Here is a 50217-nt window from a genome sequence, read left to right on the forward strand (position 1 = left end):
GCATCAGCATCGCCGTGCGGAACGGGCCGTACAGTGCCATCTGGTGCATGCGGTACAGCGACACGTAGAACATCCGCGCCAGCCAGCCTTCGAGCATCACGCTGCCGGTGAGGTTGCCCATCAGGTTACCCACAGCCGAAAAACGCGACAGTGAGATCAGCGAGCCGTAGTCGGTGTACTTGTACTCCGGCAGGGGCTTGCCCTCGATGCGCAGTTTCAGCGATTTGGCCAGCAACGATGCCTGTTGGTGAGCGGCCTGGGCGCGTGGTGGCACATTGCGGTCGCTGCCCGGTTGCGGGCAGGCGGCGCAGTCGCCGAAGGCGAAGATGTTCTCGTCGCGAGTGGTTTGCAGGGTCGGCAGCACCTGCAGCTGATTGATGCGGTTGGTTTCCAGGCCATCGATGTCCTTGAGGAAACCCGGCGCGCGAATCCCCGCGGCCCAGACTTTCAGGCTGGCCTTGATTTCGTTGCCGTCGGCGGTGATCAGGCTGTCGGCCGTCACTTCGCTGACCGCGGCATTGGTCATGACGTTGACCCCGAGTTTCTCCAGAGTTTTATGCACAGGCCCGCCAATCCGCTCCGGTAGCGCCGGCAGCACCCGTGGACCGGCTTCGATCAGGGTGATGTGCATGTTTTCCGGTTTGATCCGGTCCAGGCCATAGGCCGCCAGTTCGTGGGCGGCGTTGTGCAGCTCGGCGGCCAGCTCGACTCCGGTGGCACCGGCGCCGACGATGGCCACGCTGATTTGTTCGACTGCATCGGTCTGGCCGGCGTGCGCGCGCAAATAGTGATTGAGCAGTTGCTGGTGGAAACGCTCGGCCTGTTTGCGGGTGTCGAGGAACAGGCAGTGTTGCGCTGCGCCCTGGGTGCCGAAATCGTTAGTGGTGCTGCCGACGGAGATCACCAGCGAGTCGTAAGGCACTTCGCGGGCCGGGACCAGTTCCAGACCGGCCTCGTCGTAGGTGGCGGCCAGCTGGATTTTCTTATTCGCGCGATCGAGCCCGCTCATGCGCCCCAACTGGAACTCGAAGTGGTTCCATTTGGCCTGGGCGACATAGTTGAGTTCGTCTTCGGAAGAGTTCAGGGACCCGGCTGCCACTTCGTGCAACAAAGGTTTCCAGATGTGGGTCAGGTTCGCGTCGACCAGCATCACGCTGGCCGTACCGCGCTTGCCCAGAGTCTTACCCAGACGGGTAGCCAACTCCAGACCGCCGGCGCCGCCGCCGACAATGACAATACGATGGGACATGGGGATAACTCGCAAGGCTAAAAGAAATCGGTGCAGTCAACCGCGCGAGCGCAAGGCAGCTCATAGCGTCAGGTAACTGATAAGTCGGCTCAATAGGCCCAGACCAATGGTCACTGCCAATACCAGTACAAGGAGCATCCACGGCCGGAAAGGCCGGCGCTCGACTTGGTGCTGGGACAACTGCAGGTACTCTTCGACATGCTTTTGGTCGTCGGGGTTCAGGCGGCTGGTCATATCGGGCCTCGTCAAAGGTAGACGTTGCTGAATGTGTAGAAGCTACAGTGTTTTTACCCAGGGTTGAACGCAGCATAGCCGCTGTCTGGAACGGGTTCGACGCTGACGATATCGTCCAGGCGAATGATTCCACTTTGTAACACCCGGGCAGTGATTCCGCCATGTCCGCGCACGGCCTGAAAGGTACCGATGCCCAGGTTGCTTTCAAGGCGCGCGCAGGGTTGGCACCAGCCGGTGGTTTCGAACGTTGCCTGGCCAATCCGGAAGCGGCGGCCCTTGAGGCTGAACAGGTTGATGCCACTGATAACGAGATTGCGCCGCAGATCTTCAGGCCGGACCGGATGATCGAGTGCACGCCCCATCAGTGAACTGATCACCGCCAGATGCTCCCACTGAATCAGCGTGACCTGCCGCGCATTGCGCACGCCGGGGCGGGCATGGTCGCCGGTCAGGCCGGCCTCCAGGCGCGCTTCCACGGCATCGAGTTCAAGCATTGCCGAACGTGATTGCGGGCGCACGCCGATCCAGCGTACACGACCTTGTTGCGGCACCTCGGCGATCAGCGCCTGCAGCGGGCTCACAGGCTGATCCCGACGTCAAAGACAATGCTGCGCCCCAGGTTGCTGCGCAAGAAGTCCGGTGCATCCGGGTGGGCGAACAGCACGCGGGCGAATGTCGGTCCAACCAGGGACAGCGAACGCCAGCCCTGGCGCAGGTACTCGGTCGGCGGTGGGAAATGGCTGTTGAGGTCCAGCACTTCGCGTTTGAGGCTGGCGAAGGCAATGATGTCCAGTTCGCCCAGATCCATGCCGCGCTCTTTGTAGTTGTGCGCTTTTTTGCGCAAGGTCGGCGCCAATCGCAGCAAGAACTCGTTGGCGGGGATGCGTCGTGGCTTGGCCTCGCGGCGTACCAGCTGGCTCAGGGAAAACGCGCTGCGTCGGCGCTGCAGTTCGTCGCGCCATTCATCGTTGAGGCGCCGGCCCTCGTCGAGCACGAAGAACACCTCGAAACTGGCATCGCGAAACAACACGTCCGGCGGCTCCCCGGCGGGGGCGAATTCATCAGCACGATAGGGGATGTTCAAACCTTGCAACAGGCGCTGGCACACCCAACGCTCACGCTCCCATTTGCGGGCATTGGACAAAAACGCGTTGGCTTGCTCGGCCGCGATGGTCAGCAGGCGTAAATAATCTGAGTCATCCATAGGCCCAAGCTTAGCGTTCAAATGTGATCGCAAAGAAGACAATTTGTCGGAGAGGCTCATTGCCCTCCGTTCCCATGCCCGTTTCAGGGCCCTGCACAAAACGGATAGTGATCTGCGCGCACTGGCTATTGCCACGTGTCGGGCGGCTCTACCCTCGGCTGTACGGACGTAAGCCGTGTTACCGCCGCTCTAAAAAACAACAACAAGAGATAGATGCCATGCGCAAGATCGACGTACATGAGGTTATCGACAACGCTCGTTTCAACCGCTTTCACTGGATGGTGCTGTTCTGGTGTGCCCTGATCATCATCTTCGACGGTTACGATCTGGTGATCTACGGCGTGGTCTTGCCGATGCTGATGAAAGAGTGGGGGCTCAGTCCTCTGCAAGCCGGTGCACTGGGCAGTTATGCACTGTTCGGCATGATGTTCGGCGCGTTGTTCTTCGGACCGCTCTCGGACAGGATCGGCCGCAAAAAAGCCATCACGATCTGCGTGATGCTCTTCAGTGGCTTCACCGTGCTCAATGGTTTCGCCCGCAACCCCACGGAGTTTGGCCTCTGTCGCTTCATTGCCGGACTCGGCATTGGCGGCGTGATGCCTAACGTCGTGGCACTGATGAACGAGTACGCACCGAAAAAAATCCGCAGCACTCTGGTCGCGATCATGTTCAGCGGTTACTCGGTGGGCGGCATGCTGTCCGCCGGACTGGGCATTGTGCTGATCCCGAGTTTCGGCTGGCAGTCGGTGTTTTACGTGGCGGTCCTGCCGTTGCTGTTGTTGCCGCTGATCATGTATTTCCTGCCCGAATCGGTGGGCTTCATGTTGCGTCAGGGGCGTCATGAAGAGGCGCGCAATATTCTTCAGCGCATCGATCCGGCCTGCGTCGCGCAAACCTCCGATCAATTGCACATGGCCGAGGTGAAAGGCACGGGCACCCCGGTGTTGCAGCTGTTCCGTGAAGGCCGTGCGCTGCGCACGCTGATGCTGTGGCTGGCGTTTTTCTGCTGCCTGTTGATGGTGTACGCGCTGAGTTCCTGGCTGCCGAAACTGATGGCCAACGCCGGTTACAGCCTGGGTTCGAGCCTGTCGTTCCTGCTGGTGTTGAATTTCGGGGCGATCTTCGGTGCGGTCGGTGGCGGGGTGCTGGGCGACAAACTCAATCTGCCGCGGGTGCTGGCGGTGTTTTTCGCCATGGCGGCGGTGTCGATCACCCTGTTGGGCTTCAACAGCCCGATGCCGGTGTTGTACCTGCTGATCGCCATCGCGGGTGCCACCACCATTGGCTCGCAGATTCTCCTGTACGCCTGCGCCGCGCAGTTTTATTCCATGACGATTCGTTCTACCGGTCTGGGCTGGGCGTCGGGCATCGGGCGCAACGGGGCCATCGTCGGTCCGCTGCTGGGTGGCGCCTTGCTCGGGATCAGCCTGCCTCTGCAACTGAACTTCATGGCGTTTGCCGTGCCCGGTGCGGTGGCGGCCCTGGCCATGACCGTGTTCGCCATCAGCAGCCGGCGCAGCGCTGCAGGTCTCAACCCTGCGTTGTCAGCGACCGGTGCCTGAGTCATGAAAGCGTTTTTCCAGGACTTCTCGTTGTCAGCCGCGGTGGCTGGATTCATTGCCACGGTGATTTCCTATGCCGGCCCGTTGGTGATCATCTTTCAGGCGGCAGAAGCGGCGCATCTTTCGCGGGACGTGTTGTCGTCCTGGATCTGGGCGATCTCCATTGGCAGTGCCGTGCTCGGTGTCGGTTTGAGCCTGCGCTACCGCGTTCCGGTGATCATCGCCTGGTCGGCGCCGGGCTCGGCGTTGCTGGTGACGCTGTTGCCGGACATCTCCATGGCAGAGGCGGTGGGGGCTTATCTGGTCAGCAGCCTGATCATTTTCCTGGTTGGCATCTCAGGCGCTTTTGACCGGATCATCAGCAAGCTGCCCGCTGCCATCGCGGCGGCGATGCTGGCGGGGATCCTGTTCAGTTTCGGCACCGGTTTGTTCGTGTCGATGCAGCACAAGCCGGTGCTGGTCCTGGCGATGTTTGCCTGCTACCTGATCTGCAAGCGGGTGATGCCGCGTTATGCGGTGATGATGGTGCTGCTGGTGGGCTGTTCGATTGCCGCGTTCACCGGTGATTTGCACCGTGAAGCGCTGGTGATCGGCCTGGCCACGCCGGTGTGGATCACGCCCGAGTTCAGCCTGGGCGCGATCCTGAACATCGCCTTGCCGCTGGTGATGGTGGCGCTGACCGGTCAGTTCGTGCCTGGCATGGCGGTGCTGCGCGCCAGCGGTTATCCGACGCCGGCGAGCCCGATCATCGCCAGTAGCGCGCTGGGCACGGCACTGCTGGCGCCCTTTGGTTGCCATGGGCTGAATCTGGCGGCGATCACCGCGGCGATCTGCACCGGTCGCGAAGCCCACGAAGATCCTCGCAAACGCTACGTGGCCGGAGTCGTCGGCGGCCTGTGCTACCTGCTGTTGGGGATCTTCGGCGCCACGCTGGTCTCGCTGTTTTCAGCGTTCCCCAAAGAATTGATCGCGGCGCTGGCCGGGCTGGCCCTGTTCGCCGCCATTGCCGGCGCGTTGACGGGCGCGATGGCGGTGCCGAGCGATCGTGAAGCCGCGCTGGTGACCTTTCTGGTCACGGCTTCGGGCATGTCGTTGTTCGGTTTGTCGGCGGCATTCTGGGGGCTGATTTTCGGCATGGTCACCCATGTGCTGTTGAGCGTCCGTCGTCCCGTTCCCCGTCGCGAATCCACTGCAACTGAAGTCCTTCAACCAGTCGATCAATAACAATAAGAGAAAAACGATGAAGCAGATTCAACCAACAACCGGTTCGGCGTTGTCCCTGGCTGTCGTCTCGAGTTTTTCCACAGGCGCGATGGCGGCGCAAACCGGCTTTGTCGAAGACACCACCGCGACGTTGCAGGCGCGCAATTACTACTTCAGCCGCGACTATTCCGACATCGTCGGCGCCAACCAGCAATCGAAGGCTGAAGAGTGGGCCCAGGGTTTCATCCTCAACGTGAAGTCCGGATACACCCAGGGCACCGTCGGGTTTGGGGTGGACGTCATCGGCCAGCTCGGCCTCAAGCTCGACAGCGCTCCGGACCGGACCAATACCGGTTTGCTGCCGGTGCAGGACGACGGCCGCGCGGCGGACAACTACAGCCGCCTGGAAGGCGCGTTGAAGATGCGCTACTCCAGAACAGAGCTGAAAGTCGGTGAGTTGCAACCCAATCTGCCGGTGTTGGCATTCAGCGATATCCGCCTGCTGCCACCGAGTTATCAGGGCGCAAGCATCACCTCCAGCGAGATCAATGGCCTGACGCTGCAGGGTGGTCACTTGAGTTCAACCAGCCTGCGCAACGAGGCGGGCGACGAAAAGATGCAGGCGATGCTGGGGTACGTGCCGCAGCGCCAGGTCAGCAGTGACGGTTTCAATTTTGCCGGCGCTGATTATGCCTTCAACGACAAGCGCAGCTCGGTCAGCGCCTGGTACGGGCAACTGGAAGATATCTACAACCAGCGTTTTCTGGGTTTGAAGCACAGTGAACCGGTGGGCGACTGGACCCTCGGCGCCAACCTCGGTTACTACGATTCGCGCGAGGACGGAAAAAAGCTGCTGGGCAACATCGACAACCAGGCGTTCTTCTCGTTGCTGTCGGCCAAGCGTGGCGGTCATACGTTTTACGTCGGCTATCAGGGCATGTTCGGCGACAGCGCATTTCCACGGGTGTTTGCCAACATCTCGCCGCTGGGCAACGAAGTGCCGACCTACGAGTTCGCCTCCACCGATGAACGTTCCTGGCAGGCGCGCTACGACTACGACTTCGCGGCGCTCGGCGTACCGGGGCTGACCAGTACCGTGCGCTACATCAGCGGCAATAACGTCGATACCGGCAAGGGCTATGAAGGCAAGGATCGCGAGCGCGACCTGGACATCGGCTATGTGTTGCAGAGTGGCAGCCTCAAAGGCCTTGGCATCCGTGTGCGCAACGCGATGGCGCGTTCAAACTACCGCAGTGATATCGACGAGAACCGCTTGATCCTCAGCTACACCTGGACCTTGCTGTGAACCCATTGATCACAGGTTGCTGGTGCAATCACCGATGACGTTATAGGTCACGCGGTGGGTCTGGCCCTGATGATCGACATACTCCATGGTCGCCGGTACAACCCCGCACGCGGTCGCGGTGTCGGACACCGAAACCACCTTGGCGATGTCCAGTGGCTGCGCCGGGTTGTACAGGACTGCGAGCGGTTCGTTGTCAGCGGCCATGGCCGAGGTGGCGATGACGGTCAGCAACAGGCTGATCAACGTTTTCATGTTGGCGTGCTCCGTGTTGTTCGTGATGTTTGAATTTTAGTCTTTGCCACCGACGGATAAAGGGGCGAACGGCGGATGCAGCCTTACATAAACCGTAACAGTCATCGCCCGAGGGGGGCTTATGGATGTGCTTAACAACTTGCGCGTGTTCATCCGGGTGGTGGATTGCGCCAGTTTCACCGGGGCTGCCGATGCGCTGGATCTGTCGACCGCGCAGGTATCCCGATTGGTGGCGGATCTGGAGGAGCATGTACAGGCGCGTCTGCTGCAACGCACCACGCGGCGCTTGCGCCTGACCGACGCCGGCGAGCGCTTCCTGCTGCGCAGCCGGCAAATCGTCGACGCCATGGATGAGGCGACGGCCGAGGCCCGTGGCGCTCATATCAACCCGGCCGGACGCCTGCGGGTGCACAGCATGAACGGTCTGGGTGTGCTGCTCACGCCGTTGATCGCCCGCTACAGCGAGCTTTATCCCGATGTGGTGTTCGAGCTGACCTTGTCGCAGCTCAATCCCGATCCGCTGGAGGAGGGGCACGATGTGGTGATTTCGATAGCGCCCGAACTGGCCGACTCGCAAATGGTTGCGCAGGCCGTCGGGCAGATCTACAGCGTGCCCTGTGCCTCCCCGGCTTACTTGCAACGCCGGGGTGTGCCGCGGCAGCCGCTGGCGCTGAACGATCATCAATGCCTGCGCATGCTCGACCCGTTGTACAGCGATCAATGGCTTTTCCAGGATGAGCACGGCGAGCACGCCGTCAGCCCGGCCAAGACCTTTCAGTGCAATGTTGCCGAGTCGATGGTCAAGGCTTCGGAGGCGGGCATGGGCATCAGCCTGCTGCCGTTCTACACCGCGACGCGGCCCTTGAGCGACGGCACTTTGCTGCGCGTGTTACCTGCATGGCGCCTGCGCGAGCGCAATGTGTATGCGCTGTATCCTTCGCGACGCTTTCTCGATGCCAAGGTCCGCACCTGGGTGGACTTTCTCAAGTCTGAGCTGCCGAAGCTGTTTGCCGAACATGACGTGGTGATGAACGATCCGCGGCATTGGGCTTGAAGTCGAAGGGCAGGCGAGCGGCGGTGTAGACTGAGTGTCATTTGTCTTTCGCCAAGGAGTCGCGCGTAGCCATGATCGGTGCAGAGTTGCTGTCATCGCAGACCCTTGCGGTCGGCTGGCTGATCTATGTGCCCGTGTTGATCTGGGCGATCGCGCGCGCGCCGTGGGTTGAACTGTTCACCGACAGCCGTCGTCAGCATCTGCTGTTTGGAACGGTGTTTGCGCTGTTTCTGTTGTGGTTGGTGCGGCGCGACTTTGATACCGGCGTGTCTTACCACTTCATCGGCATGACAGCGGTGACGCTACTGCTGGACTGGCCGCTGGCGCTGCTCGGCGGGTTGGTTGCCCAAACGGGGCTGGTGCTGCTCGGGCGCCAGGACCTGGCGGCGGTCGGGGTCAATGGTGCGTTGTTGATTGCGCTGCCGGTGCTGGTCACCGAGTGCTGCGCGATCCTGGTGGAGCGGGCGCAGCCACGAAATCCCTTTGTGTATATCTTCGTTTCCGGATTTTTTGCCGCCGCGCTGTCGGCGTTGCTGTGTCTGCTGCTGGCGCTTTGGTTGTTATGGTTCGACGAGCGTTTTGCCATGCCGTACTGGCTGGAAGACTTTGTCGGATATCTCTGGCTGATCATTTTTCCCGAGGCGTTTATCAACGGCATGATCGTCAGTGCGCTGGTCGTGTTTTGTCCGGAGTGGCTTGAGACGTTCAACCGCACCCGCTACCTCTCGGCCCCCTGGAAGGACGACGATCCCAAGCCCTGAAATCGTCGACCCGGTGGATCAGTGGCGCGGGTCGAAGTCACCGCTGAACATCTCGTCCTCGGCATCGGGAGCCACTGGAATCTTGTGTTCTTCGGACGCCCAGGCGCCCAGGTCGATCAGTTTGCAGCGATCGGAGCAGAATGGCCGGAATTTGCTCTCGGCGGTCCATTCCACAGGGGCGCCACAGGTTGGGCATTCGACGGTTGTTGGTTGGCTCATGACTGGCCTCCGCGCAAAGTAAGATAAAAGTGATGCAGGCGTTCGACCTCGCTGTGCAGCCAGGCAAGGTCGCGGTCGTTGACCACGACGTCGTCGGCGTGGCTCACGCGATCCTGGCGGCTGGACTGGGCCTTGAGGATCGCCTGGACTTGCTGCTCGCTGGTCTGGTCACGGTGCAGGGTGCGTTCGATCTGCAATTGTTCCGGGGCATCGATCACCAGCACCCGTTGGGTCATGGCGTACTGACCGGACTCGATCAGCAGCGGCGATACCAGAATCGCATAAGGTGATTTTGCCAGCGCCAGGTGATGAGCGATTTCCTCGCCGATCAGTGGATGCAGGAGGGCCTCCAGCCAGCGGCGCTCTTCAGGCACTTCGAAGATCAATTTGCGTAGCGCCGCGCGGTCCAGTTGTCCGTCGGCCTGCAACACGCCGGGGCCGAAGTGTTCGGCGATTTGTGCCAGTGCCGGGCGGCCGGGTTCAACGACCCAGCGAGCGGCATGATCGGCGTCGACCACATGCACGCCCAGATCGATGAAGTGTTGGGCGGCCGCGCTTTTACCGCTGCCGATGCCGCCGGTCAGGCCGAGAATCCAGGGTTTTTCCACAGGGGTATTCATTTCAAACCGACAAACTGCCAATAGAGGTCGGTTATTTGACCACCCCAGAGCAAGGCAATCCAGCCGGCAATGGCCAGATAGGGACCGAAAGGGATAGGCGTCGAGGTTTTTGCATGGCGCAAGCGCAGGGTGATCAACCCGATGATTGCTCCCACCAGCGAGGACAGGAGGATGGTCAGCGGTAAAATCTGCCAGCCACCCCAGGCGCCCAGCATTGCCAGTAGCTTGAAATCACCGTAGCCCATGCCGTCCTTGCCGGTGATCAGTTTGAACAGCCAGAACACCGACCACAGCAGGCCGTAGCCGGCGATCGCTCCCCAAAGCGCTTCGTGCAACGACACGAACAGGCCGAAACTGTTGACGATCAACCCCAGCCAAATCAACGGCAGCACCAGTACGTCCGGCAATATCTGATGTTCGGCGTCGATCAGGCTCATCGCCAGCAACCCCCAGCTCAGGACCAGCACGAGGGCGGCCGGCCAACCGAAGCCGAAGTGCCAGGCAACAAACGCCGACAACAACCCGCAGGCCAGTTCGGTCAACGGATAGCGCGGGCTGATCGCTGCCGCACAGGCAGAACAGCGGCCGCGCAAAAACACATAACTGAGCAGCGGGATGTTTTCCCAGGCGCGGATTCGGTGACCGCAGTGCGGGCACTGGGAGTGAGGCAGCAACAGGTTGTAGGTCGGCAACGGCGTTTCGCCTGGCAGCCCGAGAATGTCATGGGCCTGCTCACGCCAGTCGCGTTCGAGCATTTTCGGCAGGCGCCAGATCACGACATTGAGGAAACTGCCGACCAGCAGGCCGGTGATGCCTGCGAGAAGGACAAAGGCCAGCGGAGAGTGAATCAGGATTTCATTCAAGGGCATGTCAGATCGCTGAGCCAAGTTGGAAGATGGGCAGGTACATGGCAACTACCAGTCCACCGACGATAACACCCAGCACCACCATGATGAACGGCTCCATCAGGCTGGTGAGGTTATCGACCATGTTATCGACGCTGTCTTCGTAGAATCCCGCGACTTTGTCGAGCATGGCGTCCAGGGTGCCTGACTCTTCGCCGATGGCCGTCATCTGTATCGCCATGTTCGGAAAGACGCCGGAGGTACGCATGGCGAAATTCAACTGCATGCCGGTCGAAACGTCTTGCCGGATACGCAACACCGCGCGCTTGAACACGCTATTGCCGGTCGCGCCGGCCACTGATTGCAGGGCCTCCATCAGCGGCACGCCGGCAGCGAAAGTGGTCGACAGTGTGCGGGCGAACCGGGCCACGGCGGACTTGTGCATCAGGGTGCCCACCAGCGGCAGTTTCAGTAGCCAGGTGTCCATCCGGTCACGCAAGGCCGGGGACTTCCCGAGGGCGTGGCGCACGCCGAAGGCCATCGTGAGCAGCGCGCCAAGGACCACCCACCACCAGGCCTGCATGAATTGCGACAGGCCAATGACCATCACGGTGAAGGCCGGCAGTTCGGCACCAAAGCCTTTGAACACCGACTCGAACTGCGGCACGACATTGACCAGCAGAATCCCGGTGACAATCGCCGCGACGAACACCACCACCAGCGGGTAGGTCATGGCTTTTCGGATCCTGGCCTTGAGGGATTCGCTTTTTTCCTTGTAGGTCGCGACCCGCTCCAGAAGGGTGTCGAGGGCACCGGCCTGCTCGCCGGCATCCACCAGGTTGCAATACAGCTCATCGAAATACCGGGGCTTCTTGCGCAGGGCGGCGGCGAAGCTGCTGCCTGCCGCAACTTCCTGTTTCAGTTCGTCCACCAGCGTGCGCATGACCGGATTGTCGAAGCCCTCGCCGATGATGTCGAAGGACTGCAACAACGGCACGCCGGCCTTCATCATCGTCGCCATTTGCCGGGTGAACAGGGCAATGTCCTGGGCCTTGATACGCTTGCCCATGCTGAAAACCGATGGGTTTTTTTTGCGAACCTTGCCGGGGCTGATGCCTTGCTTGCGCAGTTTCGCCTTGATCAGCGCCGGGTTTTGAGCGCTGAGTTCACCGTTCACTTTTGTACCTTTGCGGTCGATGCCTTCCCATGCATACACGCTGATTTTCGCTGCCTTGACCGCCATGTTCAGTCCTGGGTATTCCGATTGAATTGCTCTTATAGCCTAGTCAAAGGATGGGGCCAAACCCGCAAGGGTGAGGTGACAAAAAACGTCAGATAGTGCGGGTCCTGGTAGAAGGAAAAGGCCTGACGGCTACCAGGTCCCCTGCCAACAGGGGCTTCCGGCCTTGGCACAGGCTGTGCTGCCAAGGGGCAGGTCATGAGCCTTCGACTCATGCATGGAGCTTGTACATGAACAATCAGAAAGGTTTTACCCTGATCGAGTTGCTCGTCGTGGTGGCGATCATCGGGATCCTGGCAACACTGGGCCTGCCGATGTATTCCAAGTATCAGGCCCGAGCCAAGGTCACGGCGGCGATGGCCGAGCTGACTGCGATGAAGGTGCCGTTCGAGGATGTGATCAATCAGGGGGACACCCCGACAATTGCCAATGTGGCGCCCGCCGGTGCGGCATCGACCACCCATTGCACCCTGTCTGTGACGGCTACAACGCCGGAGGGCGCGGGATCAATCGTTTGTACGTTGCACAATGCCCCGGGGGTGGTCCAGGGTAAAACCGTCACCCTGACACGGGACGAAACCAAAGGCTGGTCATGCAAGAGCAGTGTTTCCCAGGATTACTTGCCTAAAGGGTGTTCCGGTTCTGCGGCATGAGTTGCTCAATCAATTCCCCCGCTTTTGCGTAATGCTGTTCATCTGTGGCGAGGGAGCTTGCTCCCGCTGGACTGCGCAGCAGTCCCATTTTCAGGGCCGCTTCGCGCCCCAGCGGGAGCAAGCTCCCTCGCCACAGATAGTGAGCATTACCGCTTTTGTGGGGTTTTTCCTGTTTGTCGACCCGTCGTCAAAAATCCCAGATAAAGCTCAGAAATTTCAGCATCTTAGGAACTTTCCATAAACCCGCAACTTGCATGCAGTGTTTGTGCATCTCGTGCATTTTGCATGATTCCGAAAATTGGCTGATTTTATAATTCATTGATTTATAAGGCTTTATTGTCAATTTAAAAGTTGGCACAGCGTTCGCAATATCCCTGGTAACCCTGCCGACAAGACACCCGGCAGACTTTCCGAAAAACAGGAGTTACTCGTATGAAGAAGTTCGCTATCACTGCCGCTGCTGCTACCGCGCTGACCCTGACCATGGCCAACGCCGCGTTTGCTCAAACCACCCAGGCAACCCAGTCGCCAATGGTGCTGGCTGCCGGTGAGATGACCGAAGCGAAAGAAGCTACTTCCGATACCTGGATCACCACCAAAGTCAAAGCTGACCTGATGACCGAAAAAGGCATCCCAGGTAGCGACATCAAGGTTGAAACCAATAAAGGCGTGGTATCGCTGTCGTCGACCACCGCCGTGACCGATTCGCAAAAGGAAATGGCTGTGGCCATCACCAAGAAAATCAAAGGCGTCAAAGCGGTCTCCGCTGACGGCCTGAAAGCCGAGTAAGGCAAGACTTCTCGCCTGGACCGGGAGAAGGCGCGACAGACGGGCTGAGTCATACGTCTGTTGCAACCTGAGTGTTCATGCGAAGGGCCAAACGGATGTTGGCCACCACAGGCCCCGTGCATTTTTGCCGGGGCCTGTTCTATATGTAGCGTGTAGCGCTGAAAACCCAATGTGGGAGCGGGCTTGCTCGCGAAAGCGGTTTTTCATTCAACGCCTGTGTTGAATGTCAGTCCGCCTTCGTCGGATCGCCGCCCGGAGCAAGCCCGCTCCCACATTGAATCGTGGTTAATCAATTGCCGCGTTTGCTGGTGATCTGCTTCAGCCGATTACCTTCGAACCGCAAGTATTGATACATGCCGCCATTCGGTCCGTAGGTCCATTCCTCGACCTGAAACTCCTCGCGCCGGTCTGCACTGCGCTTGTAGCCCAGCAGGTCGCGACTCACCGGTTCACCGCATTTCTGCACCACCTCACTCGAGCGATCACCGACGCTGATCAATTGGCTGCCGCAGCGCAGGGTATCGGCCGCCCAGGCCTGGCTGGCGGATAGCACCAGGACCAGGCCTGCCAGCTGCCGCATCATCACTCGGCATCCAGATGCATCGGTGTCACCACGCGGCCGTCACTTTCCGCTTCGCCCAGATTGGCGTCGATGAAGTACACCCGCTCATCTTCCAGTTTGGCCTTGTCGACCAGGTAATCCTTGATGCTGCTGGCGCGCTCCTGGCCCAGTTGACGCAACAGTACGTCACTGGAGCTCCAGAACTTGATCACCTCGGCGCGCATTTTCGCAGTGCGCTCTTCCTTGCCCAGGTCCTTCCATTCGGCAGGGGGCTGGGTCTTCAGGCGGGTGCGGTAGATACCTTCGAGCAACGGACCTTTTTCCCCATCCGGCACTTCCAGCAACGAAGCCTGGGCCGGGACCTTGTCACCGCGGCGCTGGAGCATTTTGTAGTAGTTGTACTGGTATTCCCGTTCCAGGCGTTGTTCGGCGATCAGCGGGCCATCGCTGCTCTGGGCGGCGGTGCCTTCGATTTCCAGGCGCAGGGCCGGGCGTTCCTTGAGCGCCTTGGACAGTTTGTCCAGGGCGCCTTCGGCGTCCTTGCCCAATTCGCTGGATCCCGCCGCGAATGAAACGCTGCCCAGGTCTTCCGAACCGCCACCGCTGACCAGCCCGCCAATGAGTTTGAACGGCGCCGCTGCGGCTTTGACGATCAGGTTGCGCAGGGTCTGCCAGATAATCGGCATGACGCTGAACTGAGGGTTGTTCAGATCGCCGGTGACCGGCAGCTCGATGGAGATCTTGCCGTCGACGTCCTTGAGCAAGGCAATCGCCAGTTTCAGTGGCAGGCTCACGGCATCCGGGCTGTCGACTTTTTCCCCCAGCTGCAGTTGCTCGACCACCACCTTGTTTTCGGCTTTGAGCTGCCCCTTGGTGATCTGGTAATGCAGGTCGAGATTGAGCCGGCCCTTGCGGATACGGTAGCCGGCGAACTTGCCGGAGTAGGGGGTCAGCGTGGTCAGCTCCACGCGTTTGAAGCTGGTGGCGATGTCGAGGCTGGCCATCGGGTCGAACGGATTGACCGAGCCCTTGATGGTCACCGGCGCGTAGCGGTCGACCTTGCCCTTGACGTCGACACTGGCCGGTTTCGGCTGGCGGCTGTCGATGGTGCCGATCTGCCCGTTGAGTTGCTGGATGGCGGTGGCGAAGTTCGGGGTCAGGCTGAAGTCGGCGAAGTTGGCCGAGCCGTCATTGATGAAAATGCCGCCGATGTGGATGCCCAGCGGTTTTTCGTTGCTGGCCGGTTTGCTCGCTGCCGGTTTTGCCCCGGAGTCCGCCGGTTGCGGGATCAGCAGATCGTCGATGTTGGTGGTGCGATCATCGTTGATCATGAAACGCGCATAGGGCTGGAACAGGTTGACCTTGTCGATCGACAGGCTGTCCCCATGCTGATAGTTCAGGCCTTCGACCACGACCTGTTGCCACTTGAGGAAGTCGCGGGTTTTCAGGGTGTCCAGGGTATGCAACTGATCGACCTGGGCGCGACCGGTGACGCCGAAGGCCAGGGGCTCGGTGCTTTTGAGGTTGACCGCCAGATCACTGCCGAGCATGCCGCTGCGCAGTTCCAGACGAATGAATGGCGTGATGTAGGACTGGGCAACCCGCAGGTCGATGTCCCTGGTCTGGACCTTCAGCCTGGCGCTGACCGGGGCCAGGTTGACCTCGCCGTCGGCCATGATCTTGCCTTGCTTGCCCACACCGGTATCGAGCTTGAGGGTAAAGGGCGAGCCGTTGAGGCTGTCGAAGTTTTGCAGGTCGAGGTTCAGCGGAGCCAGGTCCAGGGCGACGGCAGGCTGTGCCTTGCGGTCAGCCAGATGCACCTTGTAGTCGCGCAGTTGCACATCCTTGAGCAGCACCTGCCAGGGTTTGTCGGGTGCGCCCGGTTCGGGTTTCGGTGAGTCTGCCGCCGCCGGAGTGCTGGTCGGTTCGGCATCCGCCTTGGCTTTGGCGGTGGATTTTGACGGTTGGCTGGCGAACAGTTTCTGCCAGTCGAGTTGGCCGTCCGGTTCCAGCGCGGCCCAGGTTTCCAGTTTGTGGCTGCGGATCTTGCCGACCACCACCTGCTGTTTGGCCAGGTCCACCGTGGTTTCGCTGACGTCCAGACGCTCAAGCTTTACCAGCGGCCGGCCATCCGGCGCCTTGATCGCGAAGGGGGCGACAGTGACCGCGACATTGCTCAGCAGCAGCTCGGTTTCCTTGGACAGACTGAGTTTGTAGTCGGTGCTGATGCTCATGACGCCGTTTTCGAGATCCAGTGGAACGGCATCGCGCACATAGGGCCAAAAGGCTTTCATTTTGCCATCGGTGATTTTCAGCTTACCTTCGGAGGCGATCGGGATCAGGCTGAAATTGCCTGTCCAGTCGATCTGTCCGCCATTGGGGCCGACGGCCACCAGGGTCATGTCGGCACTGTCATCGGGCAGGGTGCTGAGGTTTTTCAGCTCGAAATCGAGGGAGTCGTAGAGAAACTCGATGGGCTCGCTGGGGCGGGCGTCTTCAAAGTGCACGGCACCGCCGGCCAGCTTGATCCGCTCGATGCGCAGCGGAAACGGCTGGGCGTTCGGGTCGGCGGGCGTGGGTTCGCTTTCTGGCAGTTTGAACAGCCCAAGCAGATTGAGTTTGCCGTCCTTGCCGAACAGGATTTCGGTCTTGGGCTTGTCCAGTTCGACATCGGACAGGTGCACCGCCTTGGTCCACAGGCTGTCGAGTTGCAGATTGGCGTACAAACGTTCGAAAGCGACCTGCTCCTTGCCGGGCTCGCCGATGTTCAAGCCCCAGAGGGTCAGTTCAAGGCTGAACGGATTGAACTCGATCCGCTGGATCGTGGCGGGGGTGGTGGCGTAGTTGGCCAGTTGCTGGTTGGCAATGCGCAACGCCACACCCGGTAAAATCAGAAAACCCAGCAAGCTGTACAGGGCCAGAGCAGTCAACAAGGCGCCGATGGCGCGAATCAATCCTTTGTACATGTGCGGCTTCATCTGTCTGAATCGGAGTGCCTTGGAGTATGGCACGCGTTTCCGGTTCCGAAGTGATTGACCTGTCGAGGAAGTTTCAGATTTCTCCCACAGCTGTCAGAGCTGCAGAATCAGGGTTTTCAGCGGTGGTTGCTGATCCATCGACGGAAAGTCGGCGCCTGGTTTCATCACGCTCCACTCAAGCACCGGCCGCCCGGCCTTCTCTGCGCAACGCAAAACCTGCTCGCGCCAGTCGTCCATGCTGACTTTCGCCAGGTTGTTGCAGCAGATCAGCACGCCGTTGTCGGCGGTGGTCAACAAGGCCGGCTTGAGCAGGCTCTGATAGTCGCGCAGCAGGTCGACGGTGCCAAATGCGCTCTTGGCCCAGGCCGGAGGGTCCAGCAGCACCAGATCGTACTGGCGCTGTTCCAGGCGCTGATAGCTCGGCAGTTTTTGCCCGCGGCGCTGGCTGATCGGCAGGCCGGCGAGTTGGCGAATGGCCGGGAAGTAGTCGGACTGGACAAATTCCATGGGCGGCAACTGCGGGTTGAGTAAACCGTTCTCGCGACCGACCGCCAGGTTGCCTTCGGCGAAGTCCAGGTTGCATACCTCGCGCGCGCCGCCGGCGGCGGCACTGAGGCCGACGCCACAGGTGTAGGCGAACAGGTTCAGCACGCTTTTGTTTTTGCTGTGATCCTTGACCCAGCCACGGGTGTTGCGCAGGTCGAGGAACAGCAGCGGGTCTTGTCCGGCATGGCGGCCACGCACCCGATAGTTCAGGCCCCATTCGTGGCCGACCAGGTCCTGCAGGGCGGCCTCGTCGGCGCGGTAGACGATGTCTTCGCGATCGATGCGCGAGTTGCCGCGGGAGCGGTCGTTGTAGACCAGCAGGGTTTCAAAGCCCAGGTATTGGTTGATCGCGTCGTGCAGTTGCAGCAGCGCCTCGCGCTCCAGCGGCTGATGGAAGCTCTGCACCAGCAATTGCGGGCCGTAGCGGTCGATGGTCAAGCCACCGGCACCTTCCTGGCTGCCGTGGAACAGGCGATAGCAGTCGGTGCCCTGCTGGTGCAGTTCGGCGAGCAGGTCCTGGCGTTGATCGAGGGCGGCGCGCAGCGCCTGATTCAAGGAAGACATGCTGGGCGCCTTGCAGGAGAGAATTGGGCGCGGGAGTTTAACAGTTTGGAGCTGGACCGAGGTGTTCCCTTCGCGAGCAGGCTCGCTCCCACACTGGATTCGTGTCGTACACGGGATCTGCGACCAACAAAAGTCCCCTGTGGGAGCGAGCCTGCTCGCGATGCTTTTCGGCTGTGTCTAACTCAACAACCCCATCCGTCGCTTGGCCCGATGCACCGATCCATTACGCACCGCCCAGCGCAGCATTGGCGCGCTGCGGTTGACGCTGGCGCGGATCAGCTTGCGTTGCAGCGGGTTCTGGCTGACGCCGAGCATGTCACTGGCCCAATCCGGCAACAGATCGATCCCCGCCTGCATCATCAACCCGCCGAACGGCTTGGCCAAACGACTGGGAGAGGGCGCGTTCAACAACAGGCGCAGCACCTCGCGGCTGCGCTCGTCGCACAGCAGTTGCGGGCGCACGCGCTCAAGGTAGTCGGCAATGGCCTGTCGCGAACGTGGCACATCCCGGGCACCGAGACGCTCGGCAACCAAGGCGATCTCTGTGTAATAGCGATCCTGGTCGACTGGGGACAGATGCGGGTTGCGATAGCGCAAATGCGCGGCAAGGAAGTTGCTGACCTCGGCGACGTGCACCCAGGTCAGCAGATCGGGATCGCTGGCGGCATAGGGGCGTCCATCCGGCGCCGTGCCGGTCACCTGCAAGTGAATGGTGCGAACCTTCTCGATCAACCAGTCGGCGTCTTGCCGCGAACCGAAGGTGGTGCCGGAGATGAACTGACCGGTGCGGCGCAAGCGACCGAGCATGTCCTCCCGAAAATTCGAATGGTCCCAGACCCCGGCCAATGCCAGCGGGTGCAGGGCCTGCAGCATCAGGGCGCTGATGCCACCGATCAGCATGCTGCTGAAATCGCCATGGACTTGCCAGCTCACCGAGTCCGGTCCGAACAGCCCGGGGTCGCCCTTGGGGTTTTCCAGGTCGAGCTTGCCCAGGGACAAACCGGTCAGGCTCATGATTTGGGTTTCAATGCGGGTGCGGATGAATTCCATGGTGTCCCGATAATTTCCTGTAGGAGCTGCCGCAGGCTGCGATCTTTTGATCCTGCAGAGCAACGTCAAAAGATCGCAGCCTGCGGCAGCTCCTACAAAGAGCGAGCATTATTGATTCAGGCGTTTGTCGATCAGGCCCTGCACCACGCTCGGGTCGGCCAGGGTCGAAGTATCGCCCAGGCTATCGAGTTCGTTGCAGGCGATCTTGCGCAGAATGCGCCGCATGATCTTGCCTGAGCGGGTTTTCGGCAAGGCCGGCGCCCACTGGATCAAGTCCGGTTTGGCGAAACTGCCGATTTCCTTGCCGACCAGGGCCAGCAATTCCTGCTTCAGTTCATCGTTGGTCTCGACGCCGTTCATGGGCGTGACGAAGACATAGATGCCCTGGCCCTTGATGTCGTGGGGGTAACCGACCGCAGCGGCCTCGGCGATGCTGTCGTGCAGCACCAGGGCGCTTTCCACTTCGGCGGTGCCGATACGGTGGCCGGACACGTTGATCACATCGTCGATGCGCCCGGTGATCCAGTAGTCGCCATCTTCATCGCGCCGCGCGCCATCGCCAGTGAAGTAGTAACCGGGATACGGCTTGAAATAGGTGTCGACCATGCGCTGCGGGTCGCCATAGACGCTGCGGATCTGCGCCGGCCAGCTGGATTTTATGGCCAGTACGCCGCTGCCGGCGCCTTTGATTTCCTTGCCTTGCTCGTCGAGCAGCACAGGCTGCACGCCGAACATCGGTTGTGTGGCGCAACCGGGCTTGATTCGTTGGGCGCTGACCAAAGGGCTGAGCATGATGCCGCCGGTTTCGGTCTGCCACCAGGTATCGACGATCGGGCAACGTTCTTCGCCCACCTCATGGAAGTACCACTCCCACGCTTCCGGATTGATCGGTTCGCCGACCGTACCGAGTAGCCTGACGCTGGCGCGGGAGGTCCCCTTCAGCGCGGCGGGCCCTTCGCGCATCAACGAACGCAGGGCCGTCGGGGCGGTGTAGAAAATGTTCACCTTGTGCTTGTCGATCACCTGCCAGAAGCGCGAGGTCGTCGGGTAGCTCGGCACGCCTTCGAAGATCAGCGTGGTCGCGCCGTTGGCCAGCGGACCGTAGACGATGTAGCTGTGGCCAGTGACCCAACCGACGTCGGCGGTGCACCAGAAGACTTCGCCATCGCGGTAATCCAGCACGTACTTGAAGGTCATCGCCGCTTGCAGCAGGTAGCCGCCGGTGGTGTGCAGCACGCCTTTGGGTTTACCGGTGCTGCCGGAGGTGTAGAGGATGAACAGCGGGTCTTCGGCGTCCATCGGCTCGGGCGAGCAATCGGCGCTGGCTTCGCGCAGGGCCTGCTGGTACTTGATGTCCCGTCCTTCGACCCAGTTCACTTGTACATTTCTGCGCTCGACCACCAGCACGGTGCTCACGTTCGGGCAGCTTTGCAGCGCCTTGTCGACGTTCTGCTTGAGTGGCACGGGCCGGCCGCCGCGCACGCCTTCGTCGGCAGTGATCACGGTGCGGCAGTCGGCGTCGAGAATGCGGTCGCGCAACGAGTCCGGGGAGAAGCCGCCGAACACCACCGAGTGCACCGCGCCGATGCGGGTACAGGCAAGCATGGCGTAGGCCGCCTCGGGAATCATCGGCATGTAGATGCACACGCGGTCGCCTTTTTTCACACCACGGCTTTTCAGCACGTTGGCCAGACGGCAGACGTTTTCATGCAGTTGTTTGTAGGTGATCGATGTCGAGTCGGCTGGGTCGTCGCCCTCCCAGATGATGGCGACCTGATTGCCGCGTTTCTCCAGGTGCCGGTCGATGCAGTTGTAGCTGACATTCAATTGCGCACCGGCAAACCAGCTGGCCTCACCGGTCTTCAGGTTGTAGCGCTGGACGGTTTCCCAAGGTGCGCTCCAGTCGAGAAAGCGCGTGGCCTGTTCGGCCCAGAAGGTGCTGGGGTGTTCAATGGATTCGCGGTACAGGCGCTGATAGTCGTCTTGACTCAGTTGTGCAGCCCGGCGGACGGCATCGGCTTTGGGGAACTTGCTGATATCGAACATGACGGTTCCTTATTCTTGTTTTGCGACAAAGATAAAGATGCGCCGAGTGGTCAATGGGTTCAAGCCGTACACAAAACAACTGTGGGAGCGAGCCTGCTCGCGAAAGCGTTGGGTCAGTCAACATCAAAGTCGACTGACAAACCGCATTCGCGAGCAGGCTCGCTCCCACAAGGTACAACAGGGCGGTGTCAGATTATCCGCGGTGACGACCGCGGAAGTAGTTGATCAGCCCTTGAGTCGAGGCGTCCTCGGCCGGGGTTTCTTCACTGCCGACCAAGCGGTTGTAGACACCTTTGCCCAGCTCTTTGCCCAGCTCCACGCCCCACTGGTCGAAGGCGTTGATGCCCCAGATCACGCTTTGCACGAAGACTTTGTGTTCGTACATCGCCACCAGTGCGCCGAGGCGACGCGGGCTGATGCGCTCGACCACCAGGGTGTTGCTCGGACGATTGCCCGGGATCACCTTGTGCGGCGCGAGTTTGTGTACCTCGGCTTCGCTCATGCCTTTGTCGCGCAGCTCGGTTTCGGCCTCGGCCAAGGTCTTGCCGAGCATCAGCGCCTGGCTTTGCGACAGGCAGTTGGCGTACAGCCACTGGTGGTGGTCGGACACCGGGTTGAAGCTGACGATCGGCACGATGAAGTCGGCCGGAATCAGTTGGGTGCCCTGGTGCAGCAACTGGTGGTAGGCGTGCTGACCGTTGCAGCCGACGCCGCCCCAGATCACCGGCCCGGTGTCGGTGGACACGGGCTTGCCGTCCTGGCGCACGCTCTTGCCGTTGGATTCCATGTCCAGCTGTTGCAGGTGCTTGGTGATGTTACGCAGGTAGTGATCGTACGGCAGGATCGCGTGACTTTGCGCACCCCAGAAGTTGCCGTACCACACGCCGAGCAAGGCCAGCAGCACCGGCATGTTCTGTTCGAACGGTGCGCTCTGGAAGTGCTGGTCCATGGTGTAGGCACCGGACAGCAGTTCCTTGAAGTTGGACATGCCGATGGCCAGGGCAATCGGCAAACCGATGGCCGACCACAGCGAGTAACGGCCGCCGACCCAGTCCCACATCGGGAAGATGTTTTCTTCGCGAATGCCAAACGCCACGGCGGCGGCGTTGTTGCTCGATACCGCGATGAAGTGGCGATACAGCTCGGCTTCCGAACCACCCTGGGCCAGGTACCAGGCACGGGCGGCCTGGGCGTTTTTCAGGGTTTCGAGGGTGTTGAAGGATTTCGACGAGACGATGAACAGCGTGGTCTCGGCGCGCAGCTTCATGGTCAGTTCGTGAAACTCGCTGCCGTCGATGTTCGCCAGGTAATGGCAACGCACGCCTTTCTGGGCGTAGGACAGCAAGGCTTCGGACACCAGTTCCGGGCCGAGGAAGGAGCCACCGATGCCGATGTTCACCACGTCGGTGATCGGCTTCTCGGTGTAACCGCGCCACAAACCATCGTGGATGCGGCCGACGAGGTCGGTGATCTGGTTCAGCACCTTGTGCACTTCGGGCATCACGTTGACGCCATTGACCGACAGCTTGTCGCCGACCGGGCGGCGAAGCGCGGTGTGCAGGGCTGGACGGCCTTCGGAAGCATTGACGATTTCGCCATCGAACAGCGATTTGATCGCGCCCTTGAGGTCGACTTCGTTGGCCAGGCCCACCAGCAGATTGCGGGTCTCGGCGTTGATCAGGTTTTTCGAATAGTCGAGAAACAGGCCGCAGCTGCTGAGGGTGAATTGAGTAAAACGCTGCGGATCGGCATTGAAGGCTTCGCGCATGCTGAAATCCTGCATGGCTTGGCGGTGGTCATTCAACGCTTGCCAGGCGGGCAGAGCGGTAACGTCATGAGGAGTGCGGTAATACGCCATCGCTGCGGGTTTCCTTATTACTTGAACGGCCTTTGGAACACTAAAAATCCCGGAGCGCTGTGGATGGGCGTTCCGGTCAACTGCGTCGACACGATTTCATGGCGCAGGGCGAATACAGTAAACCCCGCGCAATGATCTGTCTTGACTTTGTCTGACCTGTTTCCGGTACTTTTTTAACATCGAAGTTAGGAATGGTCCGACAAACGGAAGAGACAGGGCTCGGATCAGGCGACCTGGACCGGAATGGCGTTGCTGGTGTGGCTCAGATCATTGCCTGGTGCCATGTAGAGCATGCGCGGCTTGAAGTTGAGCAGTTCGGCTTCGCTGTAATGAGCGTAAGCGCAGATGATCACGCGATCACCGACCTTGGCCTTGTGCGCTGCGGCGCCGTTGACCGAGATCATGCGCGAACCTTCTTCGCCACGGATGGCATAGGTGGTGAAGCGCTCGCCGTTGTCGACGTTGTAGATCTGGATCTGTTCGTACTCGCGGATGCCGGACAGGTCCAGCCATTCACCGTCGATGGCGCAGGAACCTTCGTAATCGAGTACAGCGTGGGTGACTTCGGCGCGATGCAGCTTGGCTTTGAGCATGATGGCGTGCATGAATGTTTCCCAGGTCGGCGGGCAAGTTGCCCGAAGGGTTTGTGGGCGTCAGTAAGGTCTGTATGGGCGCAGCAGAACCCCTGTGGGAGCGAGCTTGCTCGCGATAGCGGTGGATCAGGCAAAACTGTTGTGACTGAACATCCGCTATCGCGAGCAGGCTCGCTCCCACAGGGTTATTGTGTTGGTCAGACGGGCGCGTCGAGGTTCAGATGCAGGTTGTCGATCAACCGCGTCGTACCGAGGAACGCCGCTACCAGAATCACCAGGTCACGATCCTGCGCCGTCGCCGGGCGCAGGGTCAGGGCATGGCGGATTTCCAGGTAGTCAGGACGCAGGCCAGCCGTTTCGAGCTGTTTGACCTGAGTGCCGATCAGCGCCGGGTAATCGCGTTCGCCCTGCTTGATCGCCTCGCTGATCGCATTCAGCGTGCGGTAGACCACCGGTGCTACAGCGCGTTGCTCTTCGTTTAGGAAACCGTTGCGCGACGACAGCGCCAGGCCATCGGCCGCGCGTACGGTCGGCTCACCGATGATCTGGATCGGCATGTTCAGGTCATGTACCAGCGCGCGAATCACCGCCAGTTGCTGGAAGTCTTTCTCGCCAAAGATCGCCAGGTCCGGCTGGACCATGTTGAACAGCTTGCTGACCACCGTCGCCACGCCTTCGAAATGCCCCGGCCGGCTTGCGCCACACAGGCCTTCGGACAATTGCGGGACACTGACGCGGGTCTGGCCGGCCATGCCGTCGGGATACATCTCCTCCACGGTCGGCGCGAACAGCAGATGGCAACCGGCCTGGAGCAGTTTTTCCTGGTCGGCGGCGAGGGTGCGCGGGTACTTGTCGAGGTCTTCGCCAGCACCGAATTGCAGCGGGTTGACGAAGACGCTCGCCACCACGAAGTCCGCCCGTTGGGAGGCCTTGGTCACTAGCGCAACGTGGCCGCTGTGCAGGTTGCCCATGGTCGGCACAAAGGCAATGCGCTTGCCTTCGCTACGGGCACGGGCCACGGCGGCCCGCAGTTCACGTACGGTCTTTACGGTGTTCATGCAGAGAATCCGTGTTCGATTCCAGGGAAGGTCGCCGCCTTGACTTCAGTCACGTAGGCATTCAATGCAGCTTCAATGCTGGTCTGGCCAGTCATGAAGTTCTTCACGAATTTTGGCACACGGCCGGTAATGGACAGCCCCAGCATGTCGTGCAGAACCAACACCTGGCCATCGGTACGATTGCCGGCGCCAATCCCGATCACCGGAATCTTCACCGCCTGGGTGATTTCTTCTGCCAGCTCGCTCGGGACGCACTCGAGCAGCAGCATGGCCGCGCCAGCCTGTTCCAGGGCGATCGCGTCGGCACGCATCTGCCGCGCCTGGTTTTCATTGCGACCCTGGACCTTGTAGCCGCCAAGGATGTTCACCGACTGCGGCGTCAGGCCCATGTGCGCGCAGACAGGGATGCCGCGCTCGGCCAGCAGACGGATCGAGTCGGCCAGCCACAACGCGCCTTCAACCTTGACCATGTGCGCGCCGGCCTGCATCAACAGGGCGCTGTTGGTCATGGCTTGTTCGGTAGTGGCATAGGCCATGAAAGGCAGGTCGGCGAGGATCAGGGCATCGCTGTTACCGCGTTTGACGGCAGCCACGTGGTAAGCCATTTCTGCGGTGGTGACAGGCAAGGTGCTGTCGTGGCCCTGCAAAACCATGCCGAGGGAGTCGCCCACCAGCAGCACTTCGACGCCGGCCTGGTTGCAGGCGTGGGCGAAGGTTGCGTCGTAGCAGGTCAGCATGGTGATCTTTTCACCTTTTTGCTTCAGACCTTGCAGGGTGGTCAGGGTGATGGCTGGCATGAAAAGTTCCTCATTCAGGCGCTGTGGAAACTACTGCGAGTAACGCGCGTGATTCTTCGTTGAATACAGGCGCACGCTCTTTCGTCGTGCTTTTAAGGCCTGGATTGCGCCCTTGAACGCCGTGTAGGCGGCAGCGGGACGCCTATAGTCGTGAGGAGAACGAGGGAAGTCAATTGCGTGTGTTACCGCATTGTTACGGGTGGGGTGTTACCGGAGTAACTGATGCGATTCAGCAGGTTTGTTCGATTCGGCGGTCAGCCGCACTTTTGTGTTCGCCACAAACCAATGTGGGAGCGAGCCTGCTCGCGATGGCGGTGTGTCAGTCCATATCCATGTTGAATGTACTACCGCTATCGCGAGCAGGCTCGCTCCCACAGGGGATTTGGGTCAGTTCGGGGGCAGGCGTTCCAGGCCGACGAACGGGCATGCCTTGAGCAGTTCGGCCAGGGTTCGGCCATCGGCGAGTTGCAAATCCGCAGGTGCCAGCTCCGCCAGCGGATACAGCACGAAGGCCCGTTCCTGCATGTGGTAGTGGGGAACCTTGAGGCGCGGTTCGTCGATCAGGCGATCACCGAACAGCAAGATGTCGAGGTCCAGCGTACGCGGTCCCCAGCGTTCAAGGCGCTCGCGACCCTGGCCGTTTTCGATGGCCTGCAAGGCATCCAGCAGTTCTAGTGGCGCCAGCGTGCTGTCGAGAGCGGCCACCGCATTGGTGTAGCGCGGTTGTCCGGGAAGCAGCGAGTCGCTTTGATAAAACGCCGAAACCCCGACCAGTCGGGATTGCGGCAAGGTCGCCAGCGCCTCGGCGGCGCTGCGTAATTGTTCGGCAGGGTCAGCCAGATTGCTGCCCATGCCGATGTAGATGCGTTCCATGGATTACTCGCCCGTGGTGCTCGAAGCGCCGGCGGCGCGCTTGCGCTTGGAACCACCGCTGCGGCGACGCTTGCGCGGGGCGCCGGTGCCTTCTTCCTTGCCGCTGAGGTCGCGGATCATGTCGCGGCGCTCGCTTTCATTGGCGTCCTGATAGTCGGTCCACCATTCGCCGAGGCCGTCAGTCTGCTCGCCTGCACTCTCGCGCAACAGCAGGAAGTCATAGCCGGCGCGGAAGCGCGGATTGTCCAGCAACAGATCGGCACGCTTGCCGCTGCGGCGCGGCAGGCGTTCCTGCATGTCCCAGATCTCGCGGATCGGCATGGTGAAGCGTTTCGGAATCGCGATCCGCTGGCACTGTTCGGCAATCAGCTCATGCGCCGCTTCCTGCATCGCCGGAATCGGCGGCATGCCACGCTCCTGCAGGCGCAGGACGCGCGCCGGCAGGGCAGGCCAGAGCAGGGCCGCAAACAGGAATGCCGGGGTGACCGGTTTGTTCTGCTTGATCCGCAGGTCGGTATTGATCAGGGCTTCGCTGATCAGGGTGTGGGTGTAGGTCGGGTTGTATTCCAGTGCTTCGGCGCTGGCCGGGAACAGTGGATCGAACAACTGCAGGTCGACCAGCATTTCAAACGTATCCGCGGCATGGCCGGAGAGGAACAGCTTGAGCACTTCTTCGAACAGGCGAGCCGACGGGATCTCGCGCAGCATCGGCGCCAGGTCGCGAATGGGCAGGGCGCTGTGTTTTTCGATACCGAAGTTCAGCTTGGCGGCGAAACGCACCGCCCGCAGCATGCGTACCGGGTCTTCCTGGTAGCGTTGCTTCGGATCGCCGATCAGGCGGATCAGGTGATTGCGGATGTCGTGTACGCCGTTGGCGTAGTCGAGGATGCGTTCGCTGACCGGATCGTAATACAGGGCATTGATGGTGAAGTCGCGACGTTGCGCGTCTTCTTCCAGGGTGCCATAGACGTTATCGCGCAGGATGCGCCCGCTTTCGTTGCGTGAAGACTGGTTGCTGTCTTCCTCGTCTTCGTTCTGCGGGTGATTGGCGCGGAAGGTCGCGACTTCGATGATTTCGCGGCCGAAGTGGATGTGCACCAATTTGAACCGACGCCCGATGATTCGCGCGTTACGGAATTCGGCCCGTACCTGCTCGGGGGTGGCGCTGGTGGCAACGTCGAAATCTTTCGGGGTAATGCCCAGCAACATGTCGCGCACGCAGCCGCCCACCAGGTAAGCCTGATAACCGGCGCTCTGCAGGCGTTCAACGATATTCACCGCGTAGCGGCTGAATTGCGCCTTTTGCAGCGAGTGTTGGCCGCTGTTGAGCACTTCAGGCGTGCTGCGAATGTGTTGCGTAGGACGCTTGGGAGAACGGAATGACTGGAACAGCTTCTTCAGCATGGGATGCACTGTTTGAAGGAATATTCGGCCATAACAGAAGAATGACCGCATGATGGGCGGGGATTCTAGCATTTAGTCGGGGGATGGTGTAGGACACAGCAGATATGAGCTGTAGGCCGCAGTCCGTGGGGGCGAGCTGTTCGCGATGGGTGTGAACGATGGCGTGTTAAGCCTGATGCCCAGATGCGCCCTCGGGTTTTTCGCGAGCAGGCTCGCTCCTACAGTGATACGCGGGTTTTTCTGAATCGCAGAAACTACAAGGGGAGCCGAAGCTCCCCAAGAAGTAGTTGCATGCTCTATTTTTATTTTTGGTTTCGGGCTTTTTGTTTTTGTTAAGTGCCCTTGCCATGAAGCTTTCCTTCATGACCCTCCCAATCGGGAGCCAAGAGCAAACGGATTGCTTTGGTCGCTGAATTGCAGTGATCTTTCGATCCAACCAGTACAGGCTCTGTCTTAGGACAGTTTTTGTTGTTCTCGGCCTGGTCGTGGGGCAAGCCCCAAATACAACGCCTCTCCAAAAGAATCAGTTAGCTGCGCCTCTCGCCGTCTTGTTTTTATTGTGCGTGAGTCGATTCGTCTTATTTTTATTGTCTTGTGCATTGCTTGTTATTGTTCTTGTACCAAACATATAGCAGGGTGCGTGCCAACTTTTGCGAAACCCAATAAAACAAGGGGTTAGGCCAGCTACTGGGTATTTCGAAGGCGAAAAAAAGCCGAGGCTTCGTTACCGTAAGCCCCGGCTTCTGTTACGTGAAAAAGCTGAGGTAACAGTTTTTTCACAATGTCACGTGTTACCCGCACATGAGACAGGTGGGGTTCAGCTTTCGCTGGCCACCCCGGTCTTGCGCCGCGGGATGCCCAGGCGCTGACGGCGTTCCCACAGACATTTACGGCTGACCCCGAGTTTGCGGGCCAGCTCGGTTTCGGTCATGTGGTCCTGATGCTCGAGGACGAAATGCTGGAAGTAGTCTTCCAGGGAGAGGTCTTCGGTCGGCTCGTGATTGTTGTTGCTGGCATTGCCATTGCCCTGTTGTGGGGGCAGGCCAATGAATTCGTCATCTTCCAGGTCGCCCAGTTCGATGTCGATGCCCAGCAACTCGGCGGAGATTTCCGGGCTTTCGCACAGGATAACGGCGCGCTCGACGGCGTTTTCCAGTTCGCGAACGTTGCCCGGCCAGGAGTAGTGACGAATGGCTTGCTCGGCATCCGCGGCGAACTTCAGGTCGGTGCGGTTGATCCGCGCACTTTGCCGCGCCAGGAAGGCGTTGGCGATTTCGTTGACGTCCGCACCGCGTTCGCGCAGGGCTGGCAGCTTCAGCGCAATAACGTGGAGGCGGTAATACAAGTCTTCGCGGAACTGGCCGATCTTCGCCAGGCTCTTGAGGTCGCGGTGAGTCGCGGCGATCAGGCGCACATCGACTTTTTGCGACTGCACCGAACCTACGCGACGAATTTCGCCTTCCTGCAATACGCGCAGCAGGCGAGCCTGGGCTTCCAGCGGCAGTTCGCCAATTTCGTCGAGGAACAAGGTGCCGCCGTCCGCTGCTTCCACCAGGCCGGCGCGCCCGGCGCTGGCGCCGGTGAATGCGCCTTTTTCGTGGCCGAACAGTTCGGACTCGATCAGGCTTTCCGGAATGGCTGCGCAGTTCACCGAAATCATCGGTGCCTTGGCGCGTCTGGACAAGTTGTGCAGGGCGCGGGCCACCAGTTCTTTACCGGTGCCCGATTCGCCCTGGATCAGCACATTGGAGTCGGTCGGCGCGACTTTGCGGATCTTGCCATACAGGTCCTGCATCGGCGGGCATGAACCGATAATGCCGATTTCACCGTTGCTGTTGTCGGCACCGGACTTCGCCGCACCATTGGCGGCTTTGCCGGCAACTGCTTCACCACCGGCTTGTGCCGTTTGTCGGTCACGCAGGATGCGTGCGGCGGCTTGCAGCATTTCGTCGTGGTCGAATGGCTTGGCAATGTAATCCACTGCACCCATTTTCATCGAGTCGACTGCCGAGCGCAGGCTCGCGTAGCTGGTCATGATCAGCACCGGCGTACCTTGGGCGAGCTTGATCAACTCTGTGCCAGGCGCGCCCGGCAAGCGCAGGTCACTGACGATCAGATCGAACGAGGGAATGGTGAAGCGTTCTTGTGCTTCCTGCACTGAACCGGCTTCGCTGACCTGGTACTGGTTACGTTCCAGCAGGCGGCGCAAGGCGGAGCGGATAATGGTTTCGTCTTCGACGATCAAAATGTGCGGCATTGATTCGATACTCTCGACGGTCTCAGTTCACAGCGGACGTCGCTTCGACATGACGCGGCAAGGTAACCCTGATTCGGGTGCCGCGTTGGCTTTGAACATCAGCCGGGCTGTCGATGGTGATTTGTCCATAATGCTCTTCAACGATGGAATAGACCAGTGCAAGGCCCAGACCGGTGCCTTCGCCAGGGTCCTTGGTGGTGAAGAAAGGTTCGAACAATCGGTCCATGATGCTCGACGGAATACCGCTGCCTTCGTCCTCCACGATCAGATCGACCGTGTGTTCGCCGGCTTCGCTCTTGACCCGTACCGCACTGCCGGGTGGCGAGGCGTCACGGGCATTTGAGAGCAGGTTGATCAACACCTGGGCCAGCCGTTGCGGGTCGCCTTCGACCCAGTGCTCGGGGTCGCACAGGTTGTAGAACTGCACTTCGAAATTGCGTCGGTTCAGCGCCAGCAGGCCGATGGCATCCTGAGCCACTTCGGCCAGACAGACGGGCTCGTCGCTGTGCTGATGGCTGCCGGCATGGGCAAAGCTCATCAGCGACTGGACAATGCGCGACACGCGCTTGGTCTGCTCGAGGATCTGCCCGCTGATCTCCTTCAGCTCGCCGTCTTCCTCGCGTTCTTCGCGCAGGTTCTGCGCCAGGCACGCGATACCGGTGATCGGGTTGCCGATTTCATGGGCCACGCCGGCCGCCAGGCGACCGATGCTCGCCAGGCGCTCGGAGTGCACCAGTTTGTCCTCGAGCATCTGGGTTTCGGTCAGGTCTTCCACCAGCAACACCAGGCCGCTGTTGCCCGGCGCGAGGGGTTCGTCGATCGCCGCTTTGTGCAGGTTCAGCCAGCGTGTCTGGCCGTCGAGGGCCAGGTGCTGCTTGTGCAAGTGCTCGTCCGGCAGATTGATGAAGCCTTGCAGCAGTTCTTTCCACGGATCGGCAATGGTGCTCAGGCGCGAACCGACCACACGCTGCGCGGCGATGCCGGTCAGCTCCTCCATGGCCTTGTTCCACATGAGGATTTCCTGATCTTTCGCCAGCGAACACACGCCCATCGGCAATTCCTGCAGGGTCTGGCGGTGATAGCGGCGCAGGGCATCGAGTTCGGCGGCCAGGCCGGTCAGGCGCGAGTGGTAGTCCTCGAGTCGGCTTTCGATGAAGTGAATGTCTTCGGTCACGTAGTTTTCGCCACCTGCCTTGTAAGGCAGGAACGTTTCGACCATGTCCTGGGCCACGCTCGGCCCCATCAGGCCGGAGAGGTTGGCTTCGATGCGGTCACGCAAGCGACGCAGGGCATAGGGTCGGCGTTCGTCGAATGGCAGATAAAGGTCGCGCAGTGCCTGTTCCACTTCTTTCTGCGCCGCTTTTGCACCCAATGGTTTTGCAAGCTGCGTAGCGAACTCCTGGGGCGAGGCGGCGTGCAGTTCGCGGCGTTGCGGGCGGCGCACGTTATCCACGGCGCAGGCTTCGGCAGCGCTGGCCTCTTCGGTGCTGGCGTTGGTGAACAGCGAGATCAGGGTGAACATCAGGACGTTGGCTGCCAGCGAGGCAATCGCCGCCATGTGCCAGCTGGTGTCGTCCAGCACGTAGATCATGTTCAGCAGCGGAATGTAGAAGCCCTGCAGGTTGCCGACCAGCGGTAACAACATGGTCACCAGCCAGACCAGTATCCCCGCCAGCAAGCCGGCGATGAAGCCGCGACGGTTGGCGGTCGGCCAGTACAGGACCGAGAGCACGCCCGGCAGGAACTGCAGCGTGGCGACGAACGCGACGATGCCGAGGTTGGCCAGGTCCTGTTCCGCGCCGAGCATCAGGTAGAAGCCGTAGCCGGCCATGATGATCGCGACAATCAGCGCCCGACGGGTCCACTTCAGCCAGCGGTAGATATTGCCTTCGGCCGGTGGCTGATAGAGCGGCAACACCAGGTGGTTCAAAGCCATCCCGGACAGCGCCAGCGTGGTGACGATGATCAGGCCGCTGGCAGCGGACAGCCCGCCGACATAGGCCAGCAGCGCCAGCGCCTTGCTGTTGGCGGCGATGCCGATGCCCAGGGTGAAGTATTCCGGATTGGTGGTGGCGCCCAGTTTCAGGCCGGCCCAGAGAATCAGCGGCACCGCCAGGCTCATCAGCAGCAGGAACAGCGGCAGGCCCCAGCTCGCGCTGACCAGCGAACGCGGGTTGAGGTTCTCGGTGAAGGTCATGTGATACATGTGCGGCATCACGATCGCCGAGGCGAAGAACACCAGCAACAGGGTGCGCCACGGGCCTTCCTGCAAAGGCGTGTGCAGGGCCGCGAGCGCGGTCTGGTTTTGCAGCAGCCACAGTTCCAGCTGTTGCGGGCCGTCGAACACGCCGTAAAGCGCATACAACCCGACACCGCCGAGGGCGATCAGCTTGATCACCGATTCGAAGGCAATGGCGAATACCAGGCCTTCATGCTTTTCCCGGGTGGCGATGTGGCGGGAGCCGAAGAAAATCGTGAACAGCGTAATCAGTGCGCAGAAACTCAGGGCCACGCGATTTTGTACGGGCTCGCGGGTGAGGATGCCGATGGAGTCGGCGACCGCCTGAATCTGCAGGGCCAGCAACGGCAATACGCCGACCAGCATGAAAATCGTGGTCAGCGCTCCGGCCCAGGTGCTGCGGAAGCGGAAGGCGAACAGGTCCGCCAGGGACGACAGTTGATAAGTGCGGGTGATCTTCAGGATCGGATAAAGCAACACCGGCGCCAGCAGAAAGGCCCCGGAGACGCCCAGGTAGCTGGACAGAAAGCCGTAGCCGTACTGATAGGCCAGGCCCACGGTGCCGTAAAACGCCCAGGCACTGGCATAGACGCCCAGTGACAGGGTGTAGGTCAGCGGGTGGCGAATGATCGCCCGGGGAATCATGCCCCGTTCACTGATCCAGGCCACACCGAACAGCACCGCCAGGTACGCGGCGCTGATCAGGATCATCTGGGTCAGGCTAAAGCTCATCGGCATCTTTTTGGCTCTGCAGGATGAAGGTCACGACGATCAGAATCAGCCAGAGCAGATAAGGGCGATACCAGGCGCCAGTGGCGTCGATCCACCAATCCATGATGGCCGGGGAAAACAGGTAAATGCCCACTACCAAAAGCAGGACCAAGCGATAGATGTACATCCCGGCCTCTCTTTTTTATGTGCGTGCCCGAAAACGTGCGGCGATGGTAACGGATGGGCGCGCCACTGCAAGTGCGATCACAGCAGCTGTGCCTCGGGCAGGCTCAGTGTGCGCGGGATCAGCGAGGCATCCCAGTGGGCAATGCCCCAGTTCAGCACTTCCCGTGGCGTGGCATCAATCAGTTCGGTTCCCGGGTTCTGTCCCAGCGCGCGCAGCGCCCGCAATAACAGGGGCGTTGCCTGATCCTCGGTCAACGGCGGCGAACGGTAGGACTTACCGAGTTTATGGCCATCAGGCTGAGTAATCAGCGGGATATGCAGATAGCGCGGTTGCGGCAGGCCGAGCAGTTCTTGCAGGTACAACTGGCGGGGCGTGGAGTCCAGCAGGTCGGCACCCCGAACGATATCGGTGATGCCCTGCCAGGCATCGTCCAGGACCACGGCCAGTTGATAGGCGTAGAGCCCGTCGCGACGGCGGATCACGAAATCGCCGACTTCCCGGCCCAGGTGCTGGCGGTACTCGCCCTGCACCCGGTCGAGGAAGTGGTACTCCAGCTCCGGTACGCGCAGGCGGATGGCGGCATCATCGGCGCCATGGCCGGCATTGCGGCACAACCCCGGATAAATCCCGTGATACGGTTCCAGCTGTTTGCGCGAGCAGGTGCAGGCGTAGGCCAGGCCGTGATTGAACAGGCGATTGAGCACCTCGGCGTAGGCGTCGTGCCGCTCGCTTTGGCGAACCAGGTCGCCATCCCACTCGAAGCCATAGCTTTCCAGGGCCTTGAGGATGGCCGCCTGGGCGCCGGGTTCCTCGCGGGGCGGATCAAGGTCTTCCATGCGCATCAGCCAGCGTCCGCCCACCGAGCGCGCATCAAGGTAAGAGGCCAGCGCTGCGACCAGAGAACCGAAATGCAGATGGCCGCTGGGCGTGGGGGCAAAGCGCCCGATGTAGGTGGGGGAGGTGGCGGTCATGAATGCAATATCACTTGTTTCGGGCTTACGCCAGGTACCTGTGGGAGCGAGCCTGCTCGCGAAAGCGGTGTATCAGCCAGCATCAATGTCGAAGTTGATGGCCCCTTCGCGAGCAGGCTCGCTCCCACAGTGTTTTACCGAGGTGAATCCTGGAAACAAAAACGGAGCGTTCGCACGCTCCGTTCTTCGTTCAAGTCGCAATTATTTGCCGACTTGCTTTTCCTTGATTTCTGCCAGGGTCTTGCAGTCGATGCACAGGTCGGCGGTAGGACGCGCTTCGAGGCGCTTGACGCCGATCTCGATGCCGCAGGATTCACACCAGCCGTACTCTTCGTCTTCGATCAGCTGAAGTGTCTTGTCGATCTTCTTGATCAACTTGCGTTCACGATCGCGGGCACGCAGTTCGAGGGCGAATTCCTCTTCCTGGCTGGCACGGTCTGCCGGATCAGGAAAGTTGGCCGCTTCGTCCTTCATGTGGTCCACGGTCTTGTCGACACCTTCCATCAGCTCTTTTTTCCACTGATTCAGGACCTTGGTGAAGTGCTTGCGCATGGGCTCGCCCATGTACTCTTCGCCAGCTTTCTGAACATAGGGCTCGAAGCCGCTGATTGCCTGGTTTTGCTGCTTTGCTTGGGTGGACATGAAATAGACCGCCTCTACTCTTGTAATCCATCTGCGCAGGATTGCTCCATCACCGACACCTGCCGGCCCTGCGGCTGCAAGCGGGCGAACTTACCAGATCAACTCGGGCCGCGCTACTCCCGGATGTCGAGCTTGCGGCTCATGGTGCTTGCCAATGATGACAAACCGTTGTCTGGCGGCTCCGGAACCCTGCTCAACTATTGATTTTAGTCAAACCTTGCGCACACGCTTGAATCGTTTGTGGTCGGGGTTATAAGCCCTCTGACCGCTTTAGGTTCTCGCTCGTTCCTGCGCTTGGGTAGAATCGGTTTTTTTCCCTGTTGAAGGAAGGCCAATGGCTCAGTCCTACAGTGCCCGCAGTCGCGCGATCGAACCCTTTCATGTCATGGCGCTGTTGGCGCGGGCCAATGAATTGCAGGCGGCCGGCCACGATGTGATCCACCTGGAAATCGGCGAGCCGGACTTCACCACCGCCGAACCGATCATCCAGGCCGGCCAGGCTGCGCTGACAGCGGGGAAGACCCGTTACACCGCCGCGCGCGGCATTCCGGAGCTGCGTGAGGCCATTTCGGGCTTTTATCAGCAGCGTTATGGCTTGAACATCGACCCTCGACGCATCCTCATCACACCCGGCGGGTCCGGTGCGTTGCTGCTGGCCAGTGCTTTGCTGGTCGACCCCGGCAAACACTGGCTGCTGGCGGACCCGGGCTACCCCTGTAACCGGCACTTCCTGCGACTGGTCGAAGGCGCGGCACAATTGGTGCCGGTCGGACCGGAGGTGCGTTATCAATTGACGCCTGGCCTGATCGAGCGCCATTGGGATCACGACAGCGTGGGCGCATTGGTGGCTTCGCCGGCCAATCCGACCGGCACGATCCTGACCCGCGACGAGCTGGCGAAGCTGTCTGTCGCGATCAAGGAGCGCCACGGTCATCTGGTGGTCGACGAGATCTATCACGGCCTGACCTACGGCACCGATGCGGCCAGCGTGCTGGAAGTCGACGACAGTGCCTTCGTGCTGAACAGTTTTTCGAAGTACTTCGGGATGACCGGTTGGCGGTTGGGATGGCTGGTGGCCCCCGATGCAGCCGTCGGTGAGCTGGAAAAGCTCGCCCAGAATCTCTACATCAGCGCTCCAAGCATGGCGCAGCACGCCGCGCTGGCCTGTTTCGAGCCGGCAACCATCAGCATTCTCGAAGAGCGTCGCGCCGAATTTGGCCGGCGTCGGGATTACCTGCTGCCGGCCCTGCGTGAGTTGGGCTTCGGCATCGCCGTGGAACCGGAGGGAGCATTCTACTTGTACGCCGATATCAGCAAGTTCGGCGGCGATGCCTTCGCGTTCTGTAAGCATTTTCTCGAGACCGAGCATGTGGCCTTCACCCCGGGGCTGGATTTCGGGCGTTATCAGGCCGGGCATCATGTGCGGTTCGCCTACACGCAAAATCTCGAGCGTTTGCAGGAAGCGGTCGAGCGCATTGCCCGTGGGTTACGGAGCTGGCAAGGCTGATGCGATTTCATCCTCCCCTCGAAGAAGGTCGCCTGATTCGACGCTACAAGCGTTTTCTCGCCGATATCGAAACCGTTGACGGCGAGTTGCTGACCATTCACTGCCCGAACACAGGTTCGATGCTCAATTGTCAGGTCGAAGGCGGGCAGGTCTGGTTCAGCCGCTCCAACGACCCGAAACGCAAGTTGCCCGGCACCTGGGAGATCGGCGAAACCCCGCAAGGGCGGTTGTTTTGTGTGAACACCGCCCGGGCCAATGGTTTGGTCGAAGAGGCGCTTCGAGCGGGCGTCATCACGGAATTGAACGGCTTTACCGGGCTCAAGCGCGAAGTGGCTTATGGTCAGGAAAACAGTCGTATCGATTTCCGGCTCGATTACCCCGAAGGGCCTGCCTACGTCGAGGTCAAAAGCGTGACCCTGGGTTTCGACGGTACGGCGGTGGCGGCGTTTCCCGATGCGGTCACCCAGCGTGGCGCCAAGCATCTGCGGGAACTGGCCCACCTGGCCAGGGACGGTATTCGCGCGGTGCAGTTGTACTGTGTATGCCTGACCGGCATCGAGGCCGTGCGTCCGGCGCAGGAAATCGATGCGGTTTATGCGCAGGCCTTGCGTGAGGCTATTGAGTGTGGGGTCGAGGTGCTGGCTTACGCTGTGCGCTTGAATCACCAGGAAATGCTGGTCGACCGGCGTCTGGACGTGTTGCCGGGCGGCTAAAGGCTGATCCAGATCCCTTGTTCATCCTCGCGGCAGGCCACGCTGGTCAAGGCTTGCCCCGCGCAAGGGCCGGCGACGCATTCACCGTCTTCGATCAGGAACAGTGCGCCATGGGTGGCGCACTGGATCAGGCTGTTGCTGGGGTCGAGAAACTGGTCGGGATGCCACTCCAAAGCGACGCCCCGGTGCGGGCAGCGATTGATGTAGACATGGACCTGACCGCTGCGGCGCACCGCAAAAAGCTTTTGGCCGTCAATGTCGAAACCGCGACTGCTGTCATTGACCAGTTCGGCACCTGCGCAAAGCAACTTCATCTCTATCCTCAGTCCCGCAGCTCGTGACCGGATAGGTCGAGCTTGACGGTTAAATGCGATCAATTGGCCGTCTTGCCCGCCGGGGACAAGTGCCTATCGTCGAGGATACTTGGCCTGACCATTCGATGCCCGGGAAACTGACATGCGTCTGACCACCCGCGTTGTGGTGATCGGTATGGCGCATCCATCGCCGAATCCCGTCAGTACTTTTCCACAGGCAAAAAAAGACCCGGCAAGAGCCGGGTCAAATAACCGTGATTAGCCTGATGAGGAGATAATCTGAGAGTCCGAACCAAGGGCTTTTCAGAATATCGACCAGTCTCGCGACCAGTTGTGATAATCATATCGATTCTCATTACCAAGTCAACCGCTGTTTTTCTATTTCTTGGCGATTCGCCGAATTTACTTATGCAAGCCCCGTAATCATTGGGTTTCAGGTTGCAAAACTTCGGAAATATTTGTCGGATCAGTTCTTGTGGCGTGAAGAAATGGCTTCCAGTTGTTTGTTCAGCGCCTCCTTGCGCTCGGCAGGGATGTCATTCCAGTGAACGTCCATCAGGGCACCTTCAATTGCGTACAACAACACCTTGGACGCCCGAAAACCGCGCGTACGCACGGCCCGATAAGCATCCACCGCCCCGAGGCGACGCAAGTCCGATGCGCTATGGATGCCCACGGCATGCAGCCATTGCGCTGACGTCTTGCCAAGATTCTTCAGGTGTTGCAGTTCATCATTCATCAAGCCTCCTTGCGATGGCCGAATGGAGAGCGTGGGCAATCTTCTGAGGAGTGTAGCCATCAGTAGGAAAAGCGTGATTGTTTGCTCGTTTTCGACGCAAATGCTTCTAAGAGATAAGAGTTGGCAGGGTGTTGAAGGTCGGCGAACGCGCAAAAAAAAGGGGTAGGGGGGGAGCAATCAGGGGAGCGAGTGAATATCCCCGCAGTCCAGCGCAATGGGAGCACTGGACCTGTCTGCCGGCAACGGTGATCAGCGGGTGCGGTAGCGCAACCGCGTGCCGAAGTTCATGGACATGAGGATTTCGTCGGCACTCAGTTCCACTGGAAAGTAGGCGCCGGAGATTTGCGCGTGGGCCAGGCTCGCGCCTTCCAGGTTCGCTTTGCGAAAATCGATGCCGCGCAAGTCGGCGGAACGGAAGTAGGCGTCGCTGAAGTCCAAACCGTCGGCATTCAGTTCGCGCAGGTCCAGCCCCCGGAAATCTCCACCCACCATGTCGATGGGGCCATCCTTGGGGCGCTCACTGTTGAAGCCTCTGATGTCGTCTTTGTGCAGCAGGGCATAAAGCGGAGTGTCGAGAAGTTTTGGCTGGCTCATGTCGCATCACCTGATGGTTTTATGACGCCAGTATAGTGCCACTGTTTAACAGCCGTGAGGCCAGCGAGGGCCTCACGACTGAAATAGTTTTTACAGGCCCGGCAGGCGCTGGCGAATCTGTTCCACAACGGTATCCAGAGTCCCGCTTTCATTGGTCTGGACACGCTTGCTGCAGAGGATTTCTGCGGGGGTCAGCGCCTCACGGCTGGCTTGTTGGGCTTCGATCACGGCCAGAGTGGCGTCGGACGGGTCCTTCTTGTCGGCCTGGCGCACGGCCAGCCAGCTTTCGATCACGGCCTGTGGTGCATTGCAGTCGAGGATCAGGAAGGGTGCACCCGTGGCCTCGGCCACCTTCGCCGCACTGTCACGCTGCTCACGCTTGAGGTAAGTGGCGTCGACCACCACCGGGAAGCCCGCATGCAGAATGACGTCGGCGATTTCGTGCAGGCGGGCATAGGTCGCCGCGCTGGCGTCGGCACTATAGATGCCGGCCTGTACATCATTCTCGACGGTCTGCTCGCCGAACAGGCGCTTGCGCTCGACATCGGAGCGTAGGCGAATCGCGCCCAGGGCTTCGACCAGGCGCATGGCGACATGGCTCTTGCCGACTGCGGAAACGCCGCTGGTAATGGCCATGAAGCGCGAAGGAATGGTGCTGTAGCTTTCCGCGAGGTTGGCATAGTTGCGGTACTGGCGCAGGGTCGTGGCGCGCTGCACCGCAGTGGCGTCGGCCGGCATGCTGAACAGGGCGACCTTGGCGCGAACCAGGGCGCGGTAGGCTTTATAGAAGTTCAGCAGCTCGAGGCCGTGATAGTCGCCGGTCAGTTCCAGGTACTGGCTGACGAAACGACGCGCCAGGCACTTCAGGCCGCGATCTTCCAGGTCCATCGCCAGGAAGCCGGTGTCGGCATAAACGTCGGTAAATCGGAACGGTTCGTTGAATTCGATGCAGTCGAAGATCACGACCTTGCCGTCGATCACGGTTGCGTTACCCAAGTGGATGTCACCGTGGCATTCACGAATGAAGCCTTCGGCCTTGCGCTGGGCGAGCAGGGGTTTGAGGCGCTCGAAGCTGCTTTCGGCCCAGGCTTGCAGGGCGTCGAGTTGCAACAGGTCGGCTTTATCGCTGAGGAACGGACGGATCTGCTCGAAGTTCTGCCGTACCGGCGCCATGACGCTGTCCGGGGTGCCGGCTTCGTGCCCGGCCGGCACCTTGGGGGCGCTGAGGTGGAAGCGGGCGATTTGCTCGGCCATCTCGTCGATGTGCGCGGTGGTCAATTCGCCATTGGCTTGCAAGGTGCTGAGCAAGCCGGTTTGCGGGAACTGGCGCATTTTCAGTACATACTCGATGGCCGGGCCTTCGCCGCCCAATTGCGGAGCCTCGGCGCTGCCGGTGACGGGCAACACTTCCAGGTACAAATCGTCGGTCAGGCGCTGGTTCAGGCGCAGCTCTTCAGCGCAAAAATGTTCGCGAGCCTCAAGGCCGGTAAAGTCGAGAAAACCGAAGTTGACCGGTTTCTTCACTTTATAAGCGAAGGGGCCGGTGAGAATGACCCAGGAGATATGGGTTTCGATGACCTGGAATCCTTCTACCGGGTGCGGGTAGAGGGCAGGGTTTTGCAGGGCAGCGATCAAGGTCTGGCTCACAGGCGATCCTTCAGAGTCTGGAAAATCAAGGCCGTCATTATGGCTGCAAGTCCGCTTGACGCAAACCTCGGAGCGCTCCTGTTGAGTATGAATAAAGTGCGTATAATCCGCCGCCATGACTCGTACTCGAACTCCCCGTACCCCAAAAAAACCACCCTCCAGGGGCCTGCGCCCGTGGCTGGGCTGGGCCATTAAACTCAGTCTGGTCGGCCTGGTAGTGCTGGCCGGATTCGCCGTTTACCTTGATGCGATCGTCCAGGAGAAGTTCTCCGGCAAGCGCTGGACCATTCCGGCCAAGGTTTACGCGCGTCCCCTCGAGCTGTTCGTCGGACAAAAGCTGAGCAGGGATGATTTCCTGACCGAGCTCGATGCCCTGGGTTATCGCCGTGAAAGCGTGGCCAACGGTCCGGGCGCGGCGTCGGTCAACGGCAATACCGTTGACCTGAACACCCGTGGCTTCCAGTTCTATGAAGGCATGGAGCAGGCGCAACCGGTGCGGGTGCGTTTCTCCGGCGATTACGTGGCCGAGTTGGCGGGGGCAAAAGGCTCGAAACTGTCGGTGGTGCGCCTTGAGCCGCTGTTGATCGGTGGCCTGTACCCGAAAAACCTCGAAGACCGGATCCTGATCAAGATCGATCAGGTGCCGCCGTATCTGCTGGAAACGCTGGTGGCTGTCGAGGACCGCGATTTTTATCATCACTTCGGGGTTTCGCCGAAGTCGATCGCCCGAGCGATCTGGGTCAACGGTTCATCCGGTCGCATGCGTCAGGGCGGCAGTACCCTGACTCAGCAGTTGGTCAAGAACTTCTACCTGACCAACGAGCGCAGCCTGAGCCGCAAGCTCACCGAAGCGATGATGGCGCTGCTGCTTGAACTGCATTACGACAAACCCGAGATCCTTGAGGCTTACCTCAACGAAGTGTTTATCGGGCAGGACGGCCAGCGCGCGGTGCACGGTTTCGGTCTGGCCAGCCAGTTCTTCTTCAGCCAGCCGCTGGCCGAACTCAAGCTGCATCAGGTCGCGCTGCTGGTGGGCATGGTCAAGGGGCCTTCTTCCTATAACCCCCGTCGTTATCCGGAGCGTGCCCTTGAGCGGCGCAACCTGGTACTCGATGTGCTGCAGGAGCAGGGCGTTGCGACTGCCGAGCAGGTTGAGGCAGCGAAGAAAATGCCGCTGGGCGTGACCAAGCGCGGCAGTCTGGCGGACAGCTCGTTCCCCGGCTTCCTCGATCTGGTCAAGCGTCAGTTGCGTGAAGACTATCGCGACGAAGACTTGACCGAAGAAGGTCTGCGCATCTTCACCAGTTTCGACCCGATCCTGCAGATGAAGGCTGAAGCCTCGGTCAACGACACCTTCAAGCGCCTGGCCGGGCGAAAGGGTTCCGATGACGTCGAGGCGGCCATGGTCGTGACCAACCCGGAGACCGGCGAAGTACAGGCCATGATCGGCAGTCGCCAGGCCAGTTTTGCCGGGTTCAACCGGGCGCTGGATGCTGTGCGGCCGATCGGCTCGTTGATCAAGCCGGCGGTGTACCTGACCGCGCTGGAGAAACCGAGCCAGTACACGTTGACCAGTTGGCTGTCGGACGAATCCTTCTCGGTCAAGGGCGCCGACGGCCAGGTCTGGAAGCCGCAAAACTATGATCGTCGTTCTCACGGTACCGTCTTCCTCTATCAGGGGTTGGCGCATTCCTACAACCTGTCGACCGCGCGTCTCGGCCTGGCGGTCGGTGTGCCGAACGTCCTGAAGACGGTGGAGCGCCTGGGGGTGTCTCGTGAATTCCCGGCCTTCCCGTCGATGTTGCTCGGTGCTGGCGGGATGACGCCCATCGAAGTGGCGACCATGTACCAGACCCTCGCCAACGGTGGCTTCAATACGCCGATGCGCGGGATTCGCAGCGTGCTGACTGCCGAAGGCGAGCCGCTCAAGCGTTACCCGTTCCAGATTCAGCAGCGTTTCGATCCGGCCTCCATTTACCTGATCCAGAGCGCCATGCAGCGCGTGATGCGAGAAGGTACCGGCAGCTCGGTCTATAACGTGTTGCCAAGAACGTTGAACCTCGCGGGTAAAACCGGCACCAGTAACGACTCGCGAGACAGTTGGTTTGCCGGTTTCAGCCAGGACTTGCTGGCGGTGGTCTGGCTGGGGCGCGACGACAACGGCAAGACGCCATTCACTGGCGCCACCGGGGCCTTGCAGGTCTGGACCAGCTTCATGCGCAAGGCCGACCCGTTGCCGCTGGACATGCCGCAGCCGGATAATATCGTTCAGGCCTGGGTGGATTCGCGAACCGGTCAAGGTTCTGACGCCGGTTGCCCCGGTGCCGTGCAGATGCCGTATATTCGCGGCAGCGAACCGCCTCCCGGCGCCGCTTGCGGAGGTGAAAACCCTGCGGAGTCGGTGATGGACTGGGTCAAGGGCTGGATGAATTAAGCAAAGAGGATTTCAAGTGAACAAGTGGTTGATTCCAGCGGTTGCCGCCGTAGCTTTGCTCAGCGGTTGCTCTACCGTACAACGTGGTTCGATTCCGGTTGTGGATTCCGGCACCGCGGTGTCCAACAGTGAGCGGATCTCGGCCAATGGCGGCTTCCGCCAAACGACCGTCAAGCGTCCTGTACAAGGTCAGTCGCAGACCCAGGCGATTCCGCAAGGTGACAGCGGCGTCGTGGTGATGGTGCCAGGCGCGGCAACGACTTCAACGCCAATCAGCACCACGCCTATTACCCCGGGGCCGATCACGCCGGGGCCGATTGACACGTCGCCGGTACAATCGGCGCCGATCAACCAGGGCAACTACAGCATGCCGTCGTCGCCAAGCGGGATTCCGTCGGCCAGTTCGGGCGGGCTCTCTGCCGACGAGCAGTTGGACGGTCCGGTACTGGCTTTGCTGACCACCGCTCAGCAGCAACAGGCGAGCGGTGATCTCAACGGTGCCTCTTCCAGCCTTGAACGCGCCCAGCGCGTTGCTCCGCGTGAACCGCAGGTGCTGTACCGTCTGGCGCAGGTGCGGATGGCTCAAGGCGATGCAGCCCAGGCCGAGCAGTTCGCTCGCCGTGGGCTGACCTTGGCCAATGGGCGTCCGGCCCTTCAGGCCAACTTGTGGGAGCTGATTGCCCAGGCACGTGAAAAACAGGGTGACTCCCAGGGTGCGGCACTGGCGCGCCAGAAGGCCAAGGTAACGCTGTGATGGATGCGCGCTTTCTGAAAATCGCCGATCAACTGCTGCTGATCGAGCGCGAGTTGCGGGTGCAAGGCTGGTGGGATGAAGTCTCGCCATCGGCCGAAGCGCTTTCCAGTGTCGAGCCGTTTTCGGTCGATACACTGGATTTCGAGCAATGGCTGCAATGGATCTTCCTGCCGCGCATGAAGATGATCCTCGAGCAGGATCTACCACTACCCAATGCTTCGGGCATTCAGGAAATGGCTGAGATGGTCTTTGCCGGACGCAATGTCCAGGGCAGGGATCGGCAGTTGCAGGTATTGCTCAAAGAGTTTGATCAGTTGATCACAGCCTCTCGCTGAGCCAGAAGCTGCCAGCGTCCGCTGGCAGTTGTCCACAATCTCTCTCTATTTTGTCGGCCGTTGCAGGGTAAGCGCATGCGCGTGCCAATTTTTTGCCAAAAGTTGCGCAATCGAAGCTAACACGCGGCGGATTTACGGGTTTTTTCTTGCGTTCTCATGTGCTTAGTAGAATAAAGCTCATAGACGACTTGACTTGCGAAGGGCGAAACAGAAGAATCCAAAGTCCGCTGTACAGGGACTGCCAGAAGCAGACCCTCTCAGCAGATCATGAGGCGCATATCCGCGTCGACCTGTTACACCCGCAACGCGTTACCTCGCGCTGGGTGGGAAAGGCCCGCAACACTTGGGACGATCCCAATACTTGCTCAGTCAGTGCTGACGTAGTCGGCGACCACCGTCGCTCATGCTCTGCTGAGAAGTAAACCTATTAAGACCCGTCCCATTTTTCGTGGGCGGTATTCTGGCGTTTTAGAGGTGAGCAACGTGGAGCTTTTATCTGGCGGTGAGATGCTCGTCCGCTTTTTGCGCGACGAAGGCGTCAAATATATCTACGGGTACCCGGGTGGTGCTCTTCTTCATGTTTACGATGCCCTGTTCAAAGAACCGGAAGTGACCCACATCCTGGTTCGTCACGAGCAAGCGGCTACCCATATGGCTGACGGCTACGCCCGTGCCACCGGTAAAGCCGGTGTGGTACTGGTGACTTCCGGGCCGGGCGCGACAAACGCCATCACCGGTATTGCCACGGCCTACATGGACTCCATTCCGATGGTGGTCATTTCCGGCCAGGTGCCGAGCACCATGGTTGGCACCGACGCATTCCAGGAAACCGACATGATCGGTATCTCCCGGCCGATCGTGAAACACAGCTTCATGATCAAGCACGCGTCGGAAATCCCGGAAGTCATGAAGAAAGCCTTCTACCTGGCGCAATCCGGTCGCCCTGGTCCGGTCGTTGTCGATATTCCGAAAGACATGACCAACCCGGCCGAGAAGTTCGAATACGTCTTCCCGAAAAAAGCCAAGCTGCGGTCCTACAGCCCAGCTGTTCGTGGTCACTCCGGTCAAATCCGCAAGGCGGCAGAAATGCTCCTGGCGGCCAAGCGTCCTGTGTTGTATTCGGGCGGCGGCGTGATCCTCGGCGGTGGTTCCGCACCACTGACCGAACTGGCGAAGATGCTCAACCTGCCAGTGACCAATACCCTGATGGGCCTCGGTGGCTACCCTGGCACCGACCGTCAGTTCATCGGCATGCTCGGCATGCACGGCAGCTACACCGCCAACCTGGCGATGCACCATGCTGACGTGATCCTCGCTGTCGGCGCGCGTTTCGACGACCGTGTCATCAACGGCGCGTCGAAGTTCTGCCCGAACGCCAAGATCATTCACATCGACATCGACCCGGCTTCGATCTCCAAGACCATCAAGGCCGACGTGCCTATCGTTGGCCCGGTCGAAAGTGTCCTGACCGAAATGGTCGCGATCCTCAAGGAAATCGGCGAGACCCCGAACAAGGAGTCCGTTGCCAGCTGGTGGAAGCAAGTCGATGAGTGGCGCGGTGATCGTGGCCTGTTCCCTTATGACAAGGGCGACGGCAGCGTCATCAAGCCGCAGGCCGTGATCGAAACCCTGTGCGAAGTGACCAAGGGCGATGCCTTTGTAGCCTCCGACGTGGGTCAGCACCAGATGTTCGCGGCGCAGTACTACACGTTCAACAAGCCGAACCGCTGGATCAACTCCGGTGGTCTGGGCACCATGGGCTTCGGTTTTCCGGCGGCCATGGGCATCAAGCTGAGCTTCCCGGATGACGACGTCGTTTGCGTCACCGGCGAGGGCAGCATCCAGATGAACATTCAGGAGCTGTCGACCTGTCTGCAATACGGTTTGCCGGTCAAGATCGTCATCCTGAACAACGGTGTGCTGGGCATGGTTCGCCAGTGGCAGGACATGAGTTACGGCAGCCGTCACTCTCATTCCTATATGGAATCGTTGCCTGACTTCGTCAAACTGGCAGAGGCCTACGGTCACGTTGGCGTGCGTATCACCGATTCGAAGGACTTGAAGTCGAAGATGGAAGAGGCGTTCGCCATGAAGGATCGCCTGGTGGTGATCGACATTTCGGTCGACACCAGCGAGCACGTCTATCCGATGCAGATCAAAGACGGCTCCATGCGCGATATGTGGCTGAGCAAGACGGAGCGTACTTAATCATGCGGCACATTATTTCCTTGCTTCTGGAAAACGAACCCGGCGCTCTGTCTCGCGTGGTTGGCCTGTTCTCGCAGCGCAACTACAACATCGAAAGCCTGACCGTGGCCCCAACCGAAGACCCGACCCTGTCGCGTCTGACGCTGACCACTGTCGGTCACGATGAAGTCATCGAGCAGATCACCAAGAACCTGAACAAGCTGATCGAAGTGGTAAAACTGGTCGACCTGTCGGAAAGTGCTCACATCGAGCGCGAACTGATGTTGGTCAAGGTCAAGGCCACCGGCGCCCAGCGCGCCGAGATCAAGCGCACTACCGATATTTACCGTGGGCAGATCGTAGATGTCAGCGCCAGCGTGTATACCGTTCAACTGACCGGTACCAGCGACAAGCTCGACAGCTTCATTCAGTCCATCGGCACCGCCTCGATTCTGGAAACCGTCCGTAGCGGCGTGACCGGCATCGCCCGCGGCGACAAAGTACTCAGCATCTAAACCAAATTAGCGAACGGCCTGAACGGCCTGATATAGGGGAAATTCATGAAAGTTTTCTACGATAAAGACTGCGACCTGTCGATCATCCAGGGCAAGAAAGTTGCCATCATCGGTTACGGTTCCCAAGGCCACGCTCAGGCGTGCAACCTGAAAGATTCCGGCGTTGACGTGACTGTTGGCCTGCGTAAAGGTTCGGCTACCGTTGCCAAGGCAGAAGCCCACGGCCTGAAAGTGACCGACGTTGCTTCGGCTGTTGCAGCGGCCGACCTGGTCATGATCCTGACCCCGGACGAGTTCCAGTCCTCCCTGTACAAGAACGAAATCGAGCCGAACATCAAGAAGGGCGCCACCCTGGCCTTCTCCCACGGCTTCGCGATCCACTACAACCAGGTTGTGCCGCGCGCTGACCTCGACGTGATCATGATCGCGCCGAAGGCTCCAGGCCACACCGTACGTTCCGAATTCGTGAAGGGCGGCGGTATCCCTGATCTGATCGCTATCTACCAGGACGCCTCGGGCAACGCCAAGAACGTTGCGCTGTCCTACGCTGCCGGCGTTGGCGGCGGTCGTACCGGCATCATCGAAACCACTTTCAAGGACGAGACCGAAACCGACCTGTTCGGCGAGCAAGCCGTTCTGTGTGGCGGTACCGTTGAGCTGGTAAAAGCCGGTTTCGAAACCCTGGTTGAAGCTGGCTACGCGCCAGAAATGGCCTACTTCGAGTGCCTGCACGAACTGAAGCTGATCGTTGACCTCATGTACGAAGGCGGTATCGCCAACATGAACTACTCGATCTCCAACAACGCCGAATACGGCGAGTACGTGACCGGCCCGGAAGTCATCAACGCCGAATCCCGTCAGGCCATGCGCAACGCCCTGAAACGTATTCAGGACGGCGAATACGCCAAGATGTTCATCAGCGAAGGCGCTACCGGCTATCCTTCGATGACCGCCAAGCGTCGTAACAACGCCGCTCACGGTATCGAAATCATCGGCGAGCAACTGCGCTCCATGATGCCGTGGATCGGTGCCAACAAGATCGTCGACAAAGCCAAAAACTAAGTCACGCCCTTGTACGAAAAACGCGGCTTAGGCCGCGTTTTTTCGTTTGGGAGACCGGTTCTGGTATAAAGCTGCATCGTTTGCGGCCGAACCGTCGTCCCAGACACCTGTCCAAACTTTCCACCCCGTTGCAAGGTAATGTCCATGAGCGAACGCCCCGAAGAGCCAAACCAGGCTTCTGACGCCGAAAGCCTGCTGCCCATCGATGAACATGTCGAGGAGGGCCATGACGCTGAAGGTCGTAAAGTCCGGCATCGTGGTATCTATCTTCTGCCGAACCTGTTTACCACTGCGAACCTGTTCGCAGGGTTTTACTCCATCATCAACTCGATGAGCGCCCAGGCGGCCCTGAGTGCGGGTGACTCGGCCAATGCGAGCAAGTATTTCGCGTTTGCGGCCATCGCGATCTTCGTTGCGATGGTGCTCGATGGCCTTGATGGCCGCGTGGCCCGTATGACCAATACCCAGAGCGCCTTTGGTGCCGAATATGACTCGCTGTCGGACATGGTCGCCTTTGGTGTCGCACCGGCATTGCTGGCCTTCGGTTGGGCTCTGGGTGACATGGGCAAGGTTGGCTGGATGGTCGCCTTCGTTTATGTCGCGGGTGCGGCGCTGCGTCTCGCACGTTTCAACACTCAGGTCGGTACGGCGGACAAGCGCTACTTTATCGGCCTGGCCAGCCCGGCAGCGGCGGGCGTTGTTGCAGGCATCGTCTGGGCGTTCAGCGATTACGGTATCCAGGGGTCGAAGATGTCCTTCCTGGTTGCGCTGATGGTGGCTGCGGCCGGCATGCTGATGGTCAGCAACATCAAGTACAACAGCTTCAAGGAGCTGGACCTGAAAGGGCGCGTGCCGTTCGTGGCGATTCTCGCTGTGGTGCTGGTGTTTGCCGTGGTGTTCAGTGATCCGCCGCGCATCCTGTTGCTGGTGTTTCTTGCCTATGCAGCCTCTGGCCCGGTTCAATACCTGTTACGTCTTCGCCGTAACAAGAGCGCGTAATTTCCCTCATACTCCGCAGTCTATGGGTGCATCTGTCTTCCAGAGCTGCGGAGTAACCATGCTGATCAAAGTCACCAGAGCGTCCGACTGTCATGAGTCGGACGTCACGCCTGAATCCCTCTATCTTTCTCGACGCAATGTGCTCGGCGCCACGGTTGCCGGCTTCGCTTTGGGCAGTTTGCCGCAATGGGCCAGCGCTGGCGATGCTGCGCGTTACCCGGATGTCGAACCCGGCAAGGCGCCTTCCTGGTTCAGCGAAAAACTTCCTGCTACCCAGTGGGGGGCGGTCAACGTCAAGGATGAGGCGATCACGCCGTTCAAGGATGCGACCCACTACAACAACTTCTACGAGTTCGGCACCGACAAGGGTGATCCGGCCGCCAATGCCGGCGCGCTGAAGACTGAGCCGTGGTCGGTGGTCGTGGACGGGGAGGTGGGCAAGCCAGGGCGATATGCGCTGGAGGACTTCATGAAGCCGTACCGGCTTGAGGAACGAATCTACCGACTGCGTTGCGTGGAAGCATGGTCGATGGTCATCCCCTGGATCGGCTTTCCCCTCTCGGCGTTACTCAAGGAAGCAGAGCCGACCTCGAAAGCCAGATTCATCCGCTTCGAAACCCTGCAGGACCCCAAAAGCATGCCGGGCCAGCGCTCCGGTTTTGCCTTGATCGACTGGCCGTATATAGAGGGGCTGCGTCTGGATGAAGCGATGAACCCGTTGGCGATTCTTGCGGTAGGCATGTACGGGCGTGAGTTGCCTAATCAAAACGGCGCGCCGTTGCGTTTGGTGGTGCCCTGGAAGTATGGCTTCAAGAGCATCAAGTCCATCGTGCGCATCAGTCTGGTCAGCGAGCAGCCGAAAACCACCTGGCAGAGTATTGCTCCGGATGAGTATGGCTTTTATGCGAACGTGAATCCCACGGTTGATCATCCTCGCTGGACTCAGGCTCGTGAACGCCGTCTGCCGAGCGGTTTGTTCAAGCCCAATGTGCGCGACACGCAAATGTTCAACGGCTATTCAGAGGAAGTTGCCTCTCTATATACGGGGCTCGACCTGAGGAAGAACTACTGATGCGCTATCCGTTTTGGCGTATCGGTGTCTTTGTCGTGGTACTGGTGTGGCCGCTGCTGTGGTTGTATCAGGCCTGGGAGGATGTCCTCGGGCCGGATCCGGGCAAGGTGCTGGTCGATCGATTGGGGTTGGGGGCGCTTGTTCTGCTGCTCGTGACTTTGGGTATGACGCCTTTGCACAAGCTCACCGGTTGGTCGGGGTGGATTGTTGTTCGGCGCCAGTTGGGGTTGTGGTGTTTTGCCTATGTAGTGCTCCACCTCTGTAGCTATGCCGCATTCATTCTTGGTTTTGACTGGTCGCAGCTGGGTGTCGAGTTGCGCAAGCGGCCTTACATTATTGTCGGGGCGCTGGGCTTTCTTGGTTTGCTGGCATTGGCGGTGACGTCCAATCGATACAGTCAGCGGCGATTGCGGGCGAGTTGGAAGAAGCTGCATCGCCTGGCTTACGTCATTCTCGGGCTTGGATTGCTGCATATGCTCTGGATTGTGCGTGCCGACCTCAAGGAGTGGGCGATCTATGCATCTATAGGTGTGTTGTTATTAGTGTTGCGGCTACCGCCTGTAGCTCGTCGAATCCCGCGTTTAACGGCTAAAAAGGCCTCTTCTGCCAAATAGGCGTAAAAAGGTGTTGACGGCAGATTTCAGATGTCTATAATTCGCCCCACTTCCGGCGCAGTCGAAACGGAAAACTCCTTGGTAAACAAAGAGTTACGCAGTTTTCGGCAGCAGGTTGCTTCAGGTCATCGAAGCGCCAAGGAAGTTGAAAAAGAGGTGTTGACAGCAGCGAGTAACGCTGTAGAATTCGCCTCCCGCTGACGA

The 50217-nt window shown here is 60.0% G+C and carries 47 protein-coding genes; 18 read left to right on the top strand and 29 right to left on the bottom strand.

Features of this window, described 5'->3' with window-relative positions; genetic code table 11:
* The 4 genes from AC3WJW_RS17415 to AC3WJW_RS17430 form a co-directional block, all read right to left on the bottom strand.
* The coding region (locus tag AC3WJW_RS17415) for an NAD(P)/FAD-dependent oxidoreductase (protein ID WP_493726790.1) at positions 1–1249 on the bottom strand (1249 nt) is incomplete at its 3' end.
* A gap of 60 nt (positions 1250–1309) precedes the next feature.
* Entirely contained in the window at positions 1310–1483 is a 174-nt protein-coding gene (locus AC3WJW_RS17420; RefSeq protein ID WP_007970531.1) for a DUF3094 domain-containing protein, read from the bottom strand.
* 53 nt (positions 1484–1536) lie between these two features.
* A complete protein-coding gene (locus AC3WJW_RS17425; RefSeq protein ID WP_493726791.1) occupies positions 1537–2064 on the bottom strand; it encodes an MOSC domain-containing protein in 528 nt (175 codons plus the stop codon).
* A complete protein-coding gene (locus AC3WJW_RS17430) occupies positions 2061–2687 on the bottom strand; it encodes a DUF1780 domain-containing protein (RefSeq protein ID WP_007970534.1) in 627 nt (208 codons plus the stop codon). The genes AC3WJW_RS17425 and AC3WJW_RS17430 overlap by 4 nt, the downstream gene beginning before the upstream one ends.
* A 218-nt stretch (positions 2688–2905) precedes the next feature.
* Between AC3WJW_RS17430 and AC3WJW_RS17435 the strand changes: the two genes are divergently transcribed.
* Genes AC3WJW_RS17435 through AC3WJW_RS17445 form a run of 3 tightly spaced genes read left to right on the top strand, consistent with a single transcriptional unit; the run spans position 2906 to position 6758 of the window.
* Complete coding sequence (locus tag AC3WJW_RS17435) at positions 2906–4249, top strand: aromatic acid/H+ symport family MFS transporter (protein WP_493726792.1); 1344 nt, start codon at positions 2906–2908, stop codon at positions 4247–4249.
* 3 nt (positions 4250–4252) lie between these two features.
* Positions 4253–5473 carry a benzoate/H(+) symporter BenE family transporter gene (locus AC3WJW_RS17440; protein ID WP_493726793.1) on the top strand — a complete coding sequence of 407 codons (1221 nt, stop codon included), beginning with the start codon at positions 4253–4255 and terminating at the stop codon, positions 5471–5473.
* Between the two features lie 16 nt (positions 5474–5489).
* Entirely contained in the window at positions 5490–6758 is a 1269-nt protein-coding gene (locus AC3WJW_RS17445) for an OprD family porin (RefSeq protein WP_493726794.1), read from the top strand.
* A gap of 9 nt (positions 6759–6767) precedes the next feature.
* On the opposite strand, the gene AC3WJW_RS17450 is transcribed toward AC3WJW_RS17445, so the two are convergent.
* Positions 6768–7010: a DUF2790 domain-containing protein gene (locus AC3WJW_RS17450; RefSeq protein ID WP_008052099.1), complete on the bottom strand. Its 243-nt coding sequence runs from the start codon at positions 7008–7010 to the stop codon at positions 6768–6770.
* 121 nt (positions 7011–7131) lie between these two features.
* Between AC3WJW_RS17450 and AC3WJW_RS17455 the strand changes: the two genes are divergently transcribed.
* Positions 7132–8064 carry a LysR family transcriptional regulator gene (locus tag AC3WJW_RS17455; RefSeq protein ID WP_493726795.1) on the top strand — a complete coding sequence of 311 codons (933 nt, stop codon included), beginning with the start codon at positions 7132–7134 and terminating at the stop codon, positions 8062–8064.
* Between the two features lie 71 nt (positions 8065–8135).
* Positions 8136–8825 (top strand): energy-coupling factor ABC transporter permease, encoded by a 690-nt coding sequence (locus tag AC3WJW_RS17460; protein ID WP_493726815.1) that lies wholly within the window; start codon positions 8136–8138, stop codon positions 8823–8825.
* An 18-nt stretch (positions 8826–8843) separates the two neighbouring features.
* Here the strand turns inward: AC3WJW_RS17460 and yacG are convergent, their stop codons facing one another.
* The 4 genes from yacG to AC3WJW_RS17480 are packed head-to-tail and all read right to left on the bottom strand — an operon-like array spanning position 8844 to position 11752.
* A complete protein-coding gene (gene yacG / locus AC3WJW_RS17465; RefSeq protein ID WP_007970539.1) occupies positions 8844–9044 on the bottom strand; it encodes a DNA gyrase inhibitor YacG in 201 nt (66 codons plus the stop codon).
* Positions 9041–9664 (bottom strand): dephospho-CoA kinase, encoded by a 624-nt coding sequence (gene coaE, locus AC3WJW_RS17470; RefSeq protein ID WP_218480316.1) that lies wholly within the window; start codon positions 9662–9664, stop codon positions 9041–9043. The genes yacG and coaE overlap by 4 nt, the downstream gene beginning before the upstream one ends.
* Complete coding sequence (locus AC3WJW_RS17475; protein WP_218502377.1) at positions 9661–10533, bottom strand: prepilin peptidase; 873 nt, start codon at positions 10531–10533, stop codon at positions 9661–9663. Before AC3WJW_RS17475 ends, coaE begins: the two co-directional genes overlap by 4 nt.
* A 1-nt stretch (position 10534) precedes the next feature.
* Complete coding sequence (locus AC3WJW_RS17480) at positions 10535–11752, bottom strand: type II secretion system F family protein (RefSeq protein WP_493726796.1); 1218 nt, start codon at positions 11750–11752, stop codon at positions 10535–10537.
* A 227-nt stretch (positions 11753–11979) separates the two neighbouring features.
* Here AC3WJW_RS17480 and AC3WJW_RS17485 point away from each other — a divergent pair, with 227 nt between their 5' ends.
* Both AC3WJW_RS17485 and AC3WJW_RS17490 read left to right on the top strand, forming a co-directional pair.
* The gene (locus AC3WJW_RS17485) at positions 11980–12402 is read left to right on the top strand and encodes a pilin (RefSeq protein WP_493726797.1); all 423 of its coding nucleotides are present in this window, start codon (positions 11980–11982) and stop codon (positions 12400–12402) included.
* A gap of 432 nt (positions 12403–12834) precedes the next feature.
* Positions 12835–13191, top strand: coding sequence for a BON domain-containing protein (locus AC3WJW_RS17490; RefSeq protein WP_056728649.1), 357 nt, complete (start codon positions 12835–12837; stop codon positions 13189–13191).
* A 289-nt stretch (positions 13192–13480) separates the two neighbouring features.
* Here the strand turns inward: AC3WJW_RS17490 and AC3WJW_RS17495 are convergent, their stop codons facing one another.
* From AC3WJW_RS17495 to dksA, 16 genes are all read right to left on the bottom strand, one after another.
* Positions 13481–13774 carry a DUF2845 domain-containing protein gene (locus AC3WJW_RS17495; protein ID WP_493726798.1) on the bottom strand — a complete coding sequence of 98 codons (294 nt, stop codon included), beginning with the start codon at positions 13772–13774 and terminating at the stop codon, positions 13481–13483.
* Positions 13774–16731 (bottom strand): DUF748 domain-containing protein, encoded by a 2958-nt coding sequence (locus AC3WJW_RS17500; RefSeq protein WP_493726799.1) that lies wholly within the window; start codon positions 16729–16731, stop codon positions 13774–13776. Before AC3WJW_RS17500 ends, AC3WJW_RS17495 begins: the two co-directional genes overlap by 1 nt.
* 93 nt (positions 16732–16824) lie before the next feature.
* Positions 16825–17841 carry a class I SAM-dependent rRNA methyltransferase gene (locus tag AC3WJW_RS17505; RefSeq protein WP_493726800.1) on the bottom strand — a complete coding sequence of 339 codons (1017 nt, stop codon included), beginning with the start codon at positions 17839–17841 and terminating at the stop codon, positions 16825–16827.
* Positions 17842–18018: 177 nt separating this feature from the next.
* Entirely contained in the window at positions 18019–18891 is an 873-nt protein-coding gene (locus tag AC3WJW_RS17510) for an oxygenase MpaB family protein (protein WP_493726801.1), read from the bottom strand.
* 108 nt (positions 18892–18999) lie between these two features.
* On the bottom strand, positions 19000–20937 hold the full coding sequence (gene acs / locus AC3WJW_RS17515; protein ID WP_493726802.1) for an acetate--CoA ligase: 1938 nt from the start codon (positions 20935–20937) through the stop codon (positions 19000–19002).
* A gap of 193 nt (positions 20938–21130) precedes the next feature.
* Positions 21131–22795, bottom strand: a complete 1665-nt coding sequence (gene pgi / locus AC3WJW_RS17520) for a glucose-6-phosphate isomerase (protein ID WP_102701626.1) — start codon at positions 22793–22795, stop codon at positions 21131–21133.
* A gap of 224 nt (positions 22796–23019) precedes the next feature.
* On the bottom strand, positions 23020–23400 hold the full coding sequence (gene panD, locus AC3WJW_RS17525; RefSeq protein ID WP_493726803.1) for an aspartate 1-decarboxylase: 381 nt from the start codon (positions 23398–23400) through the stop codon (positions 23020–23022).
* Positions 23401–23585: 185 nt separating this feature from the next.
* The gene (panC, locus tag AC3WJW_RS17530) at positions 23586–24446 is read right to left on the bottom strand and encodes a pantoate--beta-alanine ligase (RefSeq protein ID WP_493726804.1); all 861 of its coding nucleotides are present in this window, start codon (positions 24444–24446) and stop codon (positions 23586–23588) included.
* Positions 24443–25243, bottom strand: coding sequence for a 3-methyl-2-oxobutanoate hydroxymethyltransferase (panB, locus tag AC3WJW_RS17535; protein WP_095965623.1), 801 nt, complete (start codon positions 25241–25243; stop codon positions 24443–24445). The genes panC and panB overlap by 4 nt, the downstream gene beginning before the upstream one ends.
* Positions 25244–25630: 387 nt before the next feature.
* Positions 25631–26116: a 2-amino-4-hydroxy-6-hydroxymethyldihydropteridine diphosphokinase gene (gene folK, locus AC3WJW_RS17540; protein ID WP_493726805.1), complete on the bottom strand. Its 486-nt coding sequence runs from the start codon at positions 26114–26116 to the stop codon at positions 25631–25633.
* Positions 26117–26119: 3 nt separating this feature from the next.
* Positions 26120–27520 carry a polynucleotide adenylyltransferase PcnB gene (locus AC3WJW_RS17545; RefSeq protein WP_007971107.1) on the bottom strand — a complete coding sequence of 467 codons (1401 nt, stop codon included), beginning with the start codon at positions 27518–27520 and terminating at the stop codon, positions 26120–26122.
* 817 nt (positions 27521–28337) lie between these two features.
* A complete protein-coding gene (locus AC3WJW_RS17550) occupies positions 28338–29777 on the bottom strand; it encodes a sigma-54-dependent transcriptional regulator (RefSeq protein ID WP_493726806.1) in 1440 nt (479 codons plus the stop codon).
* A 22-nt stretch (positions 29778–29799) separates the two neighbouring features.
* Entirely contained in the window at positions 29800–32754 is a 2955-nt protein-coding gene (locus AC3WJW_RS17555) for a sensor histidine kinase (RefSeq protein ID WP_007971103.1), read from the bottom strand.
* A complete protein-coding gene (locus AC3WJW_RS17560; RefSeq protein WP_003176118.1) occupies positions 32738–32914 on the bottom strand; it encodes a hypothetical protein in 177 nt (58 codons plus the stop codon). The genes AC3WJW_RS17555 and AC3WJW_RS17560 overlap by 17 nt, the downstream gene beginning before the upstream one ends.
* Positions 32915–32991: 77 nt before the next feature.
* Positions 32992–33885, bottom strand: coding sequence for a tRNA glutamyl-Q(34) synthetase GluQRS (gene gluQRS / locus AC3WJW_RS17565; protein ID WP_126047575.1), 894 nt, complete (start codon positions 33883–33885; stop codon positions 32992–32994).
* Between the two features lie 201 nt (positions 33886–34086).
* Positions 34087–34527, bottom strand: a complete 441-nt coding sequence (gene dksA / locus AC3WJW_RS17570; protein ID WP_007971100.1) for an RNA polymerase-binding protein DksA — start codon at positions 34525–34527, stop codon at positions 34087–34089.
* A gap of 334 nt (positions 34528–34861) precedes the next feature.
* On the opposite strand from dksA, the gene AC3WJW_RS17575 reads away from it, so the two are divergent.
* Positions 34862–36034, top strand: coding sequence for a pyridoxal phosphate-dependent aminotransferase (locus tag AC3WJW_RS17575; RefSeq protein WP_102701633.1), 1173 nt, complete (start codon positions 34862–34864; stop codon positions 36032–36034).
* Positions 36034–36747, top strand: a complete 714-nt coding sequence (gene sfsA, locus AC3WJW_RS17580) for a DNA/RNA nuclease SfsA (RefSeq protein WP_493726807.1) — start codon at positions 36034–36036, stop codon at positions 36745–36747. Before AC3WJW_RS17575 ends, sfsA begins: the two co-directional genes overlap by 1 nt.
* Here sfsA and AC3WJW_RS17585 read toward each other — a convergent pair.
* The 4 genes from AC3WJW_RS17585 to AC3WJW_RS17600 all read right to left on the bottom strand — a co-directional run bounded on the left by AC3WJW_RS17585 (position 36744) and on the right by AC3WJW_RS17600 (position 40041).
* The gene (locus AC3WJW_RS17585) at positions 36744–37061 is read right to left on the bottom strand and encodes a Rieske (2Fe-2S) protein (RefSeq protein WP_493726808.1); all 318 of its coding nucleotides are present in this window, start codon (positions 37059–37061) and stop codon (positions 36744–36746) included. The genes sfsA and AC3WJW_RS17585 overlap by 4 nt on opposite strands.
* Positions 37062–37527: 466 nt before the next feature.
* A complete protein-coding gene (locus tag AC3WJW_RS17590) occupies positions 37528–37800 on the bottom strand; it encodes a TfoX/Sxy family protein (protein WP_007971093.1) in 273 nt (90 codons plus the stop codon).
* 249 nt (positions 37801–38049) lie between these two features.
* The gene (locus AC3WJW_RS17595) at positions 38050–38394 is read right to left on the bottom strand and encodes a pentapeptide repeat-containing protein (RefSeq protein ID WP_493726809.1); all 345 of its coding nucleotides are present in this window, start codon (positions 38392–38394) and stop codon (positions 38050–38052) included.
* Between the two features lie 90 nt (positions 38395–38484).
* Positions 38485–40041 carry a bifunctional aminoglycoside phosphotransferase/ATP-binding protein gene (locus AC3WJW_RS17600; protein WP_493726810.1) on the bottom strand — a complete coding sequence of 519 codons (1557 nt, stop codon included), beginning with the start codon at positions 40039–40041 and terminating at the stop codon, positions 38485–38487.
* Between the two features lie 115 nt (positions 40042–40156).
* Between AC3WJW_RS17600 and mrcB the strand changes: the two genes are divergently transcribed.
* The 9 genes from mrcB to msrQ all read left to right on the top strand — a co-directional run bounded on the left by mrcB (position 40157) and on the right by msrQ (position 50013).
* Positions 40157–42475: a penicillin-binding protein 1B gene (gene mrcB / locus AC3WJW_RS17605; protein WP_102701637.1), complete on the top strand. Its 2319-nt coding sequence runs from the start codon at positions 40157–40159 to the stop codon at positions 42473–42475.
* Between the two features lie 16 nt (positions 42476–42491).
* Positions 42492–43229 (top strand): tetratricopeptide repeat protein, encoded by a 738-nt coding sequence (locus tag AC3WJW_RS17610; protein WP_493726811.1) that lies wholly within the window; start codon positions 42492–42494, stop codon positions 43227–43229.
* Positions 43229–43564: a YqcC family protein gene (locus AC3WJW_RS17615; protein WP_056728612.1), complete on the top strand. Its 336-nt coding sequence runs from the start codon at positions 43229–43231 to the stop codon at positions 43562–43564. The genes AC3WJW_RS17610 and AC3WJW_RS17615 overlap by 1 nt, the downstream gene beginning before the upstream one ends.
* A 483-nt stretch (positions 43565–44047) precedes the next feature.
* Positions 44048–45772 (top strand): acetolactate synthase 3 large subunit, encoded by a 1725-nt coding sequence (locus tag AC3WJW_RS17620; protein WP_015096847.1) that lies wholly within the window; start codon positions 44048–44050, stop codon positions 45770–45772.
* Between the two features lie 2 nt (positions 45773–45774).
* Positions 45775–46266: an acetolactate synthase small subunit gene (ilvN, locus tag AC3WJW_RS17625; RefSeq protein ID WP_003176102.1), complete on the top strand. Its 492-nt coding sequence runs from the start codon at positions 45775–45777 to the stop codon at positions 46264–46266.
* Positions 46267–46311: 45 nt separating this feature from the next.
* Positions 46312–47328: a ketol-acid reductoisomerase gene (ilvC, locus tag AC3WJW_RS17630; protein ID WP_003228216.1), complete on the top strand. Its 1017-nt coding sequence runs from the start codon at positions 46312–46314 to the stop codon at positions 47326–47328.
* A gap of 144 nt (positions 47329–47472) precedes the next feature.
* A complete protein-coding gene (gene pssA / locus AC3WJW_RS17635; protein ID WP_102701640.1) occupies positions 47473–48327 on the top strand; it encodes a CDP-diacylglycerol--serine O-phosphatidyltransferase in 855 nt (284 codons plus the stop codon).
* Between the two features lie 58 nt (positions 48328–48385).
* On the top strand, positions 48386–49399 hold the full coding sequence (gene msrP, locus AC3WJW_RS17640; RefSeq protein WP_493726812.1) for a protein-methionine-sulfoxide reductase catalytic subunit MsrP: 1014 nt from the start codon (positions 48386–48388) through the stop codon (positions 49397–49399).
* On the top strand, positions 49399–50013 hold the full coding sequence (msrQ, locus tag AC3WJW_RS17645; protein ID WP_493726813.1) for a protein-methionine-sulfoxide reductase heme-binding subunit MsrQ: 615 nt from the start codon (positions 49399–49401) through the stop codon (positions 50011–50013). The genes msrP and msrQ overlap by 1 nt, the downstream gene beginning before the upstream one ends.
* Positions 50014–50217: the final 204 nt, after the last annotated feature.

It is taken from the genome of Pseudomonas sp. GW821-FHT07G06 (assembly GCF_058986625.1).

Bases quoted from the DNA above. Each gene is read 5' to 3' on its own strand.
- AC3WJW_RS17420 (WP_007970531.1), bottom strand. From the start codon at position 1,483: ATGACCAGCCGCCTGAACCCCGACGACCAAAAGCATGTCGAAGAGTAC.
- AC3WJW_RS17430 (WP_007970534.1), bottom strand. From the start codon at position 2,687: ATGGATGACTCAGATTATTTACGCCTGCTGACCATCGCGGCCGAGCAA.
- AC3WJW_RS17435 (WP_493726792.1), top strand. From the start codon at position 2,906: ATGCGCAAGATCGACGTACATGAGGTTATCGACAACGCTCGTTTCAAC.
- AC3WJW_RS17440 (WP_493726793.1), top strand. From the start codon at position 4,253: ATGAAAGCGTTTTTCCAGGACTTCTCGTTGTCAGCCGCGGTGGCTGGA.
- AC3WJW_RS17445 (WP_493726794.1), top strand. From the start codon at position 5,490: ATGAAGCAGATTCAACCAACAACCGGTTCGGCGTTGTCCCTGGCTGTC.
- AC3WJW_RS17450 (WP_008052099.1), bottom strand. From the start codon at position 7,010: ATGAAAACGTTGATCAGCCTGTTGCTGACCGTCATCGCCACCTCGGCC.
- AC3WJW_RS17455 (WP_493726795.1), top strand. From the start codon at position 7,132: ATGGATGTGCTTAACAACTTGCGCGTGTTCATCCGGGTGGTGGATTGC.
- AC3WJW_RS17460 (WP_493726815.1), top strand. From the start codon at position 8,136: ATGATCGGTGCAGAGTTGCTGTCATCGCAGACCCTTGCGGTCGGCTGG.
- yacG (WP_007970539.1), bottom strand. From the start codon at position 9,044: ATGAGCCAACCAACAACCGTCGAATGCCCAACCTGTGGCGCCCCTGTG.
- coaE (WP_218480316.1), bottom strand. From the start codon at position 9,664: ATGAATACCCCTGTGGAAAAACCCTGGATTCTCGGCCTGACCGGCGGC.
- AC3WJW_RS17475 (WP_218502377.1), bottom strand. From the start codon at position 10,533: ATGCCCTTGAATGAAATCCTGATTCACTCTCCGCTGGCCTTTGTCCTT.
- AC3WJW_RS17480 (WP_493726796.1), bottom strand. From the start codon at position 11,752: ATGGCGGTCAAGGCAGCGAAAATCAGCGTGTATGCATGGGAAGGCATC.
- AC3WJW_RS17485 (WP_493726797.1), top strand. From the start codon at position 11,980: ATGAACAATCAGAAAGGTTTTACCCTGATCGAGTTGCTCGTCGTGGTG.
- AC3WJW_RS17490 (WP_056728649.1), top strand. From the start codon at position 12,835: ATGAAGAAGTTCGCTATCACTGCCGCTGCTGCTACCGCGCTGACCCTG.
- AC3WJW_RS17495 (WP_493726798.1), bottom strand. From the start codon at position 13,774: ATGATGCGGCAGCTGGCAGGCCTGGTCCTGGTGCTATCCGCCAGCCAG.
- AC3WJW_RS17500 (WP_493726799.1), bottom strand. From the start codon at position 16,731: ATGAAGCCGCACATGTACAAAGGATTGATTCGCGCCATCGGCGCCTTG.
- AC3WJW_RS17505 (WP_493726800.1), bottom strand. From the start codon at position 17,841: ATGTCTTCCTTGAATCAGGCGCTGCGCGCCGCCCTCGATCAACGCCAG.
- AC3WJW_RS17510 (WP_493726801.1), bottom strand. From the start codon at position 18,891: ATGGAATTCATCCGCACCCGCATTGAAACCCAAATCATGAGCCTGACC.
- acs (WP_493726802.1), bottom strand. From the start codon at position 20,937: ATGTTCGATATCAGCAAGTTCCCCAAAGCCGATGCCGTCCGCCGGGCT.
- pgi (WP_102701626.1), bottom strand. From the start codon at position 22,795: ATGGCGTATTACCGCACTCCTCATGACGTTACCGCTCTGCCCGCCTGG.
- panD (WP_493726803.1), bottom strand. From the start codon at position 23,400: ATGCACGCCATCATGCTCAAAGCCAAGCTGCATCGCGCCGAAGTCACC.
- panC (WP_493726804.1), bottom strand. From the start codon at position 24,446: ATGAACACCGTAAAGACCGTACGTGAACTGCGGGCCGCCGTGGCCCGT.
- panB (WP_095965623.1), bottom strand. From the start codon at position 25,243: ATGCCAGCCATCACCCTGACCACCCTGCAAGGTCTGAAGCAAAAAGGT.
- folK (WP_493726805.1), bottom strand. From the start codon at position 26,116: ATGGAACGCATCTACATCGGCATGGGCAGCAATCTGGCTGACCCTGCC.
- AC3WJW_RS17545 (WP_007971107.1), bottom strand. From the start codon at position 27,520: ATGCTGAAGAAGCTGTTCCAGTCATTCCGTTCTCCCAAGCGTCCTACG.
- AC3WJW_RS17550 (WP_493726806.1), bottom strand. From the start codon at position 29,777: ATGCCGCACATTTTGATCGTCGAAGACGAAACCATTATCCGCTCCGCC.
- AC3WJW_RS17555 (WP_007971103.1), bottom strand. From the start codon at position 32,754: ATGCCGATGAGCTTTAGCCTGACCCAGATGATCCTGATCAGCGCCGCG.
- AC3WJW_RS17560 (WP_003176118.1), bottom strand. From the start codon at position 32,914: ATGTACATCTATCGCTTGGTCCTGCTTTTGGTAGTGGGCATTTACCTG.
- gluQRS (WP_126047575.1), bottom strand. From the start codon at position 33,885: ATGACCGCCACCTCCCCCACCTACATCGGGCGCTTTGCCCCCACGCCC.
- dksA (WP_007971100.1), bottom strand. From the start codon at position 34,527: ATGTCCACCCAAGCAAAGCAGCAAAACCAGGCAATCAGCGGCTTCGAG.
- AC3WJW_RS17575 (WP_102701633.1), top strand. From the start codon at position 34,862: ATGGCTCAGTCCTACAGTGCCCGCAGTCGCGCGATCGAACCCTTTCAT.
- sfsA (WP_493726807.1), top strand. From the start codon at position 36,034: ATGCGATTTCATCCTCCCCTCGAAGAAGGTCGCCTGATTCGACGCTAC.
- AC3WJW_RS17585 (WP_493726808.1), bottom strand. From the start codon at position 37,061: ATGAAGTTGCTTTGCGCAGGTGCCGAACTGGTCAATGACAGCAGTCGC.
- AC3WJW_RS17590 (WP_007971093.1), bottom strand. From the start codon at position 37,800: ATGAATGATGAACTGCAACACCTGAAGAATCTTGGCAAGACGTCAGCG.
- AC3WJW_RS17595 (WP_493726809.1), bottom strand. From the start codon at position 38,394: ATGAGCCAGCCAAAACTTCTCGACACTCCGCTTTATGCCCTGCTGCAC.
- mrcB (WP_102701637.1), top strand. From the start codon at position 40,157: ATGACTCGTACTCGAACTCCCCGTACCCCAAAAAAACCACCCTCCAGG.
- AC3WJW_RS17615 (WP_056728612.1), top strand. From the start codon at position 43,229: ATGGATGCGCGCTTTCTGAAAATCGCCGATCAACTGCTGCTGATCGAG.
- ilvN (WP_003176102.1), top strand. From the start codon at position 45,775: ATGCGGCACATTATTTCCTTGCTTCTGGAAAACGAACCCGGCGCTCTG.
- ilvC (WP_003228216.1), top strand. From the start codon at position 46,312: ATGAAAGTTTTCTACGATAAAGACTGCGACCTGTCGATCATCCAGGGC.
- pssA (WP_102701640.1), top strand. From the start codon at position 47,473: ATGAGCGAACGCCCCGAAGAGCCAAACCAGGCTTCTGACGCCGAAAGC.
- msrP (WP_493726812.1), top strand. From the start codon at position 48,386: ATGCTGATCAAAGTCACCAGAGCGTCCGACTGTCATGAGTCGGACGTC.
- msrQ (WP_493726813.1), top strand. From the start codon at position 49,399: ATGCGCTATCCGTTTTGGCGTATCGGTGTCTTTGTCGTGGTACTGGTG.